The sequence below is a fragment of the Gilliamella sp. M0364 genome, assembly GCF_016100565.1.
GTDB classification, from domain to species: Bacteria; Pseudomonadota; Gammaproteobacteria; order Enterobacterales; family Orbaceae; genus Gilliamella; species Gilliamella apis.
This window is the reverse complement of the sequence record NZ_JACFSF010000001.1, coordinates 230,686-288,356: the sequence shown is the minus strand read 5'-3', so window position 1 is coordinate 288,356 and position 57,671 is coordinate 230,686. Positions and strand designations below refer to the sequence as shown.

General features: G+C 32.2%; 43 protein-coding genes, 1 tRNA gene, 1 other RNA gene and 1 pseudogene (1 of these 46 running past the window's edge). 25 read left to right on the top strand and 21 right to left on the bottom strand.

Annotated features, from left to right (window positions below; translation table 11 throughout):
* The first annotated feature begins 364 nt into the window (after positions 1-364).
* Together H3U96_RS01305 and H3U96_RS01300 are read left to right on the top strand one after the other, a co-directional pair.
* Complete coding sequence (locus H3U96_RS01305; protein WP_034903278.1) at positions 365-1,153, top strand: phosphatase PAP2 family protein; 789 nt, start codon at positions 365-367, stop codon at positions 1,151-1,153.
* Positions 1,154-1,357: 204 nt separating this feature from the next.
* Entirely contained in the window at positions 1,358-2,755 is a 1,398-nt protein-coding gene (locus H3U96_RS01300; RefSeq protein WP_198195331.1) for an FAD-binding oxidoreductase, read from the top strand.
* 235 nt (positions 2,756-2,990) lie between these two features.
* On the opposite strand, the gene H3U96_RS01295 is transcribed toward H3U96_RS01300, so the two are convergent.
* Positions 2,991-3,872, bottom strand: a complete 882-nt coding sequence (locus H3U96_RS01295) for a LysR family transcriptional regulator (protein ID WP_198195330.1) — start codon at positions 3,870-3,872, stop codon at positions 2,991-2,993.
* Positions 3,873-4,033: 161 nt separating this feature from the next.
* On the opposite strand from H3U96_RS01295, the gene H3U96_RS01290 reads away from it, so the two are divergent.
* On the top strand, positions 4,034-4,996 hold the full coding sequence (locus H3U96_RS01290) for an aldo/keto reductase (protein ID WP_198195329.1): 963 nt from the start codon (positions 4,034-4,036) through the stop codon (positions 4,994-4,996).
* A gap of 66 nt (positions 4,997-5,062) precedes the next feature.
* On the opposite strand, the gene dsdA is transcribed toward H3U96_RS01290, so the two are convergent.
* Positions 5,063-6,394, bottom strand: coding sequence for a D-serine ammonia-lyase (dsdA, locus tag H3U96_RS01285; protein ID WP_198195328.1), 1,332 nt, complete (start codon positions 6,392-6,394; stop codon positions 5,063-5,065).
* A 20-nt stretch (positions 6,395-6,414) separates the two neighbouring features.
* Positions 6,415-7,752: a D-serine transporter DsdX gene (gene dsdX, locus H3U96_RS01280; protein ID WP_198195327.1), complete on the bottom strand. Its 1,338-nt coding sequence runs from the start codon at positions 7,750-7,752 to the stop codon at positions 6,415-6,417.
* A gap of 213 nt (positions 7,753-7,965) precedes the next feature.
* On the opposite strand from dsdX, the gene dsdC reads away from it, so the two are divergent.
* The 5 genes from dsdC to H3U96_RS01255 all read left to right on the top strand — a co-directional run bounded on the left by dsdC (position 7,966) and on the right by H3U96_RS01255 (position 13,406).
* Positions 7,966-8,928, top strand: coding sequence for a DNA-binding transcriptional regulator DsdC (gene dsdC, locus H3U96_RS01275; RefSeq protein WP_198195326.1), 963 nt, complete (start codon positions 7,966-7,968; stop codon positions 8,926-8,928).
* 162 nt (positions 8,929-9,090) lie between these two features.
* Positions 9,091-9,915, top strand: a complete 825-nt coding sequence (locus H3U96_RS01270) for a MetQ/NlpA family ABC transporter substrate-binding protein (protein ID WP_198195325.1) — start codon at positions 9,091-9,093, stop codon at positions 9,913-9,915.
* A gap of 247 nt (positions 9,916-10,162) precedes the next feature.
* A complete protein-coding gene (locus tag H3U96_RS01265) occupies positions 10,163-11,098 on the top strand; it encodes a hypothetical protein (protein WP_198195324.1) in 936 nt (311 codons plus the stop codon).
* Positions 11,099-11,256: 158 nt separating this feature from the next.
* Complete coding sequence (locus tag H3U96_RS01260) at positions 11,257-12,216, top strand: hypothetical protein (RefSeq protein WP_131798778.1); 960 nt, start codon at positions 11,257-11,259, stop codon at positions 12,214-12,216.
* A 284-nt stretch (positions 12,217-12,500) separates the two neighbouring features.
* Positions 12,501-13,406, top strand: a complete 906-nt coding sequence (locus H3U96_RS01255) for an endonuclease/exonuclease/phosphatase family protein (RefSeq protein ID WP_086362440.1) — start codon at positions 12,501-12,503, stop codon at positions 13,404-13,406.
* Between the two features lie 126 nt (positions 13,407-13,532).
* On the opposite strand, the gene cmoB is transcribed toward H3U96_RS01255, so the two are convergent.
* Together cmoB and cmoA are read right to left on the bottom strand one after the other, a co-directional pair.
* Positions 13,533-14,501, bottom strand: coding sequence for a tRNA 5-methoxyuridine(34)/uridine 5-oxyacetic acid(34) synthase CmoB (gene cmoB, locus H3U96_RS01250; RefSeq protein WP_198195323.1), 969 nt, complete (start codon positions 14,499-14,501; stop codon positions 13,533-13,535).
* Positions 14,502-14,536: 35 nt separating this feature from the next.
* Positions 14,537-15,253 (bottom strand): annotated as a pseudogene (gene cmoA, locus H3U96_RS01245) (carboxy-S-adenosyl-L-methionine synthase CmoA); the annotation flags it as partial.
* Positions 15,254-15,339: 86 nt separating this feature from the next.
* Here cmoA and H3U96_RS01240 point away from each other — a divergent pair.
* Both H3U96_RS01240 and rnd read left to right on the top strand, forming a co-directional pair.
* Entirely contained in the window at positions 15,340-16,494 is a 1,155-nt protein-coding gene (locus H3U96_RS01240) for a metallophosphoesterase (protein ID WP_086361248.1), read from the top strand.
* A gap of 24 nt (positions 16,495-16,518) precedes the next feature.
* Positions 16,519-17,607, top strand: a complete 1,089-nt coding sequence (rnd, locus tag H3U96_RS01235; RefSeq protein ID WP_086361249.1) for a ribonuclease D — start codon at positions 16,519-16,521, stop codon at positions 17,605-17,607.
* Between the two features lie 71 nt (positions 17,608-17,678).
* On the opposite strand, the gene H3U96_RS01230 is transcribed toward rnd, so the two are convergent.
* Positions 17,679-18,371 (bottom strand): 5'-methylthioadenosine/adenosylhomocysteine nucleosidase, encoded by a 693-nt coding sequence (locus H3U96_RS01230; RefSeq protein WP_065578731.1) that lies wholly within the window; start codon positions 18,369-18,371, stop codon positions 17,679-17,681.
* Positions 18,372-18,470: 99 nt separating this feature from the next.
* Between H3U96_RS01230 and H3U96_RS01225 the strand changes: the two genes are divergently transcribed.
* Both H3U96_RS01225 and H3U96_RS01220 read left to right on the top strand, forming a co-directional pair.
* A complete protein-coding gene (locus H3U96_RS01225) occupies positions 18,471-19,241 on the top strand; it encodes an SDR family oxidoreductase (RefSeq protein WP_065578732.1) in 771 nt (256 codons plus the stop codon).
* A gap of 28 nt (positions 19,242-19,269) precedes the next feature.
* A complete protein-coding gene (locus H3U96_RS01220; protein ID WP_065612978.1) occupies positions 19,270-20,139 on the top strand; it encodes a co-chaperone YbbN in 870 nt (289 codons plus the stop codon).
* A gap of 203 nt (positions 20,140-20,342) precedes the next feature.
* Here the strand turns inward: H3U96_RS01220 and map are convergent, their stop codons facing one another.
* Positions 20,343-21,131, bottom strand: a complete 789-nt coding sequence (gene map, locus H3U96_RS01215; RefSeq protein ID WP_198195322.1) for a type I methionyl aminopeptidase — start codon at positions 21,129-21,131, stop codon at positions 20,343-20,345.
* A gap of 214 nt (positions 21,132-21,345) precedes the next feature.
* Between map and rlmC the strand changes: the two genes are divergently transcribed.
* From rlmC to H3U96_RS01185, 6 genes are all read left to right on the top strand, one after another.
* A complete protein-coding gene (gene rlmC / locus H3U96_RS01210) occupies positions 21,346-22,488 on the top strand; it encodes a 23S rRNA (uracil(747)-C(5))-methyltransferase RlmC (RefSeq protein ID WP_198195321.1) in 1,143 nt (380 codons plus the stop codon).
* Positions 22,489-22,793: 305 nt separating this feature from the next.
* Positions 22,794-24,989, top strand: coding sequence for a TonB-dependent hemoglobin/transferrin/lactoferrin family receptor (locus H3U96_RS01205; RefSeq protein ID WP_198195320.1), 2,196 nt, complete (start codon positions 22,794-22,796; stop codon positions 24,987-24,989).
* A gap of 119 nt (positions 24,990-25,108) precedes the next feature.
* Complete coding sequence (locus tag H3U96_RS01200) at positions 25,109-26,755, top strand: ABC transporter ATP-binding protein/permease (protein WP_232347719.1); 1,647 nt, start codon at positions 25,109-25,111, stop codon at positions 26,753-26,755.
* Between the two features lie 53 nt (positions 26,756-26,808).
* Entirely contained in the window at positions 26,809-27,333 is a 525-nt protein-coding gene (locus H3U96_RS01195) for a HugZ family protein (protein WP_198195318.1), read from the top strand.
* 230 nt (positions 27,334-27,563) lie between these two features.
* Positions 27,564-29,126 carry a glutamate--cysteine ligase gene (gshA, locus tag H3U96_RS01190; protein WP_086364900.1) on the top strand — a complete coding sequence of 521 codons (1,563 nt, stop codon included), beginning with the start codon at positions 27,564-27,566 and terminating at the stop codon, positions 29,124-29,126.
* 1 nt (position 29,127) lies between these two features.
* The gene (locus H3U96_RS01185; protein WP_065612973.1) at positions 29,128-29,901 is read left to right on the top strand and encodes an endonuclease/exonuclease/phosphatase family protein; all 774 of its coding nucleotides are present in this window, start codon (positions 29,128-29,130) and stop codon (positions 29,899-29,901) included.
* Here the strand turns inward: H3U96_RS01185 and H3U96_RS01180 are convergent.
* Genes H3U96_RS01180 through rnhA form a run of 3 tightly spaced genes read right to left on the bottom strand, consistent with a single transcriptional unit; the run spans position 29,888 to position 32,410 of the window.
* Positions 29,888-31,138 carry a transglycosylase SLT domain-containing protein gene (locus H3U96_RS01180; RefSeq protein ID WP_034903686.1) on the bottom strand — a complete coding sequence of 417 codons (1,251 nt, stop codon included), beginning with the start codon at positions 31,136-31,138 and terminating at the stop codon, positions 29,888-29,890. The two genes, H3U96_RS01185 and H3U96_RS01180, sit on opposite strands and share 14 nt — an antisense overlap.
* A 42-nt stretch (positions 31,139-31,180) precedes the next feature.
* Complete coding sequence (gene gloB / locus H3U96_RS01175; protein WP_198195317.1) at positions 31,181-31,909, bottom strand: hydroxyacylglutathione hydrolase; 729 nt, start codon at positions 31,907-31,909, stop codon at positions 31,181-31,183.
* A 27-nt stretch (positions 31,910-31,936) separates the two neighbouring features.
* On the bottom strand, positions 31,937-32,410 hold the full coding sequence (rnhA, locus tag H3U96_RS01170; protein ID WP_065651259.1) for a ribonuclease HI: 474 nt from the start codon (positions 32,408-32,410) through the stop codon (positions 31,937-31,939).
* A 195-nt stretch (positions 32,411-32,605) separates the two neighbouring features.
* On the opposite strand from rnhA, the gene dnaQ reads away from it, so the two are divergent.
* The 3 genes from dnaQ to H3U96_RS01155 all read left to right on the top strand — a co-directional run bounded on the left by dnaQ (position 32,606) and on the right by H3U96_RS01155 (position 34,189).
* A complete protein-coding gene (gene dnaQ / locus H3U96_RS01165; protein WP_198195316.1) occupies positions 32,606-33,340 on the top strand; it encodes a DNA polymerase III subunit epsilon in 735 nt (244 codons plus the stop codon).
* Positions 33,341-33,453: 113 nt separating this feature from the next.
* Positions 33,454-33,530, top strand: a tRNA-Asp gene (locus H3U96_RS01160).
* A 296-nt stretch (positions 33,531-33,826) separates the two neighbouring features.
* On the top strand, positions 33,827-34,189 hold the full coding sequence (locus tag H3U96_RS01155) for a YbaN family protein (protein WP_065578741.1): 363 nt from the start codon (positions 33,827-33,829) through the stop codon (positions 34,187-34,189).
* A gap of 87 nt (positions 34,190-34,276) precedes the next feature.
* Here the strand turns inward: H3U96_RS01155 and H3U96_RS01150 are convergent, their stop codons facing one another.
* Entirely contained in the window at positions 34,277-35,329 is a 1,053-nt protein-coding gene (locus tag H3U96_RS01150) for a hypothetical protein (protein ID WP_198195315.1), read from the bottom strand.
* A gap of 525 nt (positions 35,330-35,854) precedes the next feature.
* Here H3U96_RS01150 and H3U96_RS01145 point away from each other — a divergent pair.
* The 3 genes from H3U96_RS01145 (at position 35,855) to H3U96_RS01135 (ending at position 41,152) form a co-directional block, all read left to right on the top strand.
* Entirely contained in the window at positions 35,855-38,623 is a 2,769-nt protein-coding gene (locus tag H3U96_RS01145) for a flavocytochrome c (RefSeq protein ID WP_198195314.1), read from the top strand.
* Between the two features lie 18 nt (positions 38,624-38,641).
* Positions 38,642-39,604 (top strand): FAD:protein FMN transferase, encoded by a 963-nt coding sequence (locus tag H3U96_RS01140; protein WP_198195313.1) that lies wholly within the window; start codon positions 38,642-38,644, stop codon positions 39,602-39,604.
* Positions 39,605-39,691: 87 nt separating this feature from the next.
* Entirely contained in the window at positions 39,692-41,152 is a 1,461-nt protein-coding gene (locus tag H3U96_RS01135; RefSeq protein ID WP_198195312.1) for a DASS family sodium-coupled anion symporter, read from the top strand.
* A 109-nt stretch (positions 41,153-41,261) separates the two neighbouring features.
* On the opposite strand, the gene H3U96_RS01130 is transcribed toward H3U96_RS01135, so the two are convergent.
* The 4 genes from H3U96_RS01130 to H3U96_RS01115 form a co-directional block, all read right to left on the bottom strand.
* Positions 41,262-42,785 (bottom strand): exopolyphosphatase, encoded by a 1,524-nt coding sequence (locus H3U96_RS01130; RefSeq protein WP_065651119.1) that lies wholly within the window; start codon positions 42,783-42,785, stop codon positions 41,262-41,264.
* A gap of 10 nt (positions 42,786-42,795) precedes the next feature.
* Positions 42,796-44,853: a polyphosphate kinase 1 gene (ppk1, locus tag H3U96_RS01125; protein ID WP_086361194.1), complete on the bottom strand. Its 2,058-nt coding sequence runs from the start codon at positions 44,851-44,853 to the stop codon at positions 42,796-42,798.
* A 111-nt stretch (positions 44,854-44,964) separates the two neighbouring features.
* Positions 44,965-46,377: a pyruvate kinase PykF gene (gene pykF, locus H3U96_RS01120; RefSeq protein ID WP_034902737.1), complete on the bottom strand. Its 1,413-nt coding sequence runs from the start codon at positions 46,375-46,377 to the stop codon at positions 44,965-44,967.
* Between the two features lie 332 nt (positions 46,378-46,709).
* Positions 46,710-47,129 (bottom strand): META domain-containing protein, encoded by a 420-nt coding sequence (locus H3U96_RS01115; protein ID WP_086357190.1) that lies wholly within the window; start codon positions 47,127-47,129, stop codon positions 46,710-46,712.
* Between the two features lie 108 nt (positions 47,130-47,237).
* Here H3U96_RS01115 and hrpA point away from each other — a divergent pair, with 108 nt between their 5' ends.
* A complete protein-coding gene (hrpA, locus tag H3U96_RS01110; RefSeq protein WP_370545622.1) occupies positions 47,238-51,077 on the top strand; it encodes an ATP-dependent RNA helicase HrpA in 3,840 nt (1,279 codons plus the stop codon).
* A gap of 60 nt (positions 51,078-51,137) precedes the next feature.
* On the opposite strand, the gene H3U96_RS01105 is transcribed toward hrpA, so the two are convergent.
* From H3U96_RS01105 to H3U96_RS01080, 6 genes are all read right to left on the bottom strand, one after another.
* Complete coding sequence (locus H3U96_RS01105) at positions 51,138-52,178, bottom strand: YdgH/BhsA/McbA-like domain containing protein (protein WP_034902728.1); 1,041 nt, start codon at positions 52,176-52,178, stop codon at positions 51,138-51,140.
* Positions 52,179-52,224: 46 nt separating this feature from the next.
* On the bottom strand, positions 52,225-52,938 hold the full coding sequence (locus H3U96_RS01100; protein WP_034902725.1) for a helix-turn-helix domain-containing protein: 714 nt from the start codon (positions 52,936-52,938) through the stop codon (positions 52,225-52,227).
* A gap of 1,251 nt (positions 52,939-54,189) precedes the next feature.
* The gene (locus H3U96_RS01095; protein WP_198195646.1) at positions 54,190-56,124 is read right to left on the bottom strand and encodes a U32 family peptidase; all 1,935 of its coding nucleotides are present in this window, start codon (positions 56,122-56,124) and stop codon (positions 54,190-54,192) included.
* A 111-nt stretch (positions 56,125-56,235) separates the two neighbouring features.
* Positions 56,236-57,105, bottom strand: a complete 870-nt coding sequence (gene htpX / locus H3U96_RS01090; protein ID WP_198195310.1) for a protease HtpX — start codon at positions 57,103-57,105, stop codon at positions 56,236-56,238.
* A gap of 202 nt (positions 57,106-57,307) precedes the next feature.
* Positions 57,308-57,403: signal recognition particle sRNA small type (gene ffs / locus H3U96_RS01085), an RNA gene on the bottom strand.
* A gap of 138 nt (positions 57,404-57,541) precedes the next feature.
* Positions 57,542-57,671, bottom strand: the 3' end of a protein-coding gene (locus tag H3U96_RS01080) for an integration host factor subunit alpha (RefSeq protein ID WP_034882129.1). The gene runs 164 nt beyond the window's last position; the window shows 130 of its 294 coding nt (coding positions 165-294); its start codon lies off the right edge, out of view; it ends in the stop codon at positions 57,542-57,544.

Here is a 57,671-nt window from a genome sequence, read left to right as displayed (position 1 = left end):
GGAGGATAAATAGATATGAGTATTTTAAATATAAATTGGAAACACGTATTTGGAACAATATTTACTTGATTACATATATTGAGTTAATTGCATAAATTAAAGTGCTTAAATTTTATATCATGAAAATAATATGTGATATTTATCACAATTAATTAATATTAAATTTGTTGGCACTAATTTTAATATGTATTATTTAAAAAAAAGGGATTTTTTTTCTAAATGTGTTGAATCGATTCACCTAACTGATAAATGAAATTCAAGGAGGAAAATTGGACATAATATTAAATAAGTAATGCACTGTTTAAAGACAGTAAAATAAAAAATAAATATTTAGGAATATTAAAATTACAATTAAGGAAATAATATGAATAATAAAAGAAATTCATTAAAAATAGCTGGAATCGCTATTGCAGTATGCTCATTATTTATGTCTTCAACAACAATGGCCTTTCAACCAGGTTCTACAGAAGATTTTTTAGGTCATGAAGTTGGACCTACTTATCATACAGCTGCTGAGGCAGTGAGTAGTAATGATTATCTTCCAGGACCTCCTAAAAATGATTCAGCAGTATTTGAAGCGGACAAAGCTGCATATCAAGAAGGTTATAAATTTAAAGATACAGCTCGCTGGAAGCAAGCAACCATGGATGCAGATTTACATACAACTAATATGGCAAAAATATTTTCTGAACCAATGGGAATTACTATTTCACAAGAAACAACACCGACTCTTTATAAAATGTTAGGTGATCTTCTTGTTGATTCAGCAGATAATGCTACCAAAACAGCAAAAGAAGCGTATATGAGAGAACGCCCATTTGTATTCTTTGGTAATCACACATGTCAACCAGTTAATGAAGAAGATCGGTTGCGTAAGAATGGATCATATCCTTCTGGGCATACTTCTTATGGATGGACTGTGGCATTAGTACTTGCTCAAATGGCACCATCTCATGCAGAAGCCATTATAAAACGTGGTTATGAATTTGGTCAAAGCCGAATGATCTGTGGTGCTCACTGGCAAAGTGATGTTGATGCTGGACGAATTGTTGGTGCTGTTGAATATTCTCGCTTACAAACTCTTCCTAAATTCCAAGAAGATCTTCGTAAAGCTACAGAAGAAGTTAAACGTCAATATAAGTCATCAAAATAATTAATTGATTTTTACCCTCTTAAGATATTTTTAAAAGACTTAAGAGGGTAATTTATATATTAATAATATTGGAATTTATTAAATTAATTATTCTTAGAGGATGACAATTTATTGAACAATATTAGCCAATCTAAGATACATACTTTTCAACTCAAATAGGCTATCATATTTTATCTCATCTCATAGTGCTTATTTTTCTATAAAATGAAAAAAATAAATTTATTATTATCTGTACTTGGTTTTTTATTGCCATTGACAGTCATGGCAGTAGAAGTCAATGATGTAACTGGAATGACACCAGTTCAAGTTGCTGCAGTTGTGCAACCAGAATCTACTCAACAAGTTGTTGATATAGTTAAAAAGGCTACCGGACCAATTAGTATCGCTGGTGGTAAATATAGTATGGGAGGACAAACAGCAATCCAGGGGGCGGTGCAAATTGATACTCGCAAATTAAATCATGTCATTGATTTTAAACCTGACCAAAAGTTGCTAACTATCGAGACCGGTGCCACATGGCATCAAGTCCAAGAGCTTATAGACCCTTATGATTTATCTGTAAAAATAATGCAAAGTTATGCTAATTTTAGTATTGGTGGATCATTAAGTGTTAATGTTCATGGTCGTTATATAGGTGAAGGACCTATAATTCTTTCGGTAAAACAATTCAAAATTGTGTTAGCTGATGGCAAAGTAGTAATAGCTAGTCCTGAGCAAAATCAAGATATATTCTATGGTGCTATTGGTGGTTATGGTGGCTTAGGTATAATCACCGAAGTGACTTTACAACTTGCAGATAATGTTAAAGTCAAACGTTTTAGTAAAGCTATGCCAATAGCAAACTATTATGAATATTTCAAACAGAATATACGTTCTGATAGCAAATCAATCTTCCATAACGCTGTAATTTATCCACCAGATTATAAAAGAGTGAGATCGGTCACTTATAAACAGACTGAAGAACCATTAACGATTTTAGAACGATTGAGATCTGATGATAAAAAGAACCAAAATTTGGAAAAACCAATCAAAATTGTATCTTCATCGTCTATTGGTAAAAATTTACGAAAATTATTTGATGATTTTTATTATATAAAAAAACCAGTAATGTGGCGTAATTATGAGGCTAGTTATGATGTCTCGTATTTACAACCGATAGCGACTAAAAATAAAAGCTTTGTTTTGCAAGAATATTTTATACCGGTTGAACAATTTGATCACTTTTATCCAAAATTAGTCACTATTTTGAAAAAAAATAAAGTTAATGTTATTAATATTTCTATTCGTCATGCCAATCAAGATAGTGGTTCATTACTGGCTTGGGCAAAATCGGAAGTATTTGCTTTCGTGATCTATTATCAGCAAGATACTGATGAACTGAGCAAACAACATGTTGGTAATTGGACAAGAGAATTAATAGATGCAGTTCTGGAAAATCACGGCAGCTACTATCTACCTTATCAACTACATGCAACAACAGAACAATTTCAAAGAGCATATCCACAAGCTGAGCAATTTTTTAAACTTAAAGCTCGATTAGATCCACACAACAAATTCAGTAATATGTTATTAAAGCGCTACCATATCGAAACCGTTCAATAAAATAGCGCCAGTAAGATAATTAGTTATTTTTTATTAAATAACTAATTATTCAAACTGACATTATCCAATATCAATAAAGATCGATACGTTATTTAACATTAGAAAAATTTTATTTTTAACCTTATCTAAGATTTATCATAATCTACTATTTTTCGAATATTAAACGTAAAATTGTTTTCATATTTTAATATTAATATTTTGTGTCATCTTCGTTTAACAATTAGTTGATATTAAATTAGTTTGTTAGTGCCTGTAATACTAGTTTAAATACATTTGAATGCCCCTTGCGACTTGGGTAATAAATATAAAAAGGTTCATATATAATTGAATATTCAGGTAATAATTCTATAAGTTGTCCTGATGCTAATTCATTTTTTACATCTGGATAACCAATCCAACTAATACCTAAACCATCAAGAGTCGCTTGTTTTCTTAAATGATTATTGATTGTGAAGTGAGAAATAGGGTGATATTGTATAATATTTCCTTTATCGGAAAACTCCCATATCGATTCCATTCCATATTGGTTTGAAACTTTTTTGCCAATTAATAAATGTTGATCTAAATCATTAATCTGTTTTGGTTTTGTTCTCTGATGCAAATAATTCGGACTAGCCACTAAAGTCATACGCAAAGGGTCTGATATTTTTACTGCTATCATCTCTTTTGCCAAATCATTGCCGATTCGGCAGCCCATATCGAAACCTTGTTTAACAATATCAACTAAGTTATTGTCACATTGAATTTCAATTTTAATTTGTGGATAGCGTAGTGAAAATTGGCTTAATTTAGGGTATATAAAATTTTCAATAGCAATATTCGATGCATTAATTCTAATGGTACCCGATGGAGTATCAAGGTAATCACCAAGAGCAGCAACTTCTTCATTGATTTGTCGATATAAAGGGGATATTTGTTTATAAAGTTGTTCTCCTGCCTCTGTTAATGAAAGGCTTCTAGTCGTACGATTAAATAGCCGTAAACTCAAACGTGTTTCTAAGTTTCTCATGCTATGACTTAGTGCTGATGACGAAACACCTAAAGATTTGGCTGCACCAACAAAGCTTTTTGCTTTAGCTATAGTAATAAAATAACTTAGTTCATTATAGTTATACATAGGATATAAATAGACAATTAATGAATTTAATTCATGATACTATAAATGAACAGCACGTTTATCTCAATAAAAGTTAACGATAAAATACTCATTACTAAGATTGAATTTTTAACAATTTATTAAGTTAATCAATCTATTATTAGCTAGTTAGGAGAGAGAGTATGGATTATATAAAATTAGGTAATTCTGATATTGAAGTCTCACGATTTTGTTTAGGGTGTATGAGTTTTGGCGATCCTGCCAGTAAAATGCATGATTGGACACTTAATCCAGAACAAAGTGAAACAATCATTAAACATGCCTTAGATCTAGGAATTAACTTTATTGATACAGCAAATATATACTCTAGTGGTACTAGTGAAGAATATGTAGGAAGAGCGATTAAACGAAATATAGCTCGAGACAAAGTAATACTGGCTACTAAAGTCTATTTTAATGAAGGGCATTTATCTAAAACAGCAATTGAACGAGAAATTGAAGGATCCCTGAGACGATTAGGTACCGATTATGTTGATTTATATATTATCCATCGTTTCGATTACAGTACACCGATTGAGGAAACCATGGTTGCGTTACACCATTTAGTTCAGAGTGGTAAAGTACGAGCATTAGGTGCTTCTGCGATGTATGGTTATCAATTTTATAATATGCAATTAGTCGCTAAACAAAATGGTTGGACGCCGTTTGTTTCGATGCAGAATCACTATAATTTATTATATCGTGAAGATGAAAGAGAATTGATTCCTGTCTGTAAGCAATTCAATGTTTCATTAACTCCTTATAGCCCTTTAGCGGCAGGTAGACTTTCCCGATTAGAATGGCAGACCAATACACTACGTAGTAAGACTGATAAAACTGCTGTTGCTAAATACGATAGTACCCAACAAATCGACATGAATATAGTAAAAAGGGTTAATGAAATTGCGCAAAAATATGCAGTAACCATGACGCAAGTTGCTCTGGCATGGCAATTTGCCAAAGGCGTTGCTTCACCAATCATCGGGGCAACCAAAACGCAATATTTGGATGATGCGGTAGGGGCATTAAAGCTTTCATTAACTAAAGAAGATATTGCTTATCTTGAAGAACTTTACTTGCCTCATCGTATTGTCGGCGCACTTTAATTAGGCACAAAGTATAAGATTAAATTTACTGACAAATATCATTGAGATATTTGTCAGTAACAGCTACTAAATTTTTCCTGAATTTAAATATTTTTGCATCTCTTCTTTCGGTACCATTCCACCGCCAGTTGCCCATACTAAATGAGTTGCATTTTGTAATTGTTTAGGAGTGAATTGCATACGTTCTAAATCTTCCGAGTTGTTAGTTACAACTACCGGACCTTGCATACCGGCAAGGGCAGACGGTTCAAGTTGAATGTTTTCAGTTTTATCCAGTAGTACTAACAAATCATACATTTCCTGATCCGACAAGGTATAATATCCATCTAACAGACGTTCCATGGCTCGTCCAACAAATCCAGAAGCACGACCAACAGCCAATCCATCTGCGGCGGTAATATTATCAATTCCGATGTCTTGTACCGAAATTTTGTCGTGTAGACCAGTATAAACCCCTAGAAACATACACGGTGAATGTGTTGGTTCTGCAAAAATGCAGTGTACATTATCACCGAATGCCATTTTTAAACCAAAAGCAACACCGCCAGGTCCACCACCTACACCACATGGTAAATAGACAAAAAGTGGATGATCTTTATCAACTTTAATTCCTTGTTCATTGAATTGTTGCTTTAAGCGTTCACCGGCGACTGAATATCCTAAAAATAGGGTAGTAGAATTTTCATCATCGATAAAGAAACATTTTGGATCAGACTCTGCCGCTTTACGGCCTTGTTCAACCGCAACACCATAATCTTGCTCATACTCAACAACATTAACACCATGATCACGTAATTTCTGTTTTTTCCATTCTCGAGCATCAGCAGACATATGTACGCTAACTTTAAATCCGAGTTTAGCACTCATTATGCCAATTGATAAACCAAGGTTACCTGTTGAACCTACAGCAATACTATACTGACTAAAAAACTGTTTAAATTTATCAGAATATAATTTGCTGTAATCATCTTGTTCTGATAATAGTCCATTTTCAATGGCTAGTTTTTCAGCGTGAGTTAAGACTTCATAAATACCACCTCGAGCTTTAATTGAGCCAGAAATTGGTAAATGACTATCTTTTTTTAAATAAAGCTGACCTGCGATATCAACATTATATCTGGCTTCAAGGGCATTTTTCATATTAGTAATTTCAACTAATTGTGATTCAATAAAACCCTTGGTTATAGCTGTTTCAGGGAAAGCTAATGATAAATATGGTGCGAAACGTTTTAATCGTTCACTCGCTTTTTTTATATCCGTTTGATCTAGTCCAACGTAAGGAAGACCGATTGCTAAAGTAGTGGTATTAGGATTAAACCAACAGCTTGGTTGAAGTTTAATTAAATTTTCTACTAATGGTTTATCGGCAATAAGTGTTTTTATCTCTATTTGATTCATATTCGCTCCTTGAAAGATATCTAAATAAAATTAGATAATAAAAAAGTACCCATTAATGCAACTACTGAAGCAATGAATGTTGCGGTAGTATAGTATTTTAAAATTTCACTCATTGTCGCTCCACAATATTGCTTAACAAGCCAAAATAATGAATCGGTAACTATTGTACAACCAATAGCACCCGAACCTATAGCCAATGTAATGATTTCAGGACTGATATTAGGATAAAGAGCTAGCATCGGTGATACGATTGCTGTGGCGCCCATCATTGCAACTGTCGCTGAACCTACTGCAGCATGCAAAATTATTGCTACTAACCACGCCAATAAAATTGGATGCATATCTAAATGGGATAAAATACTTGCTAAACTATCGCTCAAACCACTCGCTTTTAAAATACCATTAAATGCACCGCCAGCACCGATAATTAATAAAATATTGGCAATTGATGAAAAGCAATCTTCAGTTTTATTGAGTAGGTCAGACATTTTCATATCACGTCTTAGACCTAGCATATAATAGGCAACAAATGCTGCTATAAACATAGCGGTAATAGGATTGCCGATAAATTCTAAAACAGTATAAATTGAAGTGTTTTTATCCATGTTCAGCTCAGCAGTTGTTTTTATCAGCATGAGAAAAATGGGTAATAATACTGTAAACAATGTTGCACCTAATGAAGGCAGTTCTTCTTCAGTTCTTACTTTTAGATCTGAAAATTGTTCCGGTACAGCTTTAAATGGAATTCTATTTTTGATAATTCTTAAAAAAATAGGACCTCCAGATAATGATGCGATTATTCCAATAATTAATCCATATAAAATAACGCTACCAATATCAGCACCTAAAGCATTAGTGACATATAATGCAGCTGGATGAGGAGGAACAATACAATGAACGGCCATTAATGCTGTACATAATGGAATCGCTAACATTAATAACGAAGTTTTGGTTTTTTTAGCAATTGAAAATGCTAATGGTATTAAAAGTACAACGCCGACCTCAACAAATAACGTTATACCACAAATCATACCAATCAATACCATAATAACATCTGGTGATAAAAAGCGGCATTTTTGTAAGGTAATACCGATGCGTTCAGCTGCACCTGATATTTCCATCATTTTTCCTAGAATGGTACCTAAACCAATTACTGCCGCTAAAAAGCCAAGTGTACCACCAATACCATCTTCGATTGAGGAAATCATTGCCAATGGCTTCATTCCCATTAATGCACCTACGTAAAAACTGGATAATAATAAGGCTAAAAACGGATGAAGTTTAAATTTGATAATACTTATTACAATTAATAAAATACTCGTTATTAAAACACCTAAAACCCAAATCTGTGAATCCATAATGTTTTCCTATTATAATTAAAGTAAAAATTACCGTGTATTAGATTTTATGGAGAGATAACTGATAAATGATTATAAATCATGTTCACATGAATAAGATTCGGTTGAATAAGTGTCAGGCTGTAAGAAAGTAACAATCATTAATTTAATTAATTGTATTTGATTTAACATTTTTAGTTAAATGTTAAGAAAATAGGTAAGGAAGGATGTACAATGTTTGATGATGATCGTTTTATTACCACTAACCGATTGATATCAGGATATCAATTAGCTAAATTCCACACTTTTGAAGCAGTTGCACGATATAATTCCTTTATGCGCGCAGCGGAAGAATTATGTATTACTCCGAGTGCCGTTAGCCATCAAATTAATAAGCTTGAAGAAGAATTAAATTTTAAGCTATTTAACCGGTTTCATCGCCGTATTGAGTTGACCCCTGATGGTGAAAATTTATTTAATATTTTAAAAAAGTCCTTGTCGATACTAAATAAAGAAATCTTTGAAATAAAGAGTCAGGAATTAATCGGGCAGTTGACCATTTATTCTCGTCCTTCCTTTGCGCAAGGCTGGCTTGTTCCAAGAATATCAGAATTTAACAAGAAACATCCTTATATTATCTTGAATATATTAACAGGTAATGAAATAATCAATTTTGATCGTCATCGTATTGATTTAGCCATTTATTTTGATGATTTAGAGTATAACGACTTGGATGTTTATCATTTAATGAATGAAACGATTGTACCTGTGTGTAGCCCTCAATATGCGGAATATCATCAACTTACTGAAAATATTGAAAACCTAAAGAATTGCTTAATAATACATGATAATCAAGCTTGGGGATATGATACCAACTTCGACGAATGGCAATCTTGGGTGAAGCACTTTAATCTTGATCTAGATTTTGAAGATTTACCTACAATGTTATTTGATCGATCTGATTTAGCGATCCTCGCGGCGATTAATCATTCAGGTATTGCCATGGGAAGAAAACATATTATCAATAAATATCTTGAATCAGAGGAGTTAGTTACTCCCTTTCCAAATATGACGTTAACATGCAAACAACGTTACTATGTTGTTTCTGCTTCTAAGGGAAGAAATCCAAAAGTTAAAGCTTTTGTAAGATGGTTAAAAGAAAATTTGGCTGAGCAGTCGGTTGAAAGTGTTATCTAAAATTTAGTTAAAACTAAAGATTAATTGTATATATCTAATATGAATATAGATATAATTTTTTCGTATTATCCCAATAGTTAATCACTATCTATAATGTTATCTCTAAAAAATAGAATCAATTGTTCAATTAGATTAATTTACTGATTGAAATAGGGAGCAATAATGAAAAAATATATTTGCATAATTATGCTGTTGGGTTTGACTTTAATTGGCTGTGACAATAAATCAGAATCAACCCCTAAAAGTCAACAAGATAAAAAAGAGATCATAGTTGGTTTGCCACCAAGTATGCACAATATAATGATGGAAAAAGTTGTTAAGCCCGCTTTAGAACAAAAAGGTTATAAAGTTAAATTGGTAAATTTCAGCTCTCTTAGAGACTCAAATACTGCCTTAGTTGAAGGAAGTATTGATCTTAATGCAGCACAGCATCAAGCTTATCTTGATGTATATAATAAAGAAACTAAAAGTGATCTTGTTTCTTTAGTTCATATTCCTTCTATTTCAGCTGCGCTTTTTTCTCAATTGCATCATTCTATTGATGAAATAGCTAATGACCAAACAATTGTCATTCCCAATGATCCATCAAATAAGTCAAGATCATTATTATTCTTACAAAGCTTAAATTGGATTACTTTAAAATCTGATAGTAAATCGGGAACATTAGATTTAAATGACATAGCTGAAAATAGATATAATTTAAAATTTAAATCGATATTATCGGAATTAATTCCTAGAACTCTTGGTGAAGTTGATTACGCGATAATGCCAGGTGGTGTTGCATGGTTAAGTAAAGTTCCGGCTGAAGATGTTTTAGTACAAGAAAAGTTAACACCTAATTTAGAATTAATGGTTGTAGTAAAAAAAGAAAATTTGAACAGTAAATGGGCTCAAGAGGTTAAACAACTTTACCAATCTGAGGCACTTAAAAAATTCATTAGTGAAGATCCTGATGCGAAAGGTCGTTTTATCTGGCCCCAACAATAAGCAAATAATTATTTATAAACTATTCTAGTAATAAATTAGAGTAGTTTATATTGTTATACATCATATTGATTATTTATAAATAATTAAAATAAATTTATGATGCTAGTTGTTATAAAATCAATGACTCTATTTGATTTTATTATTTTTTAATAAAGAGTTTTAGATTTTGATGATTTACTCTAAAATTCGTTGTGTTAATATTTAGACCCTTTGATATAAATATTATTTAAAAAAGTAGTTAAATGTGATGAAAAAAATAAAATACTCTCTTATATTAGCTTGTAGCATAACACTTTGTAGCTGTTTTAATGGTCCAACCTCACAAGTTCGTTTAATTGATAATCCTACTGCCAATGAAATTAAGTTAGTAATTGATGGTAAAGATGTTGTCATTCCAGCTAACTCAAATATAAAATATACTTTTGAATATGGTAAACATAATTTAGCTTATAATAATGAGTCGTTTGACATTGTGGTAAAACCTGTAAAATTTGATGGTACAGGCATTATTAATCCAACCCAAAGCAACTATATGTTACATACTTTTATCTATGCAACCGACAACACTAGCGATGAAACCTTTGACAAATTATATGAGAAAACGCTTAATAAAGTTGATGTCATCATAGATGGTGAGCAAGCAAAGATTGAACTTCCTGTAAAAGTGGTTAATGATTTCTTTATTGAAGATCAAGATAATAGATGGGATTATTCTATTGATGAAAATATTCCAGACGAAATTACTGAAAAAATCAATAAAAATCAATCTTATCAATCTCGTAAAATTAAAATGTATCGTGAAAGTGAATATTTGGAGTTTTTAAAAGAAGATTGGTTAGAAGAGGAAGATGAAATTAGTTTTCCTAATAAACCTAAAAAATTGTCTGAAATTAATCAGTATGTATTCCCGAAACTTGATTTAGAAAGTATTACATGTAATGAAGGTAAAAAATATTTGCAGGATACATTAGATAAATGGCAACAACTTTTTACTTTAACAGGAAGTGATTTTGACAGTAAGTATGAAGGATTAGGGGGATATGATGGCATGCTTGCCTTACGTGATTCTAAAAAACTTTGTCCTACAGATAAAGATCCTGAACAAACTTATTCGAAAGCTATTAGCCCTTTAGATCAAGCTTTAACTAAAGGACGTGATATATACTTTTTTATTGTCAAATAAAATTTGAAAATTGTTCTTTGTTAAAAGATTTAATTATTACAATAAAAGGCATAAAATCTTATAATTAGGTTTATGCCTTTTACTTTTTATACTAACAAAAACCATTTCTTTATGATAAAATTTATACTCTTTTAATATGAATTATATAAATGGATGTTATGAAAAGTTTAAAGTATTCCCTTATATTAACTTGCAGCATAACGCTTTGTAGCTGTTTTAGTGGACCAGCTAAAGTTGAACGCGTGATTGATAATCCTACCTCAAATGAAATTGTAATCGCCATTGATGGTAAAGAACTGGCAATCCCGGCTAACTCTAAAACTACGTACACTTTTGAATATGGTAAGCATAATTTAACTTATAATAATGAGTCGTTAGATTTTATTGTTAAACCATCTAAATATTCTGGTGATGGATTTATTAATCCAACCCAAAGCAACTATATGCTTCATACATTTATCTATGCTACTAACAATACTAGTGACGAAGCTTTTGACAAAATATATAAAGAAACTATAAATAAGATCTCTATCATTTTAAATGGTGAGGAAGGAGAACTGGAGCTGCCTGTAATTGTTGTTAATGACGTTTTCATTGAAGGCGAACTTAATAGATGGGACTATTCTATTGACCAAGAAATACCTGAAGAAATTACTGAAAATATTAATGAAAATCAGGCTTTTCAAACTCGTAAAACTAAAATTTACCGTGAAAAAGAATATATCAATTTATTACAAAATGATTATTTCAACTCCTTAGAAGGTGAAGAGTCAAAAGTTGAAATAAGTTTCCCTAACAAAACAATAAAACTAGCTGAAATTACTAAATATGCTTTTCCTAAAATTAATTTGGAAGAAATTAAATGTGATGAAGGTAAAAAATATTTAACAAAAACATTAGAAAATTGGCAAAAATTTTTCACTTTAACAGACAATGATTTTGCTAGCACGTATGAAGATTTAAGTGGAGAAGAAGGAAAAGAAGCATTAATACGATCCCTTGAACTTTGTCCTAAAAAAATCGATCCAGAAAACACCTATTTTCCAGCATATAAACAATTAGTTGACTTTATCAATGATACGCGATATATACCTTTGATATTATTAAATAAAATATAGTTATTTTCTGATTCAAAATAGATAAAATTATAAAAGGCATAATATTTTAATTATGCCTTTTATTTTATAAACCAACCATATTAAAAGTTGAGGAGCGGGTTTTTTAAAACTTAAAAATGCAATTTTCCATTATTGCAAATCACAGTGCATTCTTAAATAAATTCGGATAGCACAAATTGTAAGTAATAATATTGATATAAATCACATAATTCATATAAAACAATTTGATTAAGTTAAGATCAATATAATATTTATGATGAGTTAATAAATGAAAGGAATATCTTATGAATAAAACTAAGTTGAAAATTGTCGCATTGATTAGTGGGATTATCCTTAGTACTTCTAGCGCTTTAGCCTCACTTGATGATGCCAAACAACTAAAAATCATTAGTTATAATGTTTATAATGGTATGAAGTTAGATGAGAGTGAAGGTAAACAGAAATATATTGATTGGGCAAAAGCACAAGATGCCGATATTATTGCTTGGCAAGAAATGAATTTTTTTACTCGTGAAAAACTTGAAAAATTTGCAGCCAGTTATGGACATAAATATGCGGTACTTTTAAAAGAATCACCAGAAGATGCCGCTTTTTTCCCTGTAGCTATTACCTCTAAATATCCAATAGTTAATGTTAATAAAGTAGTTGATAATTTGTGGCATGGGGCACTCTATGCAGATATCGGAAATTATCATTTTGTCGTTACACATATGAATCCATTTTGGACAGCTAAACGAATTGATGAGATTAATTTAATTATCGATTCAATCAAATATAGTCGTGATCCTAAAGGGAAATGGATAATTGCCGGGGATTTGAACTCATTTTCGCCAGCAGATAAATCTGACTATGATAAAAGTACCCTTTTAGAGGATATTAAAGAAAAGCAAAAGAAAAGACCAATTTTAGAAAATCTGGTTGATGGTAAACTAAGTTATACTGTACAACAAAATCTTCTGGATGCTGGTTTTATTGATGCATTAAAAATTAAACATAAAGAATTTGTGGCAACTGCACCAACTAAAGTATTTTATGATCAAGCATCAGTTCCATTACGCTATGATTACATTTATGTTTCACCACCACTTAAAAATAATGTCATTGATGTTCAAGTTATAAAAGATGATTTTACGGATAAATATTCCGATCATTATCCTGTCCAGATGATCATAAAGAATGATTCATATTAATCGAACTTATTTATATAAAAGATATTGGTAGATTAAACGGGCAAAAGCCCGTTTTTTTATTGTGTTTATCTATTTTAAAAGGGGAGAAAAATAACCGTTACTTTTAATCCAAACGAGATTAAAAAATTATTTTCTTACAACAAATACTGCTCGCATTGGCGCAGGATAACCTTCTACTGTTTTGGATAAATCGTTAGGATCTAAAAATTCCGCTAATGAATCGGATTCCATCCATTCTGTTTTGCGTTGTTCATCCAAACTGGTTTTGGATATATCAACCATTTTTATATCTTTAAAACCACATTTATGTAACCAATTTATCATGGTTGGTACTGATGGAATAAAATAGACATTTCGCATTTGAGCATAACGTTCACCAGGCATTAATGCTTGATGTTCGGTTCCCTCAATAACCAATGTTTCGAGTACTAATTCACCACCATCAACTAATTGATCTTTCAATTGATAAAGATGATCAAGCGGTGAGCGACGATGATATAACACTCCCATTGAAAAAACCGTATCAAATGCGTTTAATTTTGGTAATTCCTCAATGCCTAATGGAAGTAAGTGAGCTCGCTGGTCATTGCCTAATAGTTTTCTTATTGCTTCAAATTGGCATAGATAAAGCGCCATAGGGTCAATACCAACAGCAAGTTTGGCTCCTGCGCCAATCATACGCCATAAATGATAACCACTATTACAACCAACATCGAGAACTGTTTTACCTTCTAAATTATCGATATGATTAATCAATCTTTGCCATTTCCAATCGGAACGCCATTCTGTATCAATATCAACGCCATAAAGATGAAAAGGGCCTTTACGCCATGGCATCATGGTTTTTAATAATTGTGTGATACGTTGCTGTTCGCCAGAAGATAATGGTTGCTCTGTTTTTGCGGTTACACTATGTAATAGATCAACTTGAAAAGGGCTAATTGCTGGTAAGTGTTTAATACTATTTATCCATTGACTAAAACGATTATCTAAATTTTGTTTTTGCCAATTAGCCAATTGCGCCGGTAATACTTCAAGCCAATTTTTAAGCTTACTTTTTGCGATAATTTGGTAAAAATCACCAAAATCAATCATTCTGTTTTCCTTTATAATTGAATTAAATCTTGAGGTTATTTGATAGCAATAATCGAGCCAAAATTAAAACATTGAAACCAAGTATCAACATGCTCAAATCCTGCTGTCATCAGACGTTGTTTATGGGTCGCAACTGTGTCTGTAAGCATAACATTTTCTAGCATATTACGTTTTTGGCTTATTTCCAGTTCACTATAGCCATTGGCTCTTTTGAAATCATGATGCATATTAAATAATAATTCGTCGACAGTCTCATCACTAAAACTAAACTTTTCCGATAAAACTAATATGCCATTTGGTCGCAAAGCTTGATAAATATTACTTAAAACCCGTTGTCGATTTTCTGGGGTTAAAAATTGCAAGGTAAAATTAAGAACTACCATTGATGCATTTTGCATATTTATATTACAAATATCTTCACATATTACATCGACAGGTGTATTTGATTTATAGGCATCAATATGCTTTTTACATCGTTCTACCATAGGTAATGAATTATCAATAGCAATAATGTGACAATTTTCGTATTTGATATTACGACGAATAGCGAGCGTGGCAGCACCTAACGAGCAGCCTAAATCATAAATCATGGAATTAGGTTGTACAAATCGGTCAGCTAGCATACCAATCATTGATATTATATTCGAATAACCGGGTACCGAACGCTGTACCATATCTGGGAAAACTTCGGCAACCTTTTCGTCAAAAGTCCAATCACCTAATTTATCGATCGGGGTTGCAAATAGCTGGTCTTTTTTGGTATCCATAAAAGTTATTGGTACTATAGAATCTAATTCTGTTATCATACCATTTTTTGCGTTCGATTGTTCGAGTAATTATGACTTTTGTTGATTTTACAGCCATTTTCGCAACGATTATTATCAGTATTTCGGTCACATTTTTATTAGGAAAACGCTGGCAGTTTTGGTTTAACCTTCACTTAAGCGGTTATGGTCGAATTATTTATTGGCTAACTATTGGTTTGGCCGGTGCATCATTAATCCTTGCTAGAGTATTAAATGATATTTTAACCTCGGGATTACATTTGTTCCTGTTAACGATTGCCGGTTTGATGATCTGTAGCGTTTTTATAACACTCATTTTTGAAATTGTTTATCGGGTTAGCAAAAAGCAAATTAAGCCTAATCTTTGGCATAAAATCAGTTTTATTATTGCGGTTGTGGCTTTGTTTTGTTTTGGTCATGAAATGGCGATAAATCCTAAAATAGTTGATTATCAGGTTGTAATTAATAAATCAGCCAATGTTGATCATCTAAGAATTGTGCAACTTTCTGACATTCATATTAATGAGCATACCTCTGCAAGTATGATTCAAAACATGATTGACAAGGTAAATAGCTTAAAGGCTGATTTTATCGTGATAACTGGCGATACATTAGATAAACGATTAAAACCTTTCCTCGAAAATGGATTTATTAAACAGTTCCAACAATTAAAGTCTAAATACGGTAATTATATTATTTTTGGTAATCATGAATATTTAGGTACCCATGATAATAATAATCGCGAAGAAGATATTATTAATGCATTTAAACGAGCGAATTTAAAAGTATTGAAAGATGATATTGTTTATCTTGATGAGGTTGGCATCACGTTGATAGGGCGTGATGACTTTTCATCATATAAGTACGATGTTAAGCGTGCCTCACTATCCGATTTAATCATGTTTTCTGATACGGAAAGACCAATAATTTTGTTAGATCACCAACCACTAGATATTAAAGATGTTGCTGAACAACAAGTAGATTTAATGTTATCTGGACATACTCATGGCGGTCAAATCTTTCCTATCAATATATTGGTGGCGATGATGTACAAAAATGCCAATGGTATTTATCACGATGCTGATCATCATTTCACCAGTATAGTCAATAGCGGTTACGGATTTGGTGGGCCACCAATTCGATTAATGACTCGCTCTGAAATTGTTGTAATCGATGTATCTTTTGTCAACAAAACTACCATTCAATAGATTATCTTAAATAGGAAGCGTATTTTGAATTATCAATTTATTATTAGTAATGATGAATTATCCAATTATTGTCAAAAGATCAAGAATAGTAGTGCTATAGCATTGGATACTGAATTTGTACGAACTAGGACATTTTATCCTCATTTAGGGCTGTTACAGGTTTTTGATGGCCAACATGCTGCGCTAATTGATCCGCTTAATATTAACGATTGGCAGGAATTCTTAGCAATTTTAACCAATCCTAATATTGAAAAATATTTTCACTCCTGTAGCGAAGATATTGAAGTGTTTCTTCATGCATTTAATTGTGTTCCTTCTCCAGTAATCGATAGCCAAATTTTAGCTTCTTTTTTGGATAATCCCATCAGTAGTGGTTATGCAAGTTTAGTCAATAAATATCTTGGCGTTGAGTTAGATAAAAGTGAAACACGGACTGATTGGTTAAAACGTCCTTTGACTGAAAAACAGTGTGATTATGCTATTAATGATGTTTTATATCTGTTTCCATTAATGGATAATTTAAAATCTCAGCTTACATCGATTGATTATTTAGCGGCTGCTTATCAAGAATGTCAAAACGCAATTGCACGTAAAAGTGAAACATTTGATCCTCAAAAGGCTTACTTAAATATTAAAAATAGCTGGCAATTGAAAGGGGATGGTTTAGGGCAATTAGCTAAACTTGCTTGCTGGCGCTATCAATTTGCCAAAACTCACGACATAGCGTTGAATTTTGTGGTGCACGAAGAGATATTATGGAAAATTGCGCGTTATCAACCAACTTCCTTAGCAGAACTTGATAAATTGGGTATGAAAGGTAAAGATATTCGTGCATATGGTCAAACAATTTTGGATATATTGCTTCAACCTATACCTATTATTCCGGCAATTCAACGTATTAATAGTTATCCAAATTATAAAAATATTGCTGATTCATTGAAACAAATCGCTGAAAAAATAGCATCACAAACAGGACTTAATAGCGAATTAATAATTTCAAGACGATTAATCAATCAGTATGTAAAATGGCAAAATGATAGGAAAGGTGAAATTCCAGAAATTCTGTCAGGATGGCGTAAACCATTATTTGAACAATATGACCTGCCTAATTGATTAAATCATAATGGAAGAATGACAAAATTTTAGTTAAATGGTGTCAAATTACACTGACACCAATCTCTATATTAAGCTAGTTCACTTAGCATCGATTCAACAATTTTTGATGATTGGGCTGCAGCAAGTTTTAAAAATGATTGAAAATCAACTGCCGATTCATTATCTCCATTATCAGAAATTGCTCTCACCACCACAAAAGGTACTTTAAATAACCAACAAACATGGCCAATAGCGGCAGCTTCCATTTCAACGGCGATTGCATCAGGAAAAGTTTGCTTGATCCGTTCTAAATTGCTTTTACCATTGATAAAGGCATCACCACTGCCAATTGAGCCATCAACAGCATTGACCCCATGTTTCTTTATACATTGTTTAGCTAATGATTGATAATTAACATCAGCAGCAAATGAAACAGGGCAACCTGACATTTGACCAGGTTTATATCCAAAGGCGGTTAAATCAACATCATGATAAAATACATCTTTTGATACAATAATATCACCGATATTCAGTTCCGTTGACAGCCCACCCGCTGAACCGGTATTAATGACTGCATCAACTTGATAATTATTTAATAATAATGTTGTTCCTGATGCTGCAGCAACTTTCCCTATGCCTGATTGTAATAATACAATTTCACAATTTGCTATTTTACCAATATGAAAATCGCATCCTAAATGACGCTCTAATTGATAATCGGTAATTTTACTCTTTAATATGGCTACTTCTTCTTCCATAGCAGCGATAATAGCAATTTTCATATGGTCCTCTTGGCTTATTAGCCGTATATTTATTTTAAATGTGCTATCATAATTGCTGTAAGTTAACTTGACAATAAATGAATATAACGGAGATAAAATTTGCGTACGATTTTTATAACGGGGTGTTCAAGCGGTATAGGATTGATTTCAGCTATCGCTCTGAAAAAACGAGGTTATCGTGTCATTGCATCATGCCGCAAAATAGCAGACCAACAAAAATTAATTGAGCAAGGTTTTGAAACCGTTTTATTAGACTTAGACGATGCCGATTCAATTAATCAAGCTGCGCAACAAGTATTAACCTTGTGTGAGGGTAAATTATATGCGTTATTTAACAATGCTGGATTTGGCGTCTATGGCCGTTTAAACACCATCAGTCGATCACAATTAGAATCACAGTTTTCTACTAACTTTTTTGGTGTTCATCAATTAACCCAATTATTATTACCGGCAATGATTGAACAAAATGAAGGTAGAATAATTCAAACTAGCTCAATTGTTGGCATAGTCGCAACACCGGGTAGAGGCGCATATTCTGCCAGCAAATATGCTTTAGAAGCATGGTCTGATGTACTGCGTTTAGAGTTAGCTAACACCAATATTAAAGTTTGTTTAATTGAACCAGGTCCATTAAAAACCTATTTTTCAAATAATGTAAATCAGACCGAAAAAGAAAAAATAGTAAAAAATCCACCTATTGCTAAACGCTTTACATTAGCCCCTGAAGCGGTGTTACCATATCTGTATCACGCATTAGAGCATAACAAACCGAAAATACGTTACAGGGTAACAAAAGTAACTAAATTGGCGGCAATAGCTAAACGTTTGCTTCCAGATAGATTAATGGATAAAATTTTACAAAATAAATAATCAGTTAAACTTATTTATAGGATAGATTATGTCAAATCAATTTATTTTTGATGTTAATGAACAGAATATTCAAGAAATTATTGAAAAATCAACTAGTAGTCCTGTGTTATTCTATTTTTGGTCACCAAGAAGTCCTAACTATCAAGAAATGACAGATACGTTAACCAAATTAGCAACACAACATCAAGGACAATTTATTCTTGCTAGCGTAAATTGTGATGAACAACAAATGTTAGCAGCACAGTTTGGGCTTAGAGCAATTCCAACCGTTTATATGTTTCAAAATGGTCAACCTGTTGATGGTTTTCAAGGCCCACAAAATGAAGAAACCATCAAAACCTTTTTAGATAAAATTTTACCTAATGAAGATGAATTGAAACTTATTGAAGCGCAACAATTTTTTAATGAAGGCCAATATGCGCAAGCATTACCTTTATTAAAACAAGCTTGGACTGTACTTAAAGATCATTTAGGTAAACCAAGATCAGATATTGCGTTAATGTTAGCGAAAAGCCAAATTGAACAAAAACAACTAGCAGAAGCTAAGGATGTTTTGGCAACTATTCCATTACAAGATCAGGATTCAGCTTACCACGGTTTACAAGCCGAAATTGAGTTACTCGAACAAGCAGCAAATTCACCTGAATTACAGCAATTACAAGCTGAGTTAGCTAAACAGCCAGATAATGTTGAGTTAATGATTCAACTTTCATCGCAACTAATGCAAGTTGGTCGGCACGAAGAAGCATTAGAACTGTTGTTTAAACCTTTAACAAAAGATCTGAATGCTGGTGAAGGGCAGGTGAAGAAAACTTTACTAGATCTATTAGCAGCTTTAGGAACCAATAACGCACTTGCTAGTAGCTATCGCCGTAAGCTTTATACGCTATTATATTAAAATAGCTAAAACCAAAGCTTGCAGAATTTTGGACGCTTTTTTATGATTTACTGGATATTAGAAACGAATATCACAACCTAGAAATATATTTCGCAGTAAAGTTAATGAATAAAAAAATCGCAGAAAATTGAATTCTAGATAGTTAGATTAAGTTATATAAAATGAAGAGATTCAACAATAGAGCATTGTTGAATCTTTTTTATTTAGTGTTCGATAACGCGAGGAAAGTTTTCATTACTACGAAGGGTTAGAACTTCCACACCATTATCTGTAACTAAGATCGTGTGTTCATATTGGGCTGACAATCCATGATCTTTGGTTTTAACTGTCCAACCATCTTTCATGGTACGAGTACGCCAATCCCCAGTATTTACCATCGGTTCAATAGTAAAGGTCATACCTGGTTTCAGGATCACACCGCCATCATCAGCATCATAATGTAAAACTTGTGGCTCATCATGATATACTTCACCTATACCATGACCGCAATATTCACGAACAGAAGAAAAGCCAAATTTATCAACATATTTTTGAATTGCTTTACCGATTTCTTTTAATCTGATCCCCGGTTTAATGATTTTAATGGCTTCGTATAAACTCTCTTGTGTGACTTGACATAGTTTTTCTCCGGCAACAGTTGGTTTTCCTGCAATGTACATTTTTGAGGTATCACCATGAAAACCATCTTTAATTACGGTCACATCAATATTAAGAATATCACCATCTTTTAACTTTTTATCAAAACTTGGAATACCATGACATACTACATCGTTAATTGAAATGCAGCTGGTATGCTGAAAACCATGATAACCGATGTTGGCAGGAATAGCTTTTTGCACATTAACAATGTGTTCATAACAGATCCGATCTAGTTCACCAGTGCTAATACCAGGTTTTACATAAGGTTCAATCATTTCTAAAACTTCTGCTGCTAATTTACCAGCAATACGCATTTTTTCGATTTCAGCGGGGGTTTTTAACTTAATAGACATTAATGGGTTCCTATAATTTGCATGGCAATATCCTATCATATACCGCTATTTCGTCAAATCATAGCTATTGATAAATCAAGTATAATGATTAAATTTTAGATTTTTGTTAAAAAATTTTGAGGAAAGGGGTTTTTGGACATAAAAAAAGAAAACTAATACAGCTTAAAACCATTTAATTATATAATAATGCATTATAAAAAAAGGTTTTCATAAAATGCAATGTAGTTATTATCAAGAAAATAAATGTTTGTCTTGTCATAAAATAAATCAACCATATAAATCTCAACTAAATGAAAAGCAAAACCAATTAATTGAAACTTTAGCAAAGTTTAATCCTAAAGAAGTTAAAGATCCATTTGCTAGTCCTGAGCTAGGTTTTCGCAATAAAGCTAAAATGGCGGTGCTAGGTACGGTTGAAAAACCCATATTAGGTATTCAAAATGATAACCAGATCATTGATCTGTGTGATTGTCCGCTTTATAGCATTAATATGCAAAGTATCCTAAAAATGGTTCGTACCTATATCCGTAAACAAGCATTGGTTCCTTATAATATTAATAAGCGAAAAGGGGAGTTAAAATTTGTCATTATTACCGAAAGTGTTATCGATGATAAAAGCCACTTTATGCTACGGTTTGTATTAAAATCACATAAATTTGTCGAGAAGATAAGCAATAGTTTGCACAATTTAATCGATAAGATAAATAATCTACAAGTCGTATCGATTAATATTCAACCTAATCATGCCGCTATATTAGAGGGTGATGAAGAGTTGATTTTAACGGATAATCCTTTTCTAGAATTTAGGTTAAATCACATACCACTTTATATAAAATCAAAAAGCTTCTTTCAAACAAATAGCTATATTGCTGAAAAACTATATAAAACGGCTAGTGATTGGCTGGCGAATTTAGATGTAAACTCTATATGGGATCTCTTTTGTGGTGTAGGTGGATTTGGTTTGCATTGTGTTCGTCATGCTAATAACGATAATATTCAATTAACAGGAATTGAAATTAGTCCTGATGCTATTGAATGTGCATCAAAATCTGCTAAACAGCTAGGTTATGACAAACTTAATTTTGAATCCTTAGATGCCACTAAATATGCAACGCATCAAAAGCAGACGCCTGATTTAGTTTTACTTAATCCACCAAGACGAGGGGCAGGTAGAGTACTGGTCGAATACTTGGAAAATATACAACCTAATTATATTTTATATTCAAGTTGTAATTTGTCATCATTAGCACAAGATCTAAAATTATTGACTAATTACCAAATGACCAAAGTGCAATTATTTGATATGTTCCCTCATACATCTCATATGGAAGTGTTAGTTTTGTTAGAAAAAATCTGATAAATCATTACACCAATATAGGCTAGTTTTTATTATGAATACTAATAAATCTAGCCTAACCAATTTTGTGAATCTTTTTGTTCTTACCTTTTATTTTTAGCGTATAAAGATTTCTTATCCTGATTCTATTCAATTTTTATAATTACCTCAATAATATCAAATGATAATCATTAGCAAATGCTAATAATTATCATTAATATTGATCATGTTTATTATTTTTGCTAGATTAATGATCAAAAAATGATAATTATCAAATATTGGCGCATTGGTTGAGGCAGTTCATTAATCTAATTTTGTGGTGAAAAATGAAAATAAATAAAATATTGCTAATGATGTTAGTGGCTTCAATACCTTTCCCTGTATTTGCTGATGGTGATGATATAGAAACAATTACGGTTACGGCGAGTAGACAAAAGAAAGCTAAATTGGCTATCCCTGAAACGGTTGATGTGGTGACTAAGAAAAATATAGATGATCATCAAATGTCAACGATGGAAGATTTAGTTAGATATATGCCAGGGATATCAGTAAATAGACAAACTTCTGGTTCCGATCCTTTTGGTAACCTTGGTGGAATTAGAATACGTGGTATGTCAGGTAACCGTGTTCAGTTGCAAGTAGATGGCTCAAGGGTTATTGAAAGTATACAAGACGGAAACAGAAATTTTATTGATTTATCAAATATCAAAGCCGTGGAAGTTATACGTGGACCTGGATCAGTTTTGTGGGGTGCAGATGCGGTTGGTGGTGTTGTGGCATTTAAAACATTAGATCCTAGTGATTTACTTAGAGGTAAATCTTATGCAGTTAGAGTTAATGGTGGTTATGATAGTTTGAATAAACAAAACACCAAAACCGGTATGTTAGCTGTTGAACTAATGCCTAATTTAGAAGGTTTATTAAGTTTTAGTCGTCGAGATTATCAAGAAGCAAGGTTAAGCAAAGCTAAAGCGAATGGGGGTATTTGGGGATGTCCGCGAGGAGCAGATGCCATTCGATGTAATAAACTAAATCCTTTAGATGCGAAAGCAGAAAATATGCTAACTAAATTGGTTTATCATAATGATAATCGGGAAACAAAATTAACATTTGAAAATTTCCGTTCTAACTCGTTTGTAAAACAATTATATGATTACGGTTTACAATCTAATGGAACTTTCAATGGTGATTATCGAAGAACACAAATACAAACTCGTAAAAGGTTTGCCATCGATGATAGTTGGATGCCGTCAGTTGGGTTTGTCGATCAAATTAAAACCATGATCTCTTATTCTCCTCAAGAACGTTATTTAAAATCACATCGCCAACAAAAAGATAAAAGAAAAAAGCCGATTTATACCTATACAACTAATGATTATAAAGAAAAATTCTGGCAATTGGATTTACAATTAAACTCAAACTTTGACTTTTTAAACAGTAGTCATGATTTAGTTTATGGTTTTCAGGGCGATATTACCCGTAGTTACTATCGTAATGCAAGTACAAAAAATGGTAAAAAAACCATTGGTGGAGGGTTTAATTTTGCTAATTCTAAAACACAACGAGCTGATGTTTATTTGCAAGATGAATTTCATTTAATTAGTGAACGTTTTAAAATTAAACCTGGTGTACGCTATGCAACTTATAAAATCAAACCAAATGCAGATAGCCATTATGCGGTCATCGAAGGAAAAGAACCTCGTGAGATTACATCACATCGTTTTATTCCCCAATTAGGTGCTTTATTTAATATTACCGATCAATACTCAGTTTATGCTCGTTATGCTGAAGGTTTTAAAATGCCAACAGCTCAACAGTTATATACTTCTTTGCCATCATTTAGTATGAATCTAATCCCTAATCCTAAATTGAAACCAGAAAAAGTAAAATCATATGAAACAGGGTTAAGAGGCGATTTTTCTAAAGGCTGGTTTAGTGTAGGCTTTTTTAAAGCTGATTATAGTGATTATATAAAGAATTTTATTCGTGTTGGACCAAAAGATTATACCTATAAAAATTTATCCAAAGTTAATCTTTGGGGCATTGAATCATCGGCTGAATGGCAATTTTATCCAAATTGGACATTAAATGCATCGACTTCGTATCAATATGGTAAAAAACAAGAATCACCTGGAGAGAAAAAATCTTACTTTAATGATGCTATGCCATTACAAGGTAACCTCGGTCTAAAATGGCATCTTCCTGATTTCAATTTTGATACCGAAGTATTAGCTACTTTTTCTAAAGCGGTTTCACATGTATCGAAAGATAGCTCGTCTTCAGATGAAGTATTTAAACCAAGTGGTTATGCCATTTATGATGCTTATTTAAATTGGCATCCAAGCAAGAATATTACTATTAGGGGCTCAGTATTAAATATCTTCGATCGTCGTTATTTTAAATGGCCTATGTTTAGTAGTTATTATAAAAATCCGCAAACTAATGTCAAAGTGACGAATCCTATCGAGTTACAAACAGCGCCAGGAAGAACATTTGCCATAAGTGCGGTTATAAATTTCTAATAATTAAGGATGATTACTACTATCAAAATTTCAATAACAATATTGATAGTAGTAAATAGAAAAAATATTTAGTTTCGAGAATATAAGTTTTGCAAACATTGAAAAATATCATCTTGCTTATGAAACTCTGTTTCAAATCCAAGCAAGGAAAGTTAGGTTTTGGTTATGCTTTTACTATTATAAGTTTAAATATCATTCTAATCAGAATCAGTCTTGAAATGATTAATTGGAATAAAAACTTTTATAACGCATTAGAAAAGTACGATATGCAAGCGGTAATAACGCAATTATTAGTTTTTATCATGTTAACTTTTTTTGGTGCCATTACCTATTTGATCATCGAGTATTTAAGAAAAACATTAGTCATAACTTGGCGTAAAGTTTTAAATGACACGATAATAAGTCATTGGCTGAATCATAAAGCCTATTGGTTTATAAATAATAATCAAGCAAGCATAGACAATCCAGATCAGCGTATTTCTGAAGATTGCCATTTATTTATCGAGAGATTAACTAACGAAGGATTTTCATTTATTACACAATGTATCGGTCTTTTTTCCTATTTTATTCTTTTATGGCAAATAACCAATAATTTTGTGTTAGAATTTAGTCTATTCAATATTGATATTAGCATTTCACATTATTTAATTTGGTTAGCCCCTATCTATGTCATTTTGACCTCATATATTGCCCATAAGTTGGGAAGCCCATTAAAAAATTTACTAATTCAGCAACAACATTTAGAAGCAAATTATCGTTTTGTTTTAACTCGATTTAGAGAAGCGAAAGAGTCTGTTGCATTATTAGAGGGAGAAAAGGTTGAACAACAACAATTTGATCAACATTTTAATAGTATTGTAAAAAATTGGTATAAGCTGATTAAACGGCAATTTATTTTAGGTTGTTTTACTCGGCCTTACTATTTAACCGTATTAAGTATTCCGACCTTTTTTTCTCTACCAATCTATTTAATCGGTAAAGTTAGTTTAGGATCATTGATGCAAATTAGTAAATCATTTAGTAATGTAGTGACTAATTTATCTTGGTTTATTTTCAATTATAACAAACTGGCCGAACTGATAGCATGTAGTTATCGTTTAGGCCAATTTATTCAACAGTCTGAACAAGTCTCTTACCAATTTAAACAACTTAATAAAGCTGAAAATCGAAATGAACGTTTATCGTTGGAAAATTTAATTATAAAGAAACCTGATGGAAAGATTTTACTAAAATTACCCGATCTCCATATTAACAAAGGGGAATCAGTTGTTTTATCTGGCGCATCAGGTATAGGTAAATCAACACTTTTTAAAATAATCTCTGGTCTTTATCCATATTATGATGGAGTGGTCAAGGTTCCTAAATTAAAGAAACTCTTTTTATCACAAAATGCTTACTTTCCTATGGGAGGATTGGCTCATGCAGTAAGCTATCCAGAACCATTGTTTGAGAAAGATCTTACTGTTATTAAACAATTACTGTTTGATGTGGGTTTTTCTTCTGAAGATATCGATAAATATTTACTTAATGATAATTTAAATACACTTTCTGGTGGAGAAAAACAACGTTTAGTTGTTGCGAGAATTTTAATGCATAAACCGGATTGGATTTTTATGGATGAAACCACCAATGCATTAGATAAAGTAGCCGAAAAACAATTGCTAAAATTGTTACAGACTAACTTACCGACAAGTAGTTTTATTATAATTTCTCATAGTGATATATCGAATTACTTTAATAAGTGTTATCAATTAAATTTATCATGATTTTTAAAAACAGATTATTTAACTAAATATTAAAACAAATCAAGGAGTAATTTATGGCTGAGTCCAAAAATGATATTGTACAAAAAACAATAGATGATTTACACGAAACAATGCAAACTATCATAGTTTCAACAATCACCGAAACAGGAACGGTTGATACTAGCTATTCACCTTATTTCTTTGACGGTAATGACTATTACATTTTAATTTCAGACTTAGCACCACATAGTAAAAATATCAAAGCTAATTCAAACATATCTTTTTTAATTATTGATGATGAATCTAATACTAAGAATATTTATGCTCGTAGAAGATTGTCTTTCCATGCTTCGGCAACCATTGTCGAAAGAGGAACTGAGCAGTTTGATTCTACTGTCGATCTGCTAGCTAAAAAAGTGAGCAAAATGGTTTATATGTTAGCAGAAATGAATGATTTTAATTTATTTAAATTAACCCCGAAAGAGGGAAGATTAGTAATTGGTTTTGGTAAAACCTATATTATCGATCCACAAAATAAAACGGTAATACCAGTAGATGAAGATTATGTCGCTAAGCAAAAACGACAATCTAGTAATTAATATCATTATCTAAGCTTTATTTATATTATTGCCATTACTTATTAACTAAGTAATGGCTTTTTTCATCACTCCACTCTTTGCTTAAATGTTTTAAATAATAGTTTTTTTATTTTCGATTGAGGATTCATATTCTTAAAATAGCTTCACTCAATCAAGAAAACTGCCTATCTTAACCAGTAAACTATGTTAAAATTAAGCCAACATAAACTGAATTTAGGATAGTTAATATTATGGTTCCTGATGTTTCGAAAGCTCTCAGTTGGTTAGAAAAACATTATACTATTTTACAAGGCATTCAGAGAGGCCTTGAACGTGAGACATTACGGATTTTGCCTGATGGTTCATTGTCAAAAACGCCGTTTCCTGAAAAAATTGGTGCAGCATTAACTCATCCATGGATCACGACTGACTTTGCTGAATCTTTATTAGAGTTTATTACCCCTGTAAATACCAATATCGATTATATGTTAACTTTTTTACGAGATTTACACCGCTATGCCAGTGTAAATATTGGCGATGAGTTAATGTGGCCACTGAGTATGCCTTGTTTCGTTGCCAAAGAAGATGACATTATCTTAGCTCAATATGGAAAATCTAATGAAGGACGTCTTAAAACAGTCTATCGTGAAGGTTTAAAAAATCGTTATGGTGCTATGATGCAAACTATTTCAGGTGTTCACTATAACTTTTCATTACCTATGGCATTTTGGCAAGCGAGAGATGGTGTTAAAAACAGTGAAGAAGGTAAGGCAGTTATTTCGGAAGGGTATTTTACTCTAATTCGTAATTACTACCGTTTTGGTTGGGTTATCCCTTATCTATTTGGTGCATCGCCATCAATGTGCTCGTCATTTATTCAAGATCCAGAAAAAGCAAAAGCGTTCATCGAACAAACTAATGGTAACTGTTATTTACCTTATGCTACCTCACTAAGAATGAGTGATATTGGTTATACCAATAATGCCCAGAAACAATTAGGGATCACCTTTAATCATCTAGATACCTATGTTGAGGGTTTAAAACGGGCTACTAAGACAAAATCAGCCGAATTTGGCAAATTAGGCATTAAGGTTGATGGCCATTATCGACAGTTGAATGATAATGTATTACAAATTGAAAATGAATTTTACGCACCAATTCGGCCAAAACGAGTTCCAAGATCAGGGGAATCGCCATCCGATGCTTTACTACGTGGTGGCATAGAATATATAGAAGTTCGAGCTCTTGATGTTAATCCATTTTCACCAATTGGTATTACCGAGGAACAAATTCGATTTATTGACCTATTTTTAATCTGGTGTGCTTTAGCCCCTGCTCCTGAAATGAGTAGTGCAGAGTTAGAATGTGCAAAATTAAATTGGAATAGAGTGATTATTGAAGGCCGTAAACCAGGATTAGAAATTGGATTAGGCTGTGATAGCTATCGACAACCGTTAGCTAAAGTAGGGCATGAACTTTTCAAAGATTTACTTCGAGTTGCCGATGTACTTGATCATCAAGACGACAAACAACAATATCGAAAAGTTTGTGAAAGGCTTGATCTGATGTTTGATCAACCTGAATTGACATTATCGGCGAGAACGTTAGCCGCGATTAGTGATTTGGGCACAGCCAAATTTGGTTTGGCTTTAGCTACTCAATATAAAAAACAACTAAGTTCAGAACCTTTATCAGTTCTAACTGAAGATGATTTTAATCAACAACGAATGTTATCAATTGAAAAACAAAAGAAAATAGAACAAAATGACACTATGTCATTTGATGAATATCTAAAAGAAAAAATGAACAGCTAAAATGTTTAAACATCGCGATTATACATTACGATATCAAGGAAAAAGTGATGTTGAATTAATATTACCAAACCATAAAATTATGCATGACAAACCGTTAATCGACCAACAGTCTTTTTCGGTTTTGGTTTGGAATATATTTAAACAGAAAAGGGCAGATTGTATTAATATCCTTGAGCAATATGCAGATCAAACTAAGTTGATATTATTACAAGAAGCTCAAACCACCTCACAATTATTAAATTTTATTGCTCGGCATAACAAAATTGCCGATCATGTTCCAGCCTATAGTTTAAATGATATTTATGCTGGAGTTATGACAATAACAGACATAAAACCAACGCAAATTTTCTCCTTTAGAGAAAGAGAACCATTCATCCGTGTTCCAAAATCAGCATTAATCACTCTTTATCCAATTAAAAATTCAACGCTACAACTATTAGTTGCTAATATTCATGCCATTAATTTTAGTCTAGGTGTGAAAGTTTACCGCCAACAAATCTATATGTTATTAAATTATATTAAGCAACATCATGGACCAGTAATTTTAGCGGGAGATTTTAATGCTTGGAGTCGGCAACGGTTGAGCCTACTTTATCATTTGATACGTTCAATAAATCTCAAACCGGTTAATTTCTCGATTGATATAAGAAAAACGTTTCTAGGTAGGCCACTGGATTTTATTTTTTATCGAGGGTTGAAGCTTGATGCGGCTAATATAGTTAATACAGCCGCATCAGATCATAATCCATTATTTGTTAAATTTAAATTGGATTAGAATTGACCAAATTAATTGTTAATATATCACCTTCTTTAACACGCATATTTTTTAATTTATTCCATTGTAAAAGATCGGTGATCTTAACTCGGTAATTTTGCGCTATAGTATAAAGGTTATCACCCGCTTTAACTTGATAAGTAATCTGTTTTTTGCCACTATTTAACATTGATTTAGTATCTTTTACTGTAGTATTGGTATATTGAATAGTGGTAGATTTTATTTCAAACGGCATATTATTATGCGGAACATCTTCTAAAAGTTCCGTTACTTGATTAGCAACTAAATTTTCACTTTTTAACTTTTTAAATAATTTATCTGCATGAGAATAAGGTACCAGTAGATGGAAAGGGCCATTTACTGTTTGTTGTACATAACCTGCATTGTATGTCATTAAATCGCTAAGTGATAATTCTGAATATTGCGCTATTTTAGCCAATGATACGTTTTTAGACATATCAATTCTAACTAATGAATTTTCATAATTACAGTCAGGTAATTTAATACCATAACGTTTATTATTTTTAACAATATCAATAATAGCTAATATTTTTGGCACATAATGCATTGTTTCTGTCGGTAAATCTAACGACCAATAATCAGTTGATAAACCTTTAGCTTTATTTTTATCAATAGCTCTTTGAATTCGACCTTCACCAGCATTATAGGCAGCTAATGTTAATAACCAATCACCATTAAATCGATTATTAAGATTTTGTAACAAAGAGATTGCTGAACCTGTTGATGCGATTAGATCTCGTCGGCCATCAAAACTATTGCTACGTTTTAAGCCATATTCTTTAGCGGTAACAGGTACAAATTGCCATAAACCAGCTGCTTGGGCAGGAGAGGTGGCTAAAGGGTCATAAGCACTTTCTATTAACGGTATTAAAGCTAATTCAACCGGTAATTTGTTTTTTCGTAACTGATTAATGATGTAATACACATAAGGCTCAGATCGTAACGCAATATTTTCAAATCCTTTTGGATTACGTAATAAACGTTCGCGTTCGGCAACAACACGGCTATTATTTGGAACGTTAACGTTTATTTGCTTTAACATATAATGCCAAGGATTTTGCGTGACTGAAGCGTAATTAACACCACCACTTTTAACGCTAGAATTAACTATTGATTTAGCATTATATTTTTTTGAGCCAGCGTTGTATCGTGAACCATGATTTTGACACCCGACTAAAAAAGCACATAACACTGTAAATATTAATAATTTTTTCATTAGATTATAAGTTAGGACATTAATTTAAGCTGAGTATTATACCTAAAAAATGTCCTTTTGGCTCCTAAAAAAAGTAAACATATCTAACTCATTGTTACAATTAAATTTATTTTGTAAATTTTTTTCCTCACAACGTAAAAATAAATTGATCTGTTTTTCTTTGGTTAAAATGGAAGGCAAAGTAATTTTCTTTTTGCAAATAAAATCATAATACTCATGGATAACTTGATCCTCAGGAACTAGCATTTGAGCAAAATCTAAATTAGTTAAGGTATATTCGTGTCCTGCACAAATAAGGGTATCATCAGGTAACAGCTTTAATTTATTCAGCGAACTTAGCATTTGCTTATAATCACCTTCAAAAATTCTACCACAACCAGCGGAAAATAATGTATCTCCACAAAATAAATATGGCTGACAATAATAAGCTAAATGTCCTAATGTATGTCCCGGTACTGAAATAACCTCATATCGAAAATCAGCAATCAATAATTCATTGATGTTTTCGAGATGGTTAATCTGCAAATTAATTTCACTTGGCCCATAAGCTTCAATATCGGGATAAGCTGCTTTTAGCTCAGTTACCCCACCAGTGTGATCGATATGGTGATGAGTGAGTAAAATTGCAAGGGGTGATAAGTGATATTTTTTCATATAGCTTAGCACTGGAGCAGCCTCACCCGGATCTATAATAACCACCTTTTTATTAGCATTTTCAAGTAACCAAATATAATTATCTTTTAGAGCAGGAATAACATGTAACTGATACATGGTAATTACACCTTCTATTTTATCTGATTAATCGGTTAATGATGCTTCAAAAATAGTATCATGTAAGGTGGGCGATTCAGCTTGCGTTTTGGCAATTTCATCACAGCGTTCGTTCTCAATATGGCCTGCATGACCTTTTACCCATATCCATTCAATGGTATGTAACTTAGCTAATACATCTAAACGTTGCCATAAATCAACATTTTTTACTGGTTGTTTTTTTGCGGTTTTCCAGCCGTTTTTTTTCCAACCATAAATCCAATTCGAAATGCCATTACGCAAATATTGGCTGTCAGAATAAAGCTTAATTTGACAGGGTTCTTTCAGTAATTCCAATGCAACAATGGCAGCAAGCAATTCCATGCGATTATTCGTGGTGTTAAAATAACCTTGAGCTAATACTTTTTCATTTTCTTTGTATTTTAAAATAGCTGCATAACCACCAGGTCCAGGGTTACCCAAACAAGATCCATCAGTGAATATTTCAATATTTTTTTGTATATTTGACATAGTTATAAACTTATTACGTGATTATTTTTCAAGAAACTTTAGCTTAATATAAATATTAATAAGCCATTATTAATGTTGTATCAATCATTGATTAAAACAGTGGAGGTATCAACATCAGTACGTTTTGGTGTTAGACTATACCATTAATTTGTTAAATTCCCAATTATAGATAAAGAAGAGTATATTGTGATAACACATTCAACCCGCCAAATTGTATTAGATACAGAAACTACAGGTATGAATCAAGACGGTAATAATCATTATGAAGGTCATAAGATTATTGAGATTGGTGCAGTTGAGGTATTAAATCGACGATTAACTGGCAATCATTTTCATGTTTACATCAATCCAGAACGTTTAATTGATGAAGAAGCCTTTAAAGTTCATGGTATCAGTGATGAATTTGTTAAAGACAAACCGATTTTTAAAAATATTGCACATGATTTTATTAAATTTATAGATGGTGCTGAATTAGTTATTCATAACGCCTCGTTTGACGTTGGCTTTATGGACTATGAGTTTCGCATTTGTGGGTTAGACTATAAAACCGCCGATCACTGTATTGTTACAGATACATTAGCAATGGCTCGACGTCTTTTCCCGGGTAAACGTAATAACTTAGATGCATTGTGCGAACGTTATCAAATTGATAATTCTCATCGTACTTTACATGGAGCCTTACTGGATGCTGAAATACTTGCTGAAGTTTATTTAGCAATGACCGGGGGGCAAACTACTTTGGCATTTAGTTCGGACGATAATTTATCTTCATCAATGACGAATAATGCTGTAAAAAAAATTGAACGTAATGGGATACCACTTACAGTAATTAAAGCTAATGAAGCGGAACTATCTGCGCATGATTCAATTTTAGAAAAAATTGATAAAAAAAGTGGTGGGGCGCTTTGGAAAGAGCATTAATGATTGTTTTCTATTCAATTGAACATAATTTTAAAAATTTATATTGACGAAAATAATAATAATCTTTAATATCACGCCTACTTTAATGTTCTGCATTAAAGAGTCTAAAAAGCGGAGCGGTAGTTCAGTTGGTTAGAATACCTGCCTGTCACGCAGGGGGTCGCGGGTTCGAGCCCCGTCCGTTCCGCCAATTCTTAAAAGTTATACTTAATTTAAGTTTAATTCAAAAACACTTACATAAAACCATCTATATAAAACTTATAATGTTTCTTAATCAATCTTAACTATAATTCAATACTATTTATTGTTAAAAAATACAAAATAAATTTCATAGCAATAAATTAATTTTTGTATCCTTTTTTCGTTCCAATTTTGATTTTAAATATAAGTGATATCACGACGAGAACCTAAAGTTGTAACTTTCTCTATTTATGTTATCTTCAACAATTATTTATACGAGTTAAATTTATTTTAATTGATTTAAATATGTTAAAAAAATCGCTATTTATTTTTCTAGGTGGGGTTTTCTTTGTATTAGGAACTGTGGGCATTTTTGTTCCTCTTTTGCCGACAGTGCCTTTTTATCTGCTTACTGCATATCTATGGTTAAATAGTTCTGATCGCCTGTATAACTATTTTACTCAAACTCGTTATTATCAAACTTATGTACAAAAAATGATTATCGAGAAAAAGATTTCAAAAACAGGATTAGTAAAAATGTTAACCATGGTATTTATCATTTTATTAATTCCATTTATTTTATTTGATTCTTTGCATGTAAGGATTATTTTAGCAATAGTCTTCTTTGCACATGTTATTTTTGGCGGTTATTATTTTCTCAAGAAGTGATGATATAGTTTTTGGTAAGAATAAAATTACAGGGCAAATAAGTTACCCTGTAACAATTAATCGGTAATAAAGCGAGTTAACTGATAACTATTTAAGACTTTTTTTAATCTCAATAGCTAATAATGGGTTCCACATTGCTCCTGTAGCACTCATTACCGCATCAGCGCCATTTTGAATAAATTGATGATAATGTTCACTATTACTAACACCTCCAACACCAATAATGGCAAATTTTAAATCCATTTGTTTACGATATTTATTAAGTCGACTAACCATATCTAAACCAGCCCAACGGATTGCATCACCACAAATACCACCTTCTTTACGGTTTTCGCCTAATGCCGGATGTCCACTAGCATCTACCGGTTTGGCTGAAAGGGTATTAATAGTACTTAATCCGTCAATGATTTTTCCGACTCGAGTTAATAGAGATATGATGCGTTCATCATCTGGGAAATAAGCTAATTTTAAAATAAGAGGGCGATCTGGTACCGCATTCTTAATTTCATTCACAATTCGTTCTACTTTATCGACATCAAAACAAAGTAGTTTACTTGCTCCTTCGTTTGGACAACTTAAATTAGCTTCTAATATTGGTGCATTAGTTTCTCTTACTAATTTAGCAGCTAAAGCATAATCTTTTTCTATCTCACCATTACCTTGAGTTCCTTGGAAACTACCAATAACACATTGTCCAGCGCCAGCTGCATTTACCGCATCAGCCATATCCGGTTGCCAAATATCAGGTGCAAAAGATGGTACACCGAAGGAGTTGGTAATTGATAAAGGTTGATTATAATTTGTATCAGCCAATACTGTGTCTAAGTTAGGTGATAACTTGCCATTAGGATGAACAGATAAAACATTCGGTAATGGATGACATTTGTGAAACTTGGTTCTAACCGTTTTATAAACACATAAGTCAAATCCATAAGCAAAAGCAGCTTTAATATAATTAGCATTTAGTAACGGACCTGCTGGCTGACCAAATGGTAGGTTAACATCGACATTTAAAAATTTTGTTGGTTTAGTTGCGACCTGTTCAGCCTTATCTAATTCAGCAAAAAGTCCAAAAGGGCCTTGAGCATAGTTATCTTCATAACTTATACTTGTATTATAAAAAGGGATCAAAGGTTTCATGCTATCTCCTGTTTATGGCTATTCTTAATGTGGTTTTGATTTAAAATTTGGTATAAACTTGAAAAGTTAAAGTTGTAGACATAAAAAATCCTCCATAAAGGAGGATCAATATTTAAAAGAAAAAGACAATTCAATTTTGTTTTTGTTATTGGTCTGTGTGTTTGAACCACAATCATAATCAAATTCTCTTTTCTAAAATTGCTAAGCATTCTAGCTGAATATAAATAAAGTTCAAGTGCTATATTAATAAAAATATATAAGTAAATGAAATAGTTATAGTGTTTTTTTTTAGACTATAAGACTTAAAATAGTTGTATAAGCCAACAAATTCGATAAGAAATGAGTAGTCATTTGACTTGATTTTGTAATTTTTGTAATTAACTCACTAAAAACATTTGATATTTTTCTGTCGAAAAAATGATATTTTTTGACTAATGAAACTTATGTAAGTGGAGAAGAGACATTTGAGATGGTATTATGCTCGCCAAAATTTTAATTTTAATATTAAATATTAGGTATAAATAAATGAAAAAAGATATTTTCAAATCAGTAACCTTACCCAATGGAGTGGCATTAAAAAATCGCATTATGATGGCACCTATGACCACTTGCTCAGGGTTTTATGAAGGCTCGGTTACAAGTGATTTAATTGAATATTATCGAGCAAGAGCTGGAGAAATAGGCTCAATTATTGTTGAATGTGGTTTTGTCGATAATAAAGGATTAGCTTTCCCTGGTGCAATCGGTCTTGATAGCGATGATAAAATTGAAGGTCTGGCAAAAATAGCTCAAGCTATTAAAGAAAAAGGTTCAAAAGCGATTATTCAAGTTTATCATGGCGGTAGAATGGTTGAACCGAAACTCATTGGTGGTCAAACTCCAGTTGGTCCAAGTGCTATTGCGGCACCAAGACCGGGAGCAGCTACACCGATAGAATTAACTGCCGATGAAGTTGATCAAATGGTTGATAAGTTTGGTCAAGCAGTACGTCGAGCTATTCAAGCTGGTTTTGATGGCGTGGAAATTCATGGTGCTAATACTTATTTGATTCAACAATTTTATTCACCAAATTCAAATCAACGAAATGATAAATGGGGAGGTAGTCGTGACAATCGAGCTCGATTCCCATTAGCGGTTTTAGATATTACCTATAATATGGTCAAACAGTATGCAAATTCAGACTTTATTGTTGGTTACCGTTTCTCACCAGAAGAAATTGAAGAGCCAGGAATTCGTTTTGATGATTCAATGTATTTACTTGAAAAGCTTGCGGAGAAAGGCTTAGATTATATTCACTTTTCCATGGGGGCAATTTTAAGGCCTTCGATAGTTGATACTCAAGATCCAACACCATTAATTAATAAATATATAGCAATGCGTTCAGAAACTTTAGCTAAAATCCCGGTTGTTGGGGTGGGCAATGTTGTTAATGAAAGTGATGTTAAAGCGGCATTAGATAATGGATTTGACTTTGTCGCAGTTGGCCGAGCATGTATTGCTTATCCAGATTGGACTGATCGCATCATGAAAGGTGAAAAATTAGAATTATTCATCAATAGTGACAAACGAGAAGAACTTAATATTCCCGAACCTTTGTGGCATTTTTCACTTGTCGAAAGTTTAATTCGTGATGTGAACTTGAATGTTAAAAAGTTTAAACCAGGAAATTATCAAGAAAAAGTCAATGATGAGTCTTATGAATTTGTGATTAATGTTGACCTTGGTAAAGATTTTATCAAAGATATGCAATTAGTTAATGCCAATAATTTTGATAATGAGGTATTAAATAATTTTTCAGAAATTAAGCATCGCATTATTGAGTCAAATAGTCCTCATGTAGATGCGATTTCTGGAGCTACATCACAAAGTGAAGCCTTCAAAAAAGCAGTTACTAAGGCAATGGCTCAATCAAACAAAGAAGCGATTATTGCCGAAGGTGGCGATCCAAATGCTAAAGCCTATGATGTTGTTGTTGTCGGTAGTGGTGGTGCCGGTCTTGCTGCAGCGATTCAAGCTCATGACCTTGGTGCTAGTGTTGTTGTGATTGAAAAAATGTCAGTTATTGGCGGTAATACTAATAAAGCTTCAGCAGGTATGAATGCTGCGGAAACCAAATTCCAAAGACTCAAAGGTATTGTTGATAGTAAAGATCTGTTTTATCAAGAAACCATGATTGGCGGAAAAAACAAAAATAATCCAGAACTATTACGCTATTTTGTTGAGAATGCCCCTGATGCTATTGATTGGTTAGATAATAACGGTATTGAACTCAGCGGTATTACAACTACAGGTGGTATGAGTATTGATCGGACTCATCGTCCAGCGAGTGGTGCTGCAGTCGGCGGGTTTTTGATTAGTGGTTTAGTTAAAAACATTAATCGACGTGGCATTGAAGTAATGCTTGATTGTAATGTAACTGAAATTATTACTGAAAATAATAAAGTTGTTGGTGTTAAGGTAACTGAAGAAGATGGTTCAATACAAACCATAAAAGCTAAAGCAGTTATAATTGCTACCGGCGGTTTTAGTGCTAATCATGAAATGGTTGAAAAATATCGTCCCGATCTTAAAGGATTTGTCACCACCAATCACAAAGGTGCAACTGGCTCTGGTATTATGATTTTAGAAAAATTAGGTGCCGGAACAGTGGATATGAAAGAAATTCAAATTCATCCAACTGTTGAGCAGACTACATCTTACTTAATTTCTGAATCAATTCGTGGCGGTGGTGCTATTTTAGTATCACAAAAAGGTGAACGTTTTGTTAATGAATTAAATACACGTGACAAAGTATCTGCCGAAATAATTAAGTTACCTGAACATTATTCGTATATTTTATTTGATCAACAAATTCGTGATGAAAATAAGTCTGTTGAGGAATATGTATCGCAAGATCTAACTGTGCAAGCTAATTCAATTGATGAGTTAGCGCAAAAATTGTCAATTGATGCGAATACCTTACATAAAACCATTGAACGATATAATCATTTTGTTAATAACAAACAAGATGAAGATTTTGGTCGAACTACTGGTTTACGCCATCCAATTGATAAAGCTCCTTTTTATGCGATCAAAATTGCTCCAGGTATTCATCATACTATGGGTGGGGTAACAATTAATACTGAAACTCAGGTTCTTGATACCGAGAAAAATGTCATCAGTGGGGTATTTGCTGCTGGTGAAGTTGTTGGTGGTGTACATGGCGCCAATCGTATCGGAGGTAATGCCGTAGCCGATATTATCATTTTTGGTATGCAAGCAGGAAAACAAGCGACAGATTATATTCATCAATAACTGAATAGCAATTTTTTAATGCATCATTCACGCTATGAATATACTCAAGCTATGATGGGAACAACGGTATCATTAATGCTTTTTGAGCCTAATGAAACCGTTGTACAACATGTTTTTAATACCATTAATCAGCTTGAAAATAAATTAACGGTTAATAGACCGGTATCGGAAGTTATGTCAATCAATAATGCGGCAGGAAAACATCCGGTTAGAATTAGTCATGCCGTTTATTCGCTTATTGAGCAAGCTTGGAAAATCAGTTTAATGCCAAATAGTTGCTTTAATGTTGCTATTGGCCCATTAGTTAAACTTTGGAAGATCGGTTTTTCTGGACATCAGGTCCCCAATCCTGAGCAAATTGTTGAAAAGAGATCTTTGATCGATCCTAATGATATTAAATTAGATCCTAAATCTTGTTCGGTATTTTTAAAAAAAGCAGACATGGAGATTGATTTAGGTGCAATAGCCAAAGGTTATATTGCCGATGTGATTAAACTTGTTTTGCAACAGCACAAAGTTTATCAGGCCATAATAAACTTAGGAGGTAATGTGCTAACTATAGGCGATTCACCCATTGATGCTGAAGGTTATTGGCATATTGGGTTAAAAAAACCCTTTTCCTCAATCGAAAATGAGTTAGTCGGTCTTATTAAAGTAAAAAATAAATCCGTAGTTACATCAGGAATTTACGAACGTTACTTTATTGAAAAACAACATGTTTATCATCATATTTTGGATTCTAAAACGGGTTATCCTTTAGATAATGAATTAGAAAGTATAACCATTATTTCGGATACATCCCTTGAGGGAGATATTTATTCAACAATCTTATATGGATTTGGTACTGAAAAGACTAAACAATTATTGAAAAATCAGCAAAATTTATCTGCTATATTTTTATTGAAGGATAAAACAATAAAGATAGTCAATCCTGATAATTTTGCTTTTCAACTGCTCGACCAAGAATATCAAATAAGCTAGATATTGCGAATAAAATAAAGATTTTACAAATTATATCATTTCATTATCAATTTGATTAAATTGATATTTAATTTAAAAGGAAATATTATGAGTACAGTAAAAAAACCGCCAGTTAAATGGCTTCCTCTTATTATTATTGCAGGAATATCGGCAATATTATGGCTTTTTATATCTCCACCAGAAGGTATTAGTGTAGAAGGGTGGCGAACAAGTATTATATTTGTGGCAACTATCGCCTGTATTGTTGCAGAAATCATGCCTATAGGCGCAATTGGATTATTAGCTATTACGGTATTTGCTGTTCTTAGACCATCAGGAGCGACAACCGCTGCCGAATCAGTCAAAATATCATTAAGTGAATTAAACAGTAGTTTAATTTGGTTGATTGTTATCGCGTTTATGATTGCTAGAGGGTTTATTAAAACTGGTTTAAGTAAACGTATTGCTTATTTTTTAGTTAAAATTTTAGGTAAAAATACCTTAGGTTTAGCTTATGGACTATCAGTCACCGATGTTGCTTTAGCGCCGGCAATTCCAAGTACTACGGCTCGAGCTGGTGGGGTAATCTATCCAATAGCTGAAGCATTGGCTATCAACTTTAATTCAAATCCTAAAGATGAATCAAGAAATCGTATTGGTACTTTTTTAATGCTAACCATAAGTCATGTTAACGACATTACTTCGGCAATGTTTTTAACAGCTTTTACTGGTAATTTATTAGCGGCAAAATTAGTGACTTCATCACTTGGTATCACTTTGGGTTGGGGACAATGGTTTATTGCTGCAATTGTTCCTTGTTTAGTGTCATTTGTTGTTATTCCTTTAGTTATTTATTTTTTAACTAATCCAGAATTGAAAAAAACACCTGAAGCACCAAAATTAGCTGCTGAAGAACTTAAGAAAATGGGTTCAATTACCTTAAAAGAAATCATTATGGGTTCTACAGTCGTTTTATTATTAGCGCTTTGGATTTTTGGTAAAAATATTGGTATCGATTCAACTACAACCGCATTTATTGGTTTAACTATTTTAATTTTAACTGGTGTATTAAGTTGGGATGATATCAAAGGTGAAAAAGCGGCATGGGATACATTAATCTGGTTTGCTGCTTTGTTAATGATGGCTGGTCAAGTTAATAAACTTGGTGTAACTAAATGGTTAGGTGATACCATTGGTGTAGCAGTAAAAGGCCATTTAGGTGATAGCAGTTGGATTTTTGTTATCATTATTTTATGCGTAGCTTATGTTTATTTACACTATTTCTTTGCCAGTGGTAATGCACATATTGCGGCACTGTTCCCCGTGTTCTTATCGGTTGCTATTGCCTTAGGAGTACCGCAATTAATTGCTATTTTTGCTTTAGTCATTTGTACCAATTATTTTGGTTCTCTTACTCAGTTTGCAAATGCTCGAAATCCATTATTATTTGCTGAAGGATTTGTACCGGTAAAAACTTGGTGGAAAGTAGGCTTTATTTGTAGTGTAGTTAATCTAATTATTGTTTTCACTGTTGGTATTTTATGGTGGAAGATTATTGGATTAGGTTAAAACATCTATAATTTACTATTATCGACAAATAAAAACCCCCAGTAATTGGTTGTCCAACTATTGGGGGTCACTTCAAAATGGCGTTTTTTTACCTTAATAAAGTAAAATCTTATAAAGTTTCAATTGATAATTTCCAGTTATTTACCGATTTCCAATATTTTTTCTCTTGTTCCAAATCTAATAGAATCAACCTATTATTTTCAACAAACAGCTTATCTATCGCCAGTGTCATTTTGGTAGATTTTTCTTGCGACAAAATTAACTTAAAAGCATTGAGATCTAGATCGGGACTACGTTGATTGTTTATGAGTATCGATAATCTGAGAATTTGTAACATGGCAATAATATGTTTAAATTCGAACAGGCTAAAATAAGGAAATTCTTCTATATTAATCGATTTTCGATGGTAACGAACCAACGTTGATAATAATAATTGCTGTTCTTCATTAAACCCCGGTAAATTACTATTTTTTAGAATATAACTAGAGTGTTTATGGATCGAAGAAAAGTTAATTTTTAACCCCACCTCATGCAATTGTGCTGCCCAATATAAAATGGATTCAACACTTGGTGGTATGATCATTAAAGATTGCGCTTTCCATTGAGAAAAAAGGTATTTTGCCGTTTTCACAATTTGTTTAGCATGGCGTTCATCAATATTATAGTGCTGCGATAGCGATTCAGCTGTTGTTTGTCTGATATCTCGGTAGTTCGGCCCATCAATAAGTTCGTAAAGAACACCTTCACGTAAAGCACTTGGACTAAATTGTAATTCTTCTAAACCTAATGCATTAAAGACGCCACTGAAGATAGCTAGCCCACTAACAAAAACATTTTTTCTTTCCTCGGATAGAGAAGGAAAATCAATTTCATGAAAATAATTAAATTCTAATACATAACTGATTAAATCATCCAAACGTTTAGGGGTAATAATTCCGTCGCTAACCCCAATATCGAGTAAAATTTTATAAATGCTTTTAATGGTACCGGATGTACCGAAAGCAGCACTAATATTTTGTTTTTTTATTAGATTGATTAAATTTTCAATTTGTTGCTCGGCAGCTAATTTTGCTTGTTGAAATGATTGATAATCAATTTTCTTTTGCGGAAAAAACTGTTTAGTGTAAGTGACACATCCCATTGGTCTGCTAGCTACGAGTATTGGTTTTAGATTATTACCTTTACCAATGGCAATTTCAGTAGAGCCACCACCAATATCAACCACGAATTTGCTATCGTTTTCATTGGTGGACTCTGCTGTCATTGTACCGAGATAAATAAGTCTGGCTTCTTCTTGACCAGAAATGATTTCAATAGGGTATGGTAATACTTTAGCTGCTTCGTTTAAAAATTTAAGTCTATTTTTCGCAATTCGTAAAGTATAAGTAGCGATAATTCTTACATTTTCGGCTGGAAATCCATTTAATCGTTCTGCAAATAACGCTAAACATTCAATACCGCGATTAATACTTGATTCACTTAATTCATTATTTTCATTTAATCCAGTAGCAAGATGAATATTCTTTTTATGTTTATATATGATTTGTCTAGCTCCATCGATATTGCGAGCGATGATCATATGAAAACTATTAGAGCCTAAATCGACGACAGCATATTCATTAAATTTATTCACGTTAAAACCCTTATACCGATGATTCCATGTGTTTTAAATAGTCATAAATGGCATGTTGTGCTCTTATTTTTTTCTTATTGCCTCGTTGTACATAATTATTCATATTATCTTTATCGATGATTCTTGCTTTGACATTATCATTGCATTGCAAGTTAAAGATGTCATGTATAGTAGATTTTAAAACTGGATCAAAAATTTTAACACCTACTTCAATTCGATTATCTAAGTTACGAGGCATCCAGTCTGCTGATGAAATATAAGTGTCTTTTTTACCATCGTTTTCAAAAATATATACCCGAGCGTGCTCTAAATATTGATCGACAATACTCGTTACATAGATGTTTTCACTTAAATTAGGGATTTGAGGAACTAACACACAAGTCCCCCTAACAATCATTCTAATATTTACACCTGCACATGAAGCTCGATAAAGTTGGTCAATCATCTCTTTATCGGTGATCGCATTCAATTTTAAATAAATACCAGAAGGTTTTCCTGCTTTGGCATTATTAATTTCACGTTCAATAAACTCATAAAAACGTTGACGAGTATTTTGTGGAGAGACCAGTAAGTGATTAAATGAAACAGGTTTAAATGGATTTTCAATGAAATTAAATACTTTAATAACTTCATCGGTAATGGCTGGATCAGAAGTTAATAGTGAAAAATCAGTGTAGACTCGTGCTGTTTTTTCATTAAAGTTACCTGAGCCAATATGTGCATAGCGGACAATTCTATCTTCTTCTCGTCGATCAATTAAAAACAATTTAGCATGGATCTTGAGTTTTGGTTGTGAATAGATAACTTTAATACCACTACGAATTAATCTTTTTGCCCATTTTATATTTGCTTCTTCATCAAAGCGAGCCTGTAGTTCAACCACCACTGTAACTTTTTTACCATTATTGGCGGCATTAATTGCTGCGTGTATAAATCGGGAATCTTTCGCCACCCGATAAATATTCATGCGAATATGGGTCACAGCTGGATCGAAAGAGGCTTGACGCATGATCTCAAGTACATGACCAAATGAATAATAAGGATAGTAGAGCAATACATCTCGATCCTTAATAGTCGCAAAAGCATTCCTAAATTTTTTGAATCGATTATAAGCAAGGCTAGGTAAACGTTTATTAAGTAAATTTTTAACCCCTAAATCAGGAAAGTTAACTAAATCTTTAAAATTAGGATAACGTCCGCCTGGCATTGCATCTTGTTCTGTTAATTTTAATTTATTAATCAATAATTCAAATAATGCTTTAGGCATATCTTTTTGATAGGTAAAGCGTACCGGTTGTGCGGTTAAACGTTGTTTTAATCCTTGTGACATTAATTCTAGTAAACTATCTAGTTCACTATTTAATTCATATTCCGCATCACGATTAATATTGATTGAATAAGCATTTAATTCAACAGCATCAAAAAAGACTTTAAAAATATCGTCTAAACAGTAACGTAAAATATTATCTAAAAAGATAATTGATTTGTTTTTGGTTGAAACTTCCGATGGTAATAAAACAAAACGAGGAGCATTGTCGGTAGGCAGCTCCAATAAGGCATAACTAATATTGTCTTTACAAATAATTTCCACTGCCAAATAAGCATGATCATCTTTGAGAAATTGGATCAATTCAGTATGGCTATCAAGAAGAATAGGGGTGATATATTGTCTTAGATTTTGCTTATAGTAATTTTTTATCCAATTTTCTTGATAACTAGTAAGTTGCCTCTCATTTATTAGAAAAATCTGGTTTCTAGCCATTTCTAATAATAGTTCGTTATAGAGCTGATCAAATTGTAATTCAAGTTGAATAACTTTTTGGTTAACTTGTCTTAATAAATGTTTCGCATTTGAGGTGGATTGAGATTGTTCTTGCTCAATAAGAACATATTTTTTTAAGTTTGCAAATTGAACTTTATAAAATTCGTCTAGATTACTGGAGTAAATACCTAAAAAACGGATTCGTTCTATAAGAGGATTACTTTCATCAGCCGCCTCTTGTAGTACACGTTGATTAAAGGATAACCAACTGAGTTCTTTGGGTAAATATACTTTTTCTATAATCATGTCTTATTTGGTCCAGTCCACAAATTGAATATCTAACAGCATAACGCATGTTAAAAAAAAAGCTAGCACATCGCTAGCTTTTTATTATTCATTTAAATAATTTTAAAATGATTAGATACGGTGTACCGAAGTTGTATTAGTAGTACCACTTGGAACCAATGCACCTGATACCATAACAATCGTATCACCTTGTTTAACATTACAAACTTTAACTGCCATTTCTTTACCTAAACGGTAGAAATCGTCTGTTGAATTAATTGCATCAATCAAAATAGGTTCAACACCTTTAGATAATGCTAATTGATTAACAGTTTTTTGGCTTGAAGATAATGCTAAAATACGAGCTGTCGGGAAGTAATGACGAAGTTCACGAGCAGATTTACCACTACGAGTAGCAACAACAATTAATGGCACATTTAAACGTTCAGCAATTTCAACTGCACCACAACAAACTGCAGCAGTAATACGTAATGTTTCTTCTTTGGTTGTTAACTCAAGTTTAGCAGGAATAGTACCATCAGTACGTTTACAAATAGTAGCCATCACATTTACTGCTTCAAATGGATATTTACCTTTAGCACTTTCACCTGATAACATAACTGCGTCAGTTCCATCAATGATTGCATTAGCAACGTCACCAGCTTCAGCACGAGTAGGGCGAGGGTTTTTAATCATTGAGTCTAACATTTGTGTTGCAGTAATAACTGGTTTTGACGCCTTATTACATTTTTTGATCATCATTTTTTGAGCAAAAATAACTTCTTCAACAGCGATTTCCACACCTAAGTCACCGCGAGCCACCATGATACCGTCAGAAGCTTCTAAAATTTCATCAAAATTATCTAAACCTTCTTGGTTTTCAATTTTAGAAATAATTTTGATTTCTTCACCACCGTGAGCTTTAAGATGAGCACGGATATCTTCAACGTCAGAACGTTTACGGATAAAAGATGCAGCAATAAAGTCAACACCTTGCTCACAACCGAAAATTAAATCATTTTTATCTTTTTCAGCAAGTGCAGGTAATTTAATAGAAACACCTGGTAAGTTAATACCTTTATTTTCACCTAAATCACCATTATTTAGTACTTTACAGACAACTTCGTTACCGTTGATTTCGACAACGTCCATAGCGATTAAACCATCATCAACCAAAACACGATTGCCAGGTTTAAGATCTTGAGCAAAACCTTTATAAGTAACCGCAACACGTTCTGAATTACCAACTACGGTTTCATCGGTAGTAAAAGTGAAAGTTTGACCAGCAACAAGTGATACATCATTACCACCTTCTAACTTAATAGTACGGATTTCTGGACCTTTAGTATCCAACATAATTGCCGCTTTTAAGCCAGTTTCTTGCATTACTTCACGTAAATTTTTGATTCGATTACCGTGTTCTTCATAATCACCATGAGAGAAGTTTAAACGCATTACATTCATGCCTGCATTTAATAATTTGGTTAACATCTCTTTTGATTCTGATTTTGGTCCTATAGTACAAACGATTTTTGTCTTTTTCATAATATTATCACTACTTGTTAAGGTTAATGTTTAAATTTCATATAAACTGGGTATATGTCTAAATGCAAAGTATTTACATTGGATTGAAAGGGATATAAGAAGGATCGAGCAACTGAAAAATAGTTACTTAATTTTATTTCAGTGTCTGAAAAATTGACTATTTTCATTAAAATTTAGATCCTCAAAAAATTGGCTTCATTATAGACTTAACTCTATTTTAAATAAAGTTTTTTATCACTAAATCTGTTTTAAGTTTATCCAATTAGTATAAGATAACAAATTGGATAATAACGATAGATTTTATAAAAATTTTGAGGAAAGGGGTTTTTTAGTTACATATAATCTTTTAATTGAAAGATAAGTGTGTCTTGGTTATTTTTTAGTACTAATTTAGTGCCAATTAATTGAATATTTGCCCCATCAATAATCAGTTTTTTAATCACATTATCGAGTAAATCTAATTGTTTGTTCTGACATTTATTGTTGGTCATATTAATTATCTGGCCTTTGATCATATTATTTTCAAGTTTAACTTGAGCTAAAAATTCACTACAGATTTTTCCAATCATAATCATATTTTCGCCAAATTCTAAATCAACATTTTTGAAAATAGGTAAACTCAAACCATTATTTTCCATCAGAATATAATGGTGATGCATAAGATCCTGTTCATTAATGCTATTTGAAAAAGCGCATCCAGTTGAGTTAAATATTAGCGAAGCAGATAATAATAGTAATAGTGATTTCTTCATTTAATCTCCTATAAATAAGGAATATTTGCTATAATTTATAACAATTATAATTGTGAATAATATACTCAACGCCTTATGGTATCTCAACAATTAAACAAATTGTCGTCAATGACTTTCTTAGATCAACTGAAAATAAGAAAGCTTATTAATAAAAAACAAAATATTGCTGAAATCGAATCAGCAATAAATTTAGCTATTGAACATTATAATATTCGATTACAATCTTTACCTAATCATATTGATTTTCCTAGTAATTTACCTGTAGTTGAAAAAAAACAGGCTATTTATGAAGCAATTAAACATCATCAAGTAGTCATCATTGCTGGCGAAACAGGCTCAGGTAAGACCACACAAATTCCCAAAATATGTCTAAAATTAGGGCTAGGTGTTAAAGGCTATATTGGTCATACTCAACCTAGAAGATTAGCCGCTCGTTCGGTAGCTAACCGTATTGCTGAAGAATTAAAGACGCATATAGGGCAATTAGTCGGCTATAAAGTTAGATTTTCAGACCATGTAAGTGATAGTACATTGGTTAAATTGATGACTGATGGAATTTTATTAGCAGAAATTCAACAAGATAAGCTCTTACTGCAATATGATACTATCATTATTGATGAGGCCCATGAACGTAGTTTAAATATAGATTTTATTTTAGGATATTTAAAACAACTATTACCTAAGCGTCCTGATTTAAAAGTTATTATTACTTCGGCAACAATAGATGTTGAACGTTTCTCTAATCATTTCAATCATGCTCCGATAATTGAAGTATCTGGCAGAACCTATCCGGTTGAAGTTAGGTATCGGCCAGTGATTTTTAGTGAGGATTCTGAAAGTGATAAAAACAGTGATTTTCAACCGATCATTAATGCTATTGATGAGCTTTCATTGGAAAGTGCTGGTGATATACTCATTTTTCTAACGGGAGAACGTGAAATACGAGATCTTGCTGATACATTAAGAAAATTAGAATTGAAACATACTGAAATTCTACCTTTATACGCAAGACTATCGGCATCAGAACAAAATCGCATTTTCCAACAGCATAATGGACGACGGATTGTATTAGCAACTAATGTTGCTGAAACGTCGTTAACTGTTCCAGGCATTAAATATGTTATTGACCCTGGTTTAGCCAGAATTAGTCGTTATAGCTATCGTACTAAAGTACAACGATTACCAATTGAACCAATTTCTCAAGCATCGGCAAATCAAAGAAAAGGGCGTTGTGGTAGAACATCGGACGGTATTTGTATTCGGCTTTATGATGAACAAGATTTTTTATCAAGACCTGAATTTACAGAACCAGAAATATTACGAACAAATTTAGCTTCAGTTATATTACAAATGACATCATTAGGATTAGGTGATATTGCTGCTTTTCCGTTTGTGGAATCACCTGATTCTAGGTATATTCGTGATGGTATACGACTATTAGAAGAACTTGGAGCTATTTATACTAAACATCATCATTATCACTTAACTGATATAGGTCGAATTTTATCTCAGTTGCCTATAGATCCTCGATTAGCGAGAATGTTAGTTGAAGCAAGGCAATTAGGTTGTATAAAAGAAGTGATGATTATTACAGCAGCATTATCAATACAAGATCCTAGAGAACGTCCATTTGATAAACAGCAAGCTTCTGATGAAAAACATCGACGATTTGCCGATAAAGAATCAGACTTTATCTCTTTTATTAATTTATGGAATTATATTGCCAGTCAACAAGCAGAATTATCGGGTAATCAATTTAGACGCTTATGTCAAAAAGAATACCTCAATTATCTGCGTATTCGTGAATGGCAAGATGTTTATACGCAAATTAGGCAAACAGTTAAACAACTAGCATTTCCGATTAATAGTCAATTAGCGGATTATCGTTCATTACACATTGCACTATTAAGTGGTTTATTATCGCATGTTGGGATGAAAGAAATCGAAAAACATGAATATATTGGTGCTCGTAATATTAAATTTGCTATTTTCCCTAATTCAGCGATTTTTAAAAATCAACCAAAATGGTGTATAGCTAGTGAATTGGTTGAAACCAGCCGATTGTGGGGTAGAACTGCAGCCAAAATTGAAGCTGAGTGGATCGAACCAATAGCTAAACATTTAGTTAAATACAGTTACAGTGAGCCGAGATGGTCTAAAAAACAAGGAACAACCATTGCTAATGAAAAAGTCACTTTATATGGATTACCTATTGTTGCTAGTCGCACAGTTAATTACAGTAAAATTGATCCAATATTAAGTCGTTCTTTATTTATTCGCCATGCGTTAGTGGAAGGTGATTGGCAAACTAACCACAGTTTTTATAAGCAAAATCAAAAATTAATCAATGAAGTTGAGGATCTTGAACATAAGTCTCGACGTCAAGATATTTTGATTGATGATGATGACCTATATAATTTTTATGACCAACGAATAGATAAATCAGTAATTTCTGCAAAGCATTTTGATACATGGTGGAAAATAAAACAAAAAGTTGATCCAGAATTTCTTAATGTTGAAAAAAATATGTTGATCAAACCGTCAGCACAACCGGTGAAAGTGAATGATTATCCAGATTTTTGGTATCAAGACAACTTAAAGCTACCTTTAAGTTATCAGTTTGACCTTGGTAATGAACGTGACGGCGTCACAATCACTATTCCACTAAATATCCTTAATCAGATAAAAAATAGTGGTTTTGATTGGCAAGTTCCTGGTTTTCGCTATGATTTAATTATCTCATTAATCAAGTCATTACCTAAATCATTACGTAAAAGTTTGGTACCGGCACCTAACTATGCTGAAGCCTTTTTGAGTAGAGTCAATTCTACAGCATCGCCGTTACTTGAAACGTTACAAAATGAATTTAGAAAAATGACCGGTACTAGGATTGAGTCAACAGATTGGCAACTTGATCAAGTACCTAGTTACTTAAAGATGAATTTCAGTATTGTTGATCATAATCGCGAAATTGCTTTCGGCAAAGATTTAGTTAAACTTCAAGAACAACTTAAAACAGAAGTTCAACAAGCTTTATCATCCTTAACCCAGAAAAAATCGATTAAAATAGAAAAGAATAATATTACAGATTGGGATTTTGGTTCTTTACCTGCAATCTATGAAGAAAAACAAAAAAATTACACAATTAAAGCTTATCCAGCGATTATTGATAATCAACATTCAGTTAGTATTAAACTTGTTGATTCTTTGGAAGAACAAAAGCGATTAAGCAAGTTAGGTATTCGACGATTATTAATCCTCAATATTCCATCACCGATAAAATATTTACATGAGAAACTGCCAAACAAATCTAAGCTAGGTTTATATTTCAATTCGTTTGGAACAGTACTCAATCTTATTGATGATTGCATTGCTTGTGGCGTTGATCATTTAATAGAAAAAAACAACCAAATTATTGATAATCAACAACAATATCAACAACTTCTAACTTACACTAAAAGCCATATCAATGAAACTGTTGTTGATATTGCTAAACAAGTAGAATCAATATTAACGTTACACTTTAATATTAATAAAAAATTAAAAGGTCGAGTAGATCTATCCCTTGCTTTTGCTTTATCTGATATCAAACAGCAAGTCAGTGAATTAGTCTATAAAGGATTTGTTGCACAAACCGGTTATGACAAACTTCCTGATATTTATCGCTATTTATTTGCGATTGAAAAACGCTTAGAGAAGCTTGGTTCGAATATGGCTAAAGATAGACAAGCAATGAATATAATAGAAGAAGTTAAGAATGAATATCAAACTTGGCTAAATAGTTTGCCAGAAAATCAAAAATCATTAAGCAAAGTGACTAACATTAAATGGATGATTGAAGAACTAAGAGTTAATCTTTTTGCACAACAATTAGGAACACCTTATCCAATTTCAGCAAAACGCATAAGACAACAAATAGAGACTGTATCGACAGAGTTACAATTTTAGAATCTATAATCTGATAAGTTATGAGAATAAAAAGAAGGGCGCTTAGGCGCCCATTTTTGATTATCGATAAAGATCAACAAATACCGTAATATTTGGGCCTTTAGTATCATGTGCTACACGAGCAATATGATAATATTTTGCGCCAGCTTCAATCGCACGTTTACCTGCTTGATAAGAAATTTCTTGATCAGTGACATAATAGCCTCTAAATTTCAATGTATCAAAAGCAACCATTTTAGCTGCTGTAGCATCATTCAGTTCTTGAATTTTTCTTCCATCAGGCAATGTTACGGTGTAACGAGTCACTCTTTGTGGTTCTGTAGCAACAGTACTTGTTGTTTCAGTATTTGATGATGTTGCAACTTTACCTGTAGTCGTTGTGGTAGTCGTTTTATCTATAACTTTATTATTAAATTTATCAGCATAATATTTTTCATTAAACGCTGAAGGAGAATAATAACCAGGTTTTTCAACCTGCATTGCAGCATCGCCACCTTTAGCTAAAGCTAATTGACCCGCTTCAGAATCATAAGGAATAGCATCTTCAGGTTGTAATTTTCGTTCTGGTGCATCTTTTTTGAATAAATAAGCTGCAATTTGTAAATTACTACCTATTTCTGAACGTGAATCAATATAGAACCCATAAGCCCCTTTAGCTGAAGCTTCTTTAGCAATTGCTTGATTAATGTCATAATCGGTTGGGAAGTAACCACGAATACGAACAATATTAAATGGTTCTAAACGAATAGCTTTTGATTTTGGATACTCATAAACCCCTTCAAACTTACGTAAACTTTCCGCTTGTTCTACAGCTTTAGGTGCATCTGATTTATACAATTTAGCATAAACAATTCGTAAAGTATCATTAGATGGACTAATATTGGTAGTAGTAATATAGAAAGAAGCCGCACCTTCATTATCAGCAGCTTTAGACATAGCCATAAGGTAATCGCTATCGGTATAAAAAGCACCTCTAATAGTAATGCTCTTGTAAGATTGCATGCTATTAGCTTGTTCTTCAGTTAACTGCTGGGCAGCGAATGAAGAACAGGGGATAAGTGCAATAGTTGCTGCAATAAATGTTTTCTTTAAACTTGTCATATAAAAAACCTTACAGTAAATTTTAATTAATTTAGTACAGATAAATTTAGTTACATATTTCTATTAAAGCTTCTAAATTATTAATATATATGTATTTCCCTTTAGCTGTTAAAATATTTTGTTCTTGTAATTTTGATAAATTCCGGCTAACGGTTTCAATCGTCAAGCCTAAGTAATTGGCTATATCAGCACGACTCATTGCCAGTTTGATATTTAAAGAAGTATGTCCTCTTTGTTGATATCTAAGATAAAGAGAATAGATAAAAGTAGCAAGACGTTCATCAGATTTTTTTTGCGAATAACAGAGAATTAATTTTTGATAATTATATATATCTGTACTTAATAATTTAAATATCAGATCACGAACATCTTTGTTACTGTCAATTAATGACATTAATTCATCATAGTAAAGTTCACAAAGCGAAGTATTTCCTAATGCTTGAATATTGCTATTATATACCTTAGTTGAAATGGAATCTAAACCAACGATATCCCCAGGTAAATAAAATCCATTAATTTGTTCTGTTTTTTCTGGAGTAGTGACAAACGTCTTTAATGCACCAGAATGAACAATATAAAACTTTTTAAATGGAGTTTTTGATTTAACAACTATTTCATCTTTTAAATATGATTTTTGCCGTTCTAAAACATTACTTAGTGAATTATTAAGTAACATAGGGATACACAATCCACCAATACTACATAATTCACAAGGAACTGAATAACTATTGCTACGCAATGTTTTATAAATAGTGTGCATATAAACCTAAATAGAATCGTTAAAGATTTTAATTGCTAAGATTACCATATTTTATGATAAAACAAAAACTAACTATATAGTTTATATTTTATTATTCAATAAATAGAAAAGAAATAAAAAATTATTATTAAATAATTAAATTACCACTTTTTGGTAATTTGTTTTTACTTTTTAACTTATTAAAATCCTCATTTTACCGAGTAATAAAGAGATAAACGGGGATAGATTATAATATCTATTATTTAACATAATATACATTATGCGCACTGATACGTTTTATAAGAGGCGACCTAAATAATGATACTAACAGCAAAATCTTAGTAGTATTTTATTCCTGCTCGATTCAAAAAACCAATATTTAAACTCTTTAAATTTCACTTACGATTATCGAATTTAATTTATAAAATTTCGATTTCATGGAACATCTGAAATTAAAATCAAATGTTATATTGAATTGCTATCGCATTCGATGAACTATTATTATTAATTATAAAATAGTTTTATTATATAGAGTTTAAGCGCTATAAATTAAAAATTAGATCATCAAGAGGAAAAAATATACGCAATCCATATAATGATTAGAGATAATACATATAATCTATTAAAAATTTGGCAATTCAATTAAAAAAAACAATGTTATACAATTATTAATTGTACATTTTTTGATTTTTAGCCAACGTTGTCAGCTGAAGGTATAAAAATATGATGTAAATTTATTAGATTATTTTATCAATAAAACCTTTAGAATAAAGCTCAGCTTTTACTAAATCAATTAAGCTTGAATAAACCAAATTGCCAATTTTATTATTACTGAATAAGTTATCAGTCTGTAATAATAAAAGTAATAATAAACGCCTAAGCGCTTTCAATTCGATATTAGTCATATAAATCTTATTTTCAACTATTAGCTAATGAAATTGAATAAAATCCATAATATTTATCACAATAAGAATTGATTCAAGTCAAATATTGCTTATTCTATAATACGTTAATAAATATAATCTTAATAATCAATACAAGATCGTTAGTTGAGTGCTACTATAATTATTTTTGTTATTAATAAATTATTATTTTGGAAGTTATTAGAGTAGTAATGTAATCGCCCTTTCCTTTTGAGATAATTTTATTATAAATCAGATATTTAAAGTTAGAATAATGTATATTATGTTAAATATAATATATTATTGCGAACTTAATTCTTCTTTTAAGAAGCACTAAGTTATTGACTAAATTTCGATTCAATGACTGTAATTATTTGTTGGTTAGTAAAATCAATTCACTTCCTAGTAATGGCATTTTTAAAATGTGATTTTTGATTTTACCCCAAACTTGCATTTCACAGGCTTTACAATTAAATTTAAGTATTAATTCTTCATTATTATTTTGTATTAATTTCATTGGTGTTACTTTTGTTTTCACACCTTGAATACCTTTAGCCTGTTTAGGACACAAATTAAACGCAAATCTCAAACAGTGTTTAGTAATCATTAATGGCGCATCATCTTTAACTTCATGTGCTTCAAAAGCACTTTCTATTAGTTTAACGCCATGCTGAGTATAAAATTCTCTAGCTTTATGATTATAAATATTTGCTAAAAAACTTAGCTGCTCTTCTGGATAAATTGGCACAGGTTCCGTTTGTGGTTTACGTAACTTTCTTTGGTAATGAGTTAGCCGTTCCAATGTTAACTTATCAATAATATCTCTTCGTAATTGATTTAATTGGCTACTTGGAATAAAAAATATCTCGGTTAAATTAACCGCTAAATCAGTAAGGTAATATATCGTTTGGCCCAGTTTTGATAAGCTATCTCTTATGTTTTTGAGCGCTTTATCAGATTGTTCAGCTAATTCAAACTCACCTTTTAAAGCAATTTTTACACTACAGCCCTCTTCACTTGTTGCTATCAATTGAACAACATTTGATTGATTTATCAATTTAAACGCTATACCAATTCGACGACTACTTGATTCTTTTAATAAAACTTGTTGCCAATTATGATCTAGGTTACGGTTAATTTGATAAGGTAATTTTAAGGAATGAAATACCTTAGGTAATTCATTAGGAAACACTCGATAATGATTATTAGCAACTTTTTCAACTTTATCAGCTCTGAATCCTACGATTTCACGCTTTACCAAGACGTTTAATCCATCACCATTCGTTAAAACTTTTTCAGATTTAATATCAATTGTTTGGTTAGTAACTTTCGTCATCTCACCGATAGGTAAGCCAATAAATTTAGGTGAATCAAAAGCGCCAATATTGGCTTGTCTACCCCGAACAAAATAATCAGTAGCACCTCGATGAAATGTTCTATTGGGATCTGGAGTGAATGAATGTTGAGTTCTACCACTTGATGCACTTGCAAAATCATCCGATTTTTCTAAAATTTCATCGAGTTTTTTACGATAAAATGCCGTTATATTTTTTACATAGCTTAAATCTTTATAACGTCCTTCTATTTTAAATGACCTAACTCCAGCTTGTATCAATTCGATTAAGTTTTCAGATTGATTATTATCTTTCATTGATAAAAGATGTTTTTCATAAGCAACAACACGGCCTTGATCATCCTTTAATGTGAATGGTAAACGGCATGCTTGCGAACAATCACCTCGATTTGCACTTCTGCCCGTTTGAGCATGAGAAATATAACATTGGCCTGAAAATGCAACACATAAAGCCCCATGAATAAAAAATTCAATATTGGCATCTATTTGTTGATGAATATTCGCTATTTCAGTTAAGTTTAATTCTCGAGCTAGAACTATTTGCGAAAAACCAACATCTGAAAGGAATTTAGCTTTTTCCGGGGTTCGAATATCCATTTGCGTGCTAGCATGTAAATCTATCGGCGGAATATCCATGGCTAATATGCCCATATCTTGAACAATTAAAGCATCAACTCCAGCATCATATAATTGCCAGATCAATTGTCGAGCTATCTCAAGTTCATTATCGTGCAAAATAGTATTTAATGTGACAAAAACTTTGGCATAAAAACGATGGGCAAACTCAACTAATTCGGCTATATCACTGACTGAATTACCGGCATTATGACGGGCACCAAAATGCGGACCTCCAATATAAACTGCATCAGCCCCATGTAAGATTGCTTGTTTGGCAATGTCTATGTTTTTCGCAGGACTAAGTAATTCAAGTTTATTATTGTTGGTTTGCAGGTACATATTAAATCTCTAGGAATATTATCGATTGATAAAATAAATGGCAAATATTATTACTATTTGCCATTAAGGTTTTATTTGTTTATTAAGCCAATATTTAAAGTTTTATTAACCAATAATTGATTGATTTCTTAAAGCTTCAATTCGTTTTTCTAAAGGTGGATGTGATAAGAATAGTTGGGAAAATTTGGCTTTCTTCTCACCATTAATGCAAAAAGCTAAAATTGACGCTTCTTCATTTGGTTCATGGCTTACTTTTAGTTTTTCTAATGCAGCAATCATTTTAGCAGAACCTACCAATTTTGCAGAACCTGCATCGGCATGAAATTCGCGGTAACGCGAGAACCACATCGCAACCATACTTGCTAAGATTCCAAAGATAGTTTCAAATATCATTGCTATCACGTAATAGGCTATATCAGCTAATGCTTCACTACGATCTTCTATTACTTTAGCAAACATTGACGCTATAATTCGCGAAATAAAGATAACAAACGTATTTAATACACCTTGTAGGAGTGCCATAGTCACCATATCACCATTTGCTACATGACTCATTTCATGACCAATTACCGCTTCTGCTTCATCTTGGGTCATTGCCGCTAATAATCCGGTACTTACCGCAACTAAAGAACTGTTTTTAGTCGCTCCTGTTGCAAAAGCATTAATATCATCTGCTTCATAAATTGCTACTGCAGGCATCTTTAATTTAAGTTGATCTGATTGGCGACGTACGACATCAAGTAACCACTGTTCTTGAGCATTACGAGCCTCTTTTATCACTTGACCACCAACAGAACGTAGTGCCATTCTTTTAGACAAAAGAAGTGATATAAATGAACCACTAAAACCAAAAAGAGCTGCAAAAATAAGTAGTCCTAAGGTACTCTGGGCATTGACCCCTAAAATACTCAGAATTATACCAAATACAAACATAACCGCTAAGTTAGTTAGAAGAAACAATCCAACTCGCATCATATACAAATTCCTCATTACTTTGCTTAATTTAAATAATTTCATTTAAGAAAATGAATAAAATTTGATATATGATCGCAAAAATGCTGTATTCCTACAACCTATTTAGTTACAAAATTAAAAAAAGAAAAATCAATTGATTAATAAACAAACAACGACAAGCTTAATAATTTTTTATTTTTGAGAGAAAATGTTTTGGAGGAGACCCTATCAGCCACATCCCACACACATATTTTTTACTTTGGCTGCTTCCTTCCGGACCTGACCTGATGAGCAAAAAAATGTTGCAAGAGGACCCATAGAGCCTCCATAGAGGAGGTGTATTATGCTTGATTCAGCAATTAATTACAATGATTTTTTAACAAAAAAGTAAACAACCTTTTTGTTGTAATAACAACAAAAAGGCTATTACTTACAAAACAATTTTTAAAAAATTTAATTATAAAGTTAAATTTTTCTCAATTCGTTCTCTAAATTTAATACCTGGTCTAAATGTGACAACTCGTCGAGCTGAGATATCTACACTCTCACCAGTTTTAGGATTACGACCTGGACGTGAATTTTTATCA

What these genes read in the sequence shown, in the direction of transcription:
- H3U96_RS01305 (WP_034903278.1), top strand. Translation starts at nt 365, where the DNA reads ATGAATAATAAAAGAAATTCATTAAAAATAGCTGGAATCGCTATTGCA.
- H3U96_RS01300 (WP_198195331.1), top strand. Translation starts at nt 1,358, where the DNA reads ATGAAAAAAATAAATTTATTATTATCTGTACTTGGTTTTTTATTGCCA.
- H3U96_RS01295 (WP_198195330.1), bottom strand. Translation starts at nt 3,872, where the DNA reads ATGTATAACTATAATGAACTAAGTTATTTTATTACTATAGCTAAAGCA.
- H3U96_RS01290 (WP_198195329.1), top strand. Translation starts at nt 4,034, where the DNA reads ATGGATTATATAAAATTAGGTAATTCTGATATTGAAGTCTCACGATTT.
- dsdA (WP_198195328.1), bottom strand. Translation starts at nt 6,394, where the DNA reads ATGAATCAAATAGAGATAAAAACACTTATTGCCGATAAACCATTAGTA.
- dsdX (WP_198195327.1), bottom strand. Translation starts at nt 7,752, where the DNA reads ATGGATTCACAGATTTGGGTTTTAGGTGTTTTAATAACGAGTATTTTA.
- dsdC (WP_198195326.1), top strand. Translation starts at nt 7,966, where the DNA reads ATGTTTGATGATGATCGTTTTATTACCACTAACCGATTGATATCAGGA.
- H3U96_RS01270 (WP_198195325.1), top strand. Translation starts at nt 9,091, where the DNA reads ATGAAAAAATATATTTGCATAATTATGCTGTTGGGTTTGACTTTAATT.
- H3U96_RS01265 (WP_198195324.1), top strand. Translation starts at nt 10,163, where the DNA reads ATGAAAAAAATAAAATACTCTCTTATATTAGCTTGTAGCATAACACTT.
- H3U96_RS01260 (WP_131798778.1), top strand. Translation starts at nt 11,257, where the DNA reads ATGAAAAGTTTAAAGTATTCCCTTATATTAACTTGCAGCATAACGCTT.
- H3U96_RS01255 (WP_086362440.1), top strand. Translation starts at nt 12,501, where the DNA reads ATGAATAAAACTAAGTTGAAAATTGTCGCATTGATTAGTGGGATTATC.
- cmoB (WP_198195323.1), bottom strand. Translation starts at nt 14,501, where the DNA reads ATGATTGATTTTGGTGATTTTTACCAAATTATCGCAAAAAGTAAGCTT.
- H3U96_RS01240 (WP_086361248.1), top strand. Translation starts at nt 15,340, where the DNA reads ATGACTTTTGTTGATTTTACAGCCATTTTCGCAACGATTATTATCAGT.
- H3U96_RS01230 (WP_065578731.1), bottom strand. Translation starts at nt 18,371, where the DNA reads ATGAAAATTGCTATTATCGCTGCTATGGAAGAAGAAGTAGCCATATTA.
- H3U96_RS01220 (WP_065612978.1), top strand. Translation starts at nt 19,270, where the DNA reads ATGTCAAATCAATTTATTTTTGATGTTAATGAACAGAATATTCAAGAA.
- map (WP_198195322.1), bottom strand. Translation starts at nt 21,131, where the DNA reads ATGTCTATTAAGTTAAAAACCCCCGCTGAAATCGAAAAAATGCGTATT.
- rlmC (WP_198195321.1), top strand. Translation starts at nt 21,346, where the DNA reads ATGCAATGTAGTTATTATCAAGAAAATAAATGTTTGTCTTGTCATAAA.
- H3U96_RS01205 (WP_198195320.1), top strand. Translation starts at nt 22,794, where the DNA reads ATGAAAATAAATAAAATATTGCTAATGATGTTAGTGGCTTCAATACCT.
- H3U96_RS01200 (WP_232347719.1), top strand. Translation starts at nt 25,109, where the DNA reads ATGAAACTCTGTTTCAAATCCAAGCAAGGAAAGTTAGGTTTTGGTTAT.
- H3U96_RS01195 (WP_198195318.1), top strand. Translation starts at nt 26,809, where the DNA reads ATGGCTGAGTCCAAAAATGATATTGTACAAAAAACAATAGATGATTTA.
- gshA (WP_086364900.1), top strand. Translation starts at nt 27,564, where the DNA reads ATGGTTCCTGATGTTTCGAAAGCTCTCAGTTGGTTAGAAAAACATTAT.
- H3U96_RS01185 (WP_065612973.1), top strand. Translation starts at nt 29,128, where the DNA reads ATGTTTAAACATCGCGATTATACATTACGATATCAAGGAAAAAGTGAT.
- H3U96_RS01180 (WP_034903686.1), bottom strand. Translation starts at nt 31,138, where the DNA reads ATGAAAAAATTATTAATATTTACAGTGTTATGTGCTTTTTTAGTCGGG.
- gloB (WP_198195317.1), bottom strand. Translation starts at nt 31,909, where the DNA reads ATGTATCAGTTACATGTTATTCCTGCTCTAAAAGATAATTATATTTGG.
- H3U96_RS01155 (WP_065578741.1), top strand. Translation starts at nt 33,827, where the DNA reads ATGTTAAAAAAATCGCTATTTATTTTTCTAGGTGGGGTTTTCTTTGTA.
- H3U96_RS01150 (WP_198195315.1), bottom strand. Translation starts at nt 35,329, where the DNA reads ATGAAACCTTTGATCCCTTTTTATAATACAAGTATAAGTTATGAAGAT.
- H3U96_RS01145 (WP_198195314.1), top strand. Translation starts at nt 35,855, where the DNA reads ATGAAAAAAGATATTTTCAAATCAGTAACCTTACCCAATGGAGTGGCA.
- H3U96_RS01140 (WP_198195313.1), top strand. Translation starts at nt 38,642, where the DNA reads ATGCATCATTCACGCTATGAATATACTCAAGCTATGATGGGAACAACG.
- H3U96_RS01135 (WP_198195312.1), top strand. Translation starts at nt 39,692, where the DNA reads ATGAGTACAGTAAAAAAACCGCCAGTTAAATGGCTTCCTCTTATTATT.
- ppk1 (WP_086361194.1), bottom strand. Translation starts at nt 44,853, where the DNA reads ATGATTATAGAAAAAGTATATTTACCCAAAGAACTCAGTTGGTTATCC.
- pykF (WP_034902737.1), bottom strand. Translation starts at nt 46,377, where the DNA reads ATGAAAAAGACAAAAATCGTTTGTACTATAGGACCAAAATCAGAATCA.
- H3U96_RS01115 (WP_086357190.1), bottom strand. Translation starts at nt 47,129, where the DNA reads ATGAAGAAATCACTATTACTATTATTATCTGCTTCGCTAATATTTAAC.
- hrpA (WP_370545622.1), top strand. Translation starts at nt 47,238, where the DNA reads ATGACTTTCTTAGATCAACTGAAAATAAGAAAGCTTATTAATAAAAAA.
- H3U96_RS01105 (WP_034902728.1), bottom strand. Translation starts at nt 52,178, where the DNA reads ATGACAAGTTTAAAGAAAACATTTATTGCAGCAACTATTGCACTTATC.
- H3U96_RS01100 (WP_034902725.1), bottom strand. Translation starts at nt 52,938, where the DNA reads ATGCACACTATTTATAAAACATTGCGTAGCAATAGTTATTCAGTTCCT.
- htpX (WP_198195310.1), bottom strand. Translation starts at nt 57,105, where the DNA reads ATGATGCGAGTTGGATTGTTTCTTCTAACTAACTTAGCGGTTATGTTT.